Here is a 55,232-nt window from a genome sequence, read left to right on the forward strand (position 1 = left end):
ACCAAACGAGACACGACCCCCACCGTGGCCGCCACTTCAAGCCCCAGCGCCTGCACGCCGACAAGGCGTACGACATCCCTCACCTGCGGAAATGGTTACGGGGCAAGCGGATCGGAGTACGCATCGCCCGCAAGGGCATCGAGTCCAGCGAGCGATTGGGCCGCCGCAGGTGGGTGATCGAGCGGACGATCTCCTGGCTGTCCGGTTACCGCCGGCTCAGCCCCCGTTACGAGCGCCAGTCCCGCAACTACCTGGCCTTTCTCGGCCTCGCTGCAACCCTGTGCTGCTACAAGCGGCTGGTCCGCCTCACCACATAGGACACCTTCTTAGCCGACCAGAAGCCCTGAGCGGCAGACGAGTCGGGCTGTACGCCCACTATGGGTCAACCTTGGCGACGATCACACCCCGACCCGTCTGACCAGGTACTTTACGTAAGACGGAGGGCCCGATGCGGCCGCTGGGACTTCTCGGGGACATTCGACCGAGAGGCTTCAGGCGCGAGGGAGGCGTACGGGCGCCCGAAGAACGTGGAGTCCTCGCCCATATGCTGGCCCTACTCGAATTCGCTCCGCCCACAGGTGCCCGCAGCAACAGGATCACGACGGTCGCAGCGAGCTCCAACTGTTGCCGGTACACGGCCTGGCGTCAGTGTCCGTGACCACTTCTACGCTGCTGGCGGAGCGAGCCGTCAGTCAGTACGGAGTTGGGGTGCCACATCGACTCAATCGATCCGAACCGGGCCGCCGAGCGGATGCGCGAGGCTGGGGCGAAGACCCTGGGACCCTTATCCGGGCGCGGACGGTCCATGGCACTGCGACCGTACGACCTGCGGGACAAAGGCGCGGACTGCTTCCCGCCGGTGCCGCAAGGGGGCAGCGCCAGCCCTTCAAGTAGTTACACATATTGCACTTGGTTCACTTGTTTCATATGGTTGAGGGTGATAGTAGCCACTCAAAGCTGGGGACGCACCTATGCCCGTGACCCACCAGGACCGGAAACCGGCCAAGCAGAAGAAGCACCCCACCGGCGACAGTACGACGACCGTCAGCTCCGAGATCGAGACCTCCCGCACTCGGAAGAAGGTACGGCGCAAGCGCCCCACTGAGAACTCGCCGGCACTGCGTGGGACCCAGGCGCAGCGGACGCGGAAGGAGCAGCGCAAACGCAGCGTCGAGGAGGCCGTGCCATGCCTGCGTGACGCCCTCACCAGCAGCGCCGAGACGTTCCACATCACCGTCGCCGAAGCTAGCAAGGTCACCATGGAGGTGCCACGTGAAGCCCTGGCGGTCCTCATGGAGACCATGGCGCTCATTACCTCCGGCCGCACGGTCGAGGTAATCGCCAAGAGTATGGAGCTGTCCACCATCCAGGCAGCGAAGACCCTCGGCGTCTCCCGACCGCACCTGGTCAAGCTGCTCGACAAGGGCTTGATCGAGTTCCGCATGGTCGGCACCCACCGCCGTGTGGACGTCGCATCCCTGGAGGGCTACCGGCGACGCGAACAGAACGAGCAAGCCCGACGTCGCCAAGCGGCGGTCGCCTCCGCCATCGGCTCCACCGAGGCCGAGGGGCTGCGCGTCACCGCAGACACCACCGCCGACCTCGACGCCTATGCACGCGGAGAACTCGACGCCGCAGCCTTGCGCGCCCGCACCCTCGCCCGCTACACCCGTAAGGCCGCTGAGTGACCGACCCCTACAGCGAGCCCAACGGCGTCCTCCGAAACAGTCTCGGCATCACCGACGCAACCGAGCTTTCCGAGGCTGAATCGGACATCGCCGCGGTGGAACTCGCCATTCTGGACGCCGAGCCGCTGCCTGGCAGCTACGACCTCGCACACCTGCAAGCGTTCCACCGGCAGATCTTCGGCAGCGTGTACCCGTGGGCCGGGGAGCTGCGCACCATTGAGATCTCCAAGGGCACATCGTTCTGCCCGTCGATCCACATCGTCTCCTACGCGGAGGACGTGTTCCGCAAGCTCGCTAACAACGACCACCTGCAAGGCTTGGCCCGCCCGGAGTTCGTCCGAGCCCTGGCTGACCTGTACGGCGACGTGAACGCCATCCACCCCTTCCGGGAAGGCAACGGCCGCACCCAGCGCGCCTTCCTCGCCCAACTCGCCCGCGAAGCCGGATACACCATCTCCTGGCAGGACATGGACCAAGAGGAGAACATCGCCGCATCAGTGGCCAGCTTCAACGCGAACAACGACCTACTGGAGAAGATGCTCGACGCCCTGGTACGTCCCGCCTGACTGGCCTCCGCCGGCGGCGCCGTCACCGAGATCGGTCTGCCGATCACGACCTCTCAGCTCACTCATCGAAAGCGAAGTTCCCACACAAGATCGTCCCAGGTTCCTTCCCGGACCGCCCGAGAGGAGGCCGACTCCTTAAGCTCCAAAGCGACCTGAAAGGGAGATTCGGCTAGATCAAACGTCCTCTCAGTTGTCGTGCCCGCAATCGATACAACCAGGTACACGTCCTGGAATCCGGCGAGGTCCGACCTGGGTGCCCGGGGACTTCGCAGTCCCGAGCAGGTCGATGTCGAGCCATGGTGCTGGCTCGCGTGCACCGGAGATCCATGCGCCGAGTTCGGCGAACGCTGCATGGACGGTGAGCCCGTTCAGGTAGACAACCGAGGGGTTGGCGACGCCGGTTCCGTATCCGTGGAGGCGGTCGACAGCCTGCTGGTGACCCGGTTTGGCCCAGCGCGAGATCTCTGCCGAGTCGAGTTCGTCGAGGCAGGTCAGGCATGCGGCGCCGGGCAGCATGAAGAAGACGCGGCCGCCGAGCGCGACAGGCTGTTGCTGGTCATCGACGCCGGTGGCGATGTCGAGAAGGGGGGTACGTGTGTCGATGGCGATCTGGTTGAGGCGGTGCCGCGGGCCGTCGTGGTCGACGCAGCCGATGAGGAGGTCGGCGTCGTGCAGTTCGGGATGTTCGCCTGTGGGTGTGAGCCCGGAGAAGCTCTGGACCTCGCTTCTCGGATCGATCGAGTGCATGCGGCGGCGCGTGACGATCGTCTTTGGACTGCCGATATCGGCTTGGTCGGCGGTGACGAGCCGGTTCAGGTTGGTTGTCTCGACGAGGTCGTCGTCGAGGACGATGACCTTACGGAAGCCGAGGTAGGCGAGCCCGAGCGCTACGTGTGATCCTGTGCCTCCGGCGCCGACGACCGCCACGCGCAAGGCAGTGACGGCCGCTTGAGCCAGGGGTCCGAGGAGCGGGGTCTGGCGGGCGAACCGGATGTCGGTGGCAGGCGGCGCGTTGAGTACTTTGATGTGGTCGCCAAGCACAGTGACCGTGTCGAATGGCTTACGTTCGAGCTCGCCGTCGGTCCCGGGGCGCCACCAGTCGGCACGTACCATTCCTTGCGCCCATACTGCAGCCCCGTACGGTGTCCCGCCCAGCAGGTCGACCGCGTAGGGCGACATCTCAGCGAGCGCACGCTCATCGATGGGTGAGAATCCTGGTGGCTTCAGCCGGTGGTTGTGAAATTCGACGAGACCGCGTCCGGTGGCGACCGCATGGTTGTGGATGCGATCGAGCGCCGTGTCGGCCAGGCGCCAGCCGTCGTGGTTCGGCTCGATCTCTTCGTCGTCAATGAGTGCGATGTCGACGACCTCGAGGACGGGACCGCCCTCGCCGTTGTGCAGCAACTTGGTGAAGGCAAAGGCGAATCGCTCGCCGCGCGCCTCGGCCAGATGCCGCTCGATGCGCTCCCAGTGCTCGGACCGCGTGAACTTCAGAGTGCTCATCGGTTCAGCTCGCCTCCTCGAAACGGGACAGAGCGCCGGCCAGGTAGTCCGCGAGGTTGCTGCCCTGTGCTGGGTCTACGTGGGGGTGCCAGTCGTTCGGGTCGATGTGGTAGGAGAACTGCAGCCAGGAGCACCCGGCGTGCTGTTGTATGCCCTGGCTGTTGCCAGGCGTTGCGCCGCCGACCAGGGTCAAGTCCGGGCGGGCGCAAATGTTGTCCGGTTGACCAGCTGGGTAGTTCACGGGGATGGCGAACAGGACGTCGGTATCGGCGTGGGACCAGCCCGCGGGCAGCGGGTGGTCTCGCAGCGAGACGACGAGGGCTTCTCGATCGATGGTGGCGTTCGGGAACGCCTGACGCAGCAGCTCTTCCTCCTGCGCCAGGCGTTCGGCGAGCCTGTCGGGCACGGACACGCGATCAGCCTCGCTTGAAGCGGGGACGACGCTTGAACTGAGCTCCGGGCACGAGGCGGACCGTCTCCTCGGGCGTGATCGTGATGCGGGTTCCGTCCGGCAGGATCTGGACCAGGCAGTCGGCCGGGTTGATGCCGGCCATCTCCATGATCTGTGCACCGGTGATCGTCGGCCTGTCGTGGGTGTATTCCACGCCGTCGACCTCGAGGACGAATGTGGGGTGCTTAGTGTGGTCTGTCTCGGTCTGGCTATCTGGGGCTGCCATTGCGGGCCTCCAAGGATCGACCCGCCGGATGCGGGCTTTCACCTCCTAGTCGCTGGCGGCAGGCCGTCCGCAACCCCCTTCACGCAAGAATTCTTCAAGCCGAATCCGTGGCGGCGTAGGTCAACTCCACGACGTCCGGTGCGGCGCTGGCCAGACGGCGTGCCAGCCGTTCTTCGTAGGTCGTGATGAGGATTTGCCTTACGGTGCCCGCTTGGACGGCCGACACCAAGGTCTGGGCGACCGCGGCGCGGCGGCGTGGATCAAGATGCTCAAGTGGTTCGTCGAAACACACGGTCGAGGCACGTGCAACCGAACTCGCCAGCAGCAGTCGCGTCACGAGCAGAGCGGTGGACCGTTCTCCGCCGCTCAGGTCGCCCACTGTCAGCGTGGCGTCCCCGTGGGGAATGGTGAGGTTTCCATCGGCGCCGAAATGCAGTCCGTCGGTGCCGAACACGAGCTTCCAGCGGCGGCCGACCTCGTGCGCGATCGGTTCGATGTAGTCCGTCAGGTAGCGGTCGGCCAGCTTGTGGATGGTCTTCTCGCTGACCTCCATGACCATGTCTTCACGCGCCGCCGCGATGAGGGTGGACTGATCGCGTGCAGCTTGCCGTAGTCTCACCAGCTCGCTTCTAGCTGCTCCGAGTCGAGCTGCCGCATCGCCATGGTGTTCAGCAAGATCTGAGAGACGTTGCCGTGCTTCGGCCAGCTTGGTGACTGCTTCTGCGCCTGGATCTTCGCCAACGGGTTCAGTCGGGGGGTGCAGCGCATTGAGGGCGTCGCGAAAACCGGTAATCGCGCGCAGCCTCTCGCGAGCCTGCGCGGTGTCGTGCACACGTTGTTCAATCTCGGCGTGCGCGGCGTGGTCCACACCGCCGTGCGCGGAGGCCGCAGCCTCGCGTTCGGCCGGCGTCAGCGGGCGAAGGCAGGTCGGACACTGATCCGTGGCAGATGCAAGGACCTCAGCAGCCGATGCCGCACGCGCTGCTCGAACCTGCGCCGCCGACGTGGCCGCCAGGCTGGACTCGAGCTCGCTTGAGGCCGCGCGCTCGCTATCGGCGATCGCAGCCCTCGGATCCTGATCGCCGAGATCGATGGAACCGGCCATGCGCGCGACGAGCCGTCGTACTTGCTCGTCGACGGCATGGGCGTTCTGCCGGTAGTCGCTCCATGCCTGCGCGAGAGTTGCTGCCGGCTCCAGCTGGTGCGCCAAGACCTCCGCGGCCTGTCGCTGATCCGCGATCCCGGACACTTCCGTATCCAACTGCGAGACCGTCTCGGTCAACGATGCGATGGCCTCGTCGGTCCCGCTCAAGTCATCGCGCAGCGTCTTGATCTTCGCCGCAAGCTCGGACCTCCGCATGTTGATCGCTTTGGCAGCCTGCAGCATAGGTGTGATGCCGAAAACATCGGCGAGGTGATCTTTGATCGGAAAGCCTGTGGCCTCCCCTTTCGCCCCGACGCCGAAAACCAGCGCGTCGAGAAGTCCGGGATCAGCACCCCAAGCACGGCGCAGGAGCTCTGTGTAGGCCTCTTCATCGATTGCCATGCCATTGGCCTCGGCAACGAAGCGAGCGGTGCCGCCGCGCTTGACCGACCTGGTCAGCTGCACCTCGGTGTCCGCCAGCACCAAGTCCAGGCACACTGTCGCCGATTCGTGGCCGACGCGGACCGCCTGGCCGAGGCGACGGACCGAGGGGGTACCGAGCAAGCCCCATCGAACGGCCTCGACCAACGACGTCTTGCCGACACCGTTCGGAGCGACGAAGAACGTGACCGGGCGACTGAGCTCCAGGTCCAGCGTCTCGTAGGCTCGCCAATGGCTCAGGCGAATGCGTCGGATCACGATACGGCAGCCCCCGCCATCTCCGCCAGATGATCTACGAAGTCATCTGGCATCAGGCCACCCGTTTGCACCCTCACTACGAGGGCGGCGATTTCCGCCGCATCGACGTTGCCGAGTGCAAGCTGACCTTCCTTCTTGTACTCGAGCCGAGGCTTCGCACGAAGAGCCAGTGCGATCTGTGCCTCAGTCGCCTCCCTCGCCACGGCGTCGAGAGCTGCCGTATCCGGCAGCACGTCGAAATCGGCGACCCGGTCCCAGCGCGGCAGGCGCCGCTCGAAAAACCGTCCCACGGCGAGCCCCAGAGGCTCCGGCAACATCGAGCTGTGAGGGTCGAGCCAGCCAAGCACCGGACTGATCGAGCGCGTCACGTCGGCAGGCGAGAGAACGACAGCCCGCTCGGCGTCAGCAGAAGTGACACAAATCGCTGAGATATCGGCGTACAGGTTAAAGAACCGCCCGAGTCCCTCCGGCGCGCTGGACCATGTATCGGTATCACCTACGAGAACCGCTACCGCTTCCGCCAGCACAGCGCACTGCGCAAACGCCCGCATCCCCTGCGGCACCTCCGGCGACCATGCGGGGTGGAACTCCATCGAGATACGGCCTCGAAATCGAAAGGCCACCTCCTCAAGCGAGTCCTTAAGCGGTTCATCCGCTACTCCGCCTGAGGCCCGCGGGGCCGACTGGGCAGCCATGAGCGGCGGAGCGGACGATGATGCATCCGCCACCAAACCCAATCGCCGGGCAACGGGGTCCTGCTCAATAGGCGGGAGTTCCGGGTCTCGATCGGCCAACGCCCTCACGATCTCGAACTGGCCCGCGATCACCTCGCGACGGCTCGGCGGCAGATCCGACAGGTCCGGCTGAGGGCCAAGGCCGCGCAGGAACAGTAGGTACTCCTCGATAAGCGCGTCGTTCTGGTTATCCAGTTCCTCGTTGTCAGTCACTGTGCCCCCTCCCATCCTGTGATTCCTCCGCTGCGCTTCGATTCGACGCAGCGTCTGATCGCTTCGACAGCGCGCTTTCGCTGCCGACTCGCTGCTTGGTGCGTCTTGCCGTTGCGGAACGCCCAGTCGGACAAGAGCTCCTCTCTCATGATCGTCTCTACGACCAGATCCCGTTGCTCATCGGTCAGAAACTCAAGGCATCCTTGGGCCAGGGCGACTACACGCTCGTCTTCCTCTGCGGCTCGCGCATCCTCGTCATGGAACTCCACCGCCGCCATGGCTACCGGGTCAGCAAGGAACCCCTTGATCCCTTCACGCTCGCGCACGACTCCCCTGCCGATGTCCTGCCCCCGTCGGAGAGCAATCATCTTCGCCAGCCCGGTGACCGACGACACATCAGCGGGGTCCTTCTTTCTCAACTGCTCGAACGCCTCGCAGACAGCGTCCTCAACATCGCGGGGATCTGGAACAGCGGAGGTGATCGAGTGAATCCCACGTCGGGCGCCCTGGTACATCGCACCGCGGACCGCCTCAAAGAGCTCAAACGCGTCGAGCCGGCCCTGCCGCCATCGCAGCAGCAGCCCGTCGGCTTCAGTGTCCGTCCCAGAGTCGTCCATCGCTCGTACGTCGGTCGGAAGGCGGCGACCGCAACCCCCTCTCTGGAAGATTCTTTGGCCGCGCCGCGCGCATGCGCGCGGCGCCCCTCTGCCCCAGTGTGTTCCCCTGCGAATCAGTAGTCACGAAGCCAGGCCGCAGCAGGTAGAGGCGAGATGGCGAGAAGGGGCACACCGTAGCCAGCCGCCGTCCGGTTCGTGACGGTTCATTGGGCTGGCCGCCGACACGAGGCCAGCCCAGTGGATCCAACCAACTGGACGAGTTCATCGAAGCGGTGTCCAGACAGCCGGACGAGCCTTCGCACGATGTGCCTTCGGCTCACCGCAGCCCCGCCGAGTGGGCCGTGCGGACTGACACCACGGTCAACGCCGGGGCCGCGCAATCCGGCCGAGCCAAGACCACCCCCATGTCGGCGACTGTCGCGAACGGCCAGCTCAGAAGCCTCACCCGTCCCCCACTCCAGGGACTTTTCAGGGACTTTCAGCCCTGTCTGAGGGACTTCCGAGGGACTTTCCGCCGCGTAACGCGGCAAGCCCCCGAAAGACCGGAAAGGGCCTCCGTCCCAGATCAGAGGCCCTTTCCCAGGCAAAGCCGCAGGCAGCGGCAGACGAGTCGGGCTGTACGCCGGGTTCTGTGCCGAGGTCTCTCGCGAGGGCCTCGGTGACGGCCATCCATCTAGGGCCGGCGTTGCCGCCGGCCTCGTGCGGTCTACCCGCGGACTCGGGCGGGCAGCCCTCGAACGTCCGCGCAGAAACACCGGGGTGTTTCCTTTTGACCTTGCTCCGGGTGGGGTTTACCTAGCTGCCCAGGTCGCCCTGGGCACTGGTGGTCTCTTACACCACCGTTTCACCCTTACCGGGGACCGAGGTCCCCGGCGGTCTGTTTTCTGTGGCACTGTCCCGCGGGTCACCCCGGGTGGCCGTTAGCCATCACCCTGCCCTGTGGAGCCCGGACGTTCCTCGGGAAGCCCCGTAAGGGACTCCACGCGGCCGTCCGCCCGGCTCGTCTGCCGTGTCGACCATGTTACCGGGCGGGAGTCGCGCTTCGGTCCCGCAGCCGTCGCCAGGACGGAGCCCGCGAGGATCAGGGTGAAGGCCGCCACGATCGTCGCCGTCAGGGGCTCGTCCAGGAACAGGGCGCCCGCCGCGACCGCGACCGCCGGATTGACGTACGTGATGACCGTGGCGCGCGTCGGGCCCGCCTCCTTGATCAGTTCCATGAAGGCGACGAAGGCGACGGCCGTGCAGACCACGCCCAGGGCCGCGAGAGCCGACAGGACGGCGGTGGAGGGCAGCTCCGTGGGGCGGGTGGCGACGGCGGCCGGGGCGTAGACCAGGGCCGCCAGAGCCAGACAGGGGGCCGTGAGGTGGAGGGAGGGGACGTCCTTGAGGTGGCGGGCGGCTATCAGGGGCGCCGTCGCGTAGCCGACGACCGTCAGCAGGACCTCGGCCAGCGAGCGGGCGTCTCCGCCGGTCAGATGGGGCACGGTGAGGACGGCGACGCCGGTCAGGCCCAGCGCGAGGCCGGCGACCCGGCGTGCGCCCAGTTGTTCCGTGTCGCCGAAGAAGCGCGCCAGGGTGACGCCGACGATGGGGACGCCCGCGATCAGCAGGCCCGCCGTCGAGCTGGACAGGTGCCGTTCCGCGTCGGTGAGGGTGAACCAGGGGCCGATGATCTCGATGATCGCGAAGGCCAGCATGGGCTTCCAGTGCGTCCGCACGGTGCCGGTCAGCCCGCGTTGGCGCAGGGCGAAGGGGAGCAGGAGGGCCGCGCCGACGGCGCATCGGGTGAACACGACCACGGACGGGGACAGGCCGTCCTCGCCGTCCACCGCCACCTTGATCAGCAGGTAGGGGATCCCCCACACCACTCCCATGAGGGAGAACAGGAACCAGCCGCGAGCAGTCATGGCAGGAGTCTCGGCCGGGTCCGCTCAGACGTCTTGAACGCTGTTGCGGTAGGCCGCCGGGGTCACGCCCAGGACGCGGCGGAACCAGCGGGTGAGATGGGCCTGGTCGGCGAAGCCGACGAGGGCGGCGACCTCGGCCGGGCGCAGGCCCGATTCCAGCAGGGCTCGCGCCCGGGTCACCCGGTACTGGGCGAGCCAGGCGTAGGGCGGGATCCCGGTCGTCGTGCGGAAGGCGCGCAGGAGTTGGTAGCGGGACAGGCCCAGCTCGGCGGCGAGGTCGGCGAGCGAGGGCGGGGCGAGCAGCTCGTCGGCGAGGCGGGTGCGGACGGCGCGGGTGATGTGCTCGGCCCCGGGGATCGTGTCGCACACCGGGCGGGCCGTGGAGTGCCGTCGGGCCAGGGCCGTCAGCAGCCACGGGAGCCGGGACTCGGCCTCCAGCGGGTCGGGGCGGACGGTCAGCTCGGTGTGGGCGCGGCACAGCGCTGCGGCGAGCTCGGGATCGTCCACCAGGGGCTCGCGAAAGTGCGGCGTGCCGCCGAGGACGCCGTCGGTGAGGAGGCCGGGGACCGCGTACAGGGCGCGGTAGGCGTAGCCGCCGGTGGTGGCGCCAGGGCCTCCGGTGTGGGTCTCGCCCGGGTCGAGGACGACGATGGAGCCGGGGCCGGTGCGGATGTGGCCGCCGCGGTAGGCGATGATCTCCGTCCCCTCCACGCACACGCCGACCGTGAACTCCTCGTGCGTGTGCGGCGCGTAGACGTGCTGCTGGAAGCGGGCGGTGAGCAGGTCCAGGGACGGCCCGCAGCGGCCCAGCCTGGCCCTGGTCCACCACGCCTGTTCACGGCCCATCCGACGCCCCCTGCCCAGCCCTGCCCGCTCCTACTGCTGCAACGCCCGCAGGCCGCGTTTCCATGCCGCGGGGAGGTCGGCGTCGTCCGGAAAGCGGCCGTGGATCTCGAGGACCACCATGCCGTGGGCGAAGGCCCAGATCGCGCGGGCCAGGTCCAGGTCGCCGTCGCACGCCAGCAGCAGGGGCATTGCGGCCCGGTCCTCCAGGCCGGCGGGCAGGGCCGCGCGCGGCAGCGGGCGTTCCGTGGCCAGGCAGTAGAGGTGGGGGTGGGCGAGCGCGTACGTGCGGTACGCCTGCGCCAGCGCGAGCAGCGAGCCCGGCTCACGCGTGCGGGCGGCCTCCAGGGCCTCCGCCGACTCCTGCAGCATCTGCGCGACCAGTTCGACCTCGACCGCGTGTTTGTCGGGGAAGTGCTTGTAGAGCGAGGGCGCCTTGATGCCCAGGTGGTCGGCGAGCGCGCGCATGGTGAGCGCGGCGGGCCCGGCCTCCTCCAGGAGGGTCCGGGCGGCCGCCGCGATCTCGCGGGCGCGGGGCGTGAGCCGCTCAGTCACGCTGGAAGCCCTCCTTGGTGCGCAGTCCGTAGCCGAAGGCGCGATCGTACGAGATGTGCGCGAGCCAGCCGCACAGCGCCGCGAACAGCGGAGGCCAGGCCGGGAACGGCCCGAACGTGTAGAGGACCATCAGGGCGAGCGGGACGACGGCGCGGTGCATCGCGTTGTAGTACGGGACCGCCCGGGGCGGGAGCTGTCCTTTCGCCATGCGGGGCGCGGCGTCGAGGCCGACCAGGAACGCGAGGTCCGGCACGATCAGGAAGGCGAAGGCGAGACCACCCGCGAGCCAGCCGTGGTTCATGGCCTCCAGGATCGCGAACGCCGACCAGAACAGGGCGCTCGCCAGCCAGGCCGCGCGGCGGACGCCACGCAAGCCGGAGCCCGTGCGCGGGTTGGCGGTCGTACCGGTGCGCGTGCTGGTGGTGGCCGTGCTCATCGTCTGCCTCCTGGAAGTCGTCGACTGCGGTCCCGGCGGTGCGGCCCATTCCGGCTAATGCCGTTAGCCCGATAGGGCGACCCTACGGCTAACACCGTTAGCCGTCAAGGGTGGGCGCTCCGGCACGCTCCGGCACGGAAACCGGGCGGCGGCGACACAGACCGAGCGGGCGGCCCGACCGGAGCCGAACCGGACCCCCGAGCGGGGCGGAGGTCGCCGTGCGGCACGCCGTACGCTGTGCTGCTGAGTTCGATGTGAGGAGATGTCCCGTGCTGGTCCTGCTGCCGCCCTCCGAAGGCAAGGCGTCCTCCGGGCGCGGCGCCCCGCTCAAGCCGGAGTCCCTGTCGCTGCCGGGGCTGGGCGCCGCCCGCGAGGCGGTCCTCGAAGAGCTGGTCGAGCTGTGCGCCGCCGACGAGGACAAGGCCTGCGAGGTGCTGGGGCTGAGCGAGGGACTGCGCGGCGAGGTCGCGAAGAACGTCGGGTTGCGCACGGCGGGCGCGCGGCCGGCCGGGGAGATCTACACCGGCGTCCTGTACGACTCCCTCGGGCTCGCCTCGCTCGACGCGGCGGCGAAGCGGCGCGCGGCCAGGTCGCTGCTCGTCTTCTCGGGGCTGTGGGGCGCGGTCCGGGTGACGGACCGGATCCCGTCGTACCGGTGCTCCATGGGCGTGAAGCTGCCGGGCCTCGGTGCGCTGGGCGCGCACTGGCGTGGCCCGATGACCTCCGTGCTGCCCGAGGCCGCCGGGGACGGGCTGGTGCTGGACCTGCGCTCGGCGGCGTACGCGGCGGCCTGGAAGCCGAAGGGCGAGGTCGCGGCACGGACGGCGAGCGTGCGGGTGCTGCACGCCCCGACGCGCAAGGTCGTCAGCCACTTCAACAAGGCCACGAAGGGGCGGATCGTGCGCAGCCTGCTGACGGCGGGAATCGCGCCGAAGAGCCCGGCAGCGCTGGTGGAGGCGTTGCGGGACCTCGGCTACACCGTCGAGGAACACGCGCCGACACGGCCGGGAACCGCTTGGTCGCTGGACGTCCTGGTGGACGAGATCCACTGACGGCCGCGACTTCCGGCGCCTTCCGGCGCCTTCCGGTGCCTTCGGGCGAGGTCCGCCGACTTCCGCCGACTTCCGCCGACTTCGGCGCCTTCCGCCGACCTCCCGTGACACCCACCGAGGTCCGGCGAGGTCCGGCAAGGTTGGCCGAGGTCCGCTGAGGTCCGGCGAGGTCCACTGAGCACGGGGGTCCTACTCACCCTACGGTCGCGCGTTGCAGCATGCGCAATGCCCTTTGCGCATGCTGCAGAGCGCGAGCAGGATGAGGCGCATGACCTCACCTGCGCCCTCTGCCGCGGCCGCCTCGGTACTGGATCTGGCCCCCGCCCCCGTCGTTCCCGTCGTGGTGCTCGAGGACGCCGCCGACGCGGTACCGCTGGCCCGGGCGCTGGTGGCCGGCGGGCTGCCCGCCATCGAGGTGACCTTGCGGACGCCGGCCGCGCTCGAAGCGATCAGGGAGATCTCCGGGGCGGTCCCGGAGGCCGTCGTCGGGGCGGGCACGGTGATCACGCCGGAGCAGGTGACGGCGTGCGCGGCGGCCGGGGCCCGGTTTTTGGTGAGCCCCGGCTGGACGGACGCCCTGCTGACGGCGATGCTGGCGTCAGGGCTGCCCTTCCTGCCCGGGGTGTCGACGACGTCTGAGGTCGTGGCACTGCTCGAGCGGGGTGTGCGGGAGATGAAGTTCTTCCCGGCTCAGGCGGCGGGCGGCACGGCCTACCTGCGCTCACTCGCCGGACCGCTCCCGCAGGCTCGTTTCTGCCCGACGGGCGGCATCGGCCCGACGAACGCGGCCGAATACCTGGCGCTGCCCAACGTCGGCTGCGTGGGCGGGAGTTGGATGGTTCCGGCCGACGCGGTCGCGGCCCGGGACTGGCGGAGGATCGAGGAACTCGCCCGGACCGCGTCCGCGCTGCGGACCACGTCCGAACCCGGGACCGCGTCCGCGCAAAGGACCACGTCCGAACCCGGGACCGCGTCCGCGCTCAGGGCCTCAGGTGGGACGTGTCGTTGAAGAGCCGGACGCTCGCGTTCCCGTCCGCGTAGTAGGCCACGGCAGACAGCGAGGCCGCCGACAGTTCCATGCGGAAGAGGGACTCCGGCGGTGCGCCCAGGGCGAGCCGCACGAGGGTCTTGATCGGGGTCACATGGGTGACCAGCAGGACCGTGCGGCCCGCGTACGCGGCGACCAGCCGGTCGCGGGCGGCGGCGATCCGCACGGCGGTGGCCGCGAAGCTCTCGCCGCCACCGGTCGGCTCGGCCTCCGGGTCGGCGAGCCAGGCGTTCAGGTCGTCCGGGTGGCGCTCGCGGACCTCGCCGAAGGTCAGCCCCTCCCAGGCGCCGAAGTCCGTCTCGATCAGCCCGTCCTCGACGGTGACCTCCAGGCCGAGGCGGGCGGCCACGATGCCGGCGGTCTCACGGGTGCGGGCCAGCGGGGAGGCGAGGATGTGCTGAATCGTGCCGCGCCGGGCGAGCGCGGCGGCGACCCGCTCGGCCTGCCCCCTGCCGACGTCCGAGAGCGAGGGATCGGTGCCCCCGCTGCCGGAGAACCTCTTCTGCGGCGTGAGCGGCGTTTCACCGTGCCGCAGCAGCACGAAGGTCGCGGGTGCCCCGAGGTCGGGAGCGGCGCCCCAGCCGACGGTCGGGGTCGGGGCGGCGGTGGGCCCGGCGGCGGAGGCTGCGCCTGCGGCTTCGGCTGTGGCTTCGGCTGTAGACCGAGCGACCGTGCGGGCGGCCCGCACGTCGTCGCCGGTCTTGGCGCGGGGCTCCGAAACGGCTTCCGCAAAGGTTCTCCGCACATCTTCCGCAACGGGTTCCGCACGAGTTCCCGGCGCGGTGGTCGCTCGGCCTTCCGCAACCGCTTCCGAGCCCGCTTTCTCAGCGGCTCCGGAACCGCTGTGCGCAACCGCTTCCGAACCTGTTTCCCCGACGGCTGCAGAAGGGCGTTCCGTAACCGCTTGCGAACTCGCTTCCCCAGCGGCTGCAGAACGGCCTTCCGTAACCGGTTCCACGCGGTTTCCCGCGGCCGGGCCCGCAACGCCTCGCGCAGCGCCTTCCGCAACTTTTTCCGCTCCAGCGCCGCGCAGCGCCGCGTCCGCCGCCGCGTCCACAGCCGCAGCCGCAGCCGCAGTCCCTTCCGCGACTCTTTCCGTCGTCGCGCGGGACCGAGGCGCACGGGCCAGGGCCTCGCGGGCCTTCGCCGCGCCCGCGACTGCGTCACCGGGTGGGCCCGACGGCTCGGGGACGGCCGGGTCGGCGGCGGAGCGGCGTGCGTCGAGCGCGGCGCGGGACGCGCCCTCGTCCCACTGCTCGCCCCGCTTGCCCGCGTCCATCGCCTCGTTGGCCAGCCGGTCGGCGTGCTTGTTCTGCTCGCGTGGAATCCACTCGTAGGTGACCTGCCCAGGTGGGAGCACCCGGGCCGCCTCCGCCGCGAGCGGCTTCATGTCGGGGTGCTTGATCTTCCAGCGGCCCGACATCTGCTCGACGACGAGCCTGGAGTCCATGCGGACGCGCACCCTCGCCGACGGGTCGAGTTCACGGGCGGCCCGCAGGCCGGCCACCAGCCCCCGGTACTCGGCGACGTTGTTGGTGGCGACGCCGATGTACTCGGCGCGCTCGGCCAGCGTCTCCCCCGTCGCCGCGTCGATCACCACGCTGCCGTAGCCCGCGGGCCCCGGGTTGCCCCGCGACCCTCCGTCGGCCTCGACGATGAACTCCCGCACGATGAAGGCCCCTTACCTGCTACAGCCCCGACTCGGACGTGCGCACGAGGATGCGGCGGCAGTTCTCGCACCGGACGACCGTGTCGGGCGCGGCCGAGCGGATCTCGTTGATGTCGGTGATGGCCAGCTCCTGGCGGCAGCCCTGGCAGGTGCGCTGGTGGAGCCTGGCCGCACCGATGCCGCCCTGCTGCTCCCGCAGCTTGTCGTAGAGCTTGAGCAGGTCGGCCGGCAGGGACGCGGCGACGACCTCGCGCTCCTTGGTGACGGTGGCGGCCTCGCCGTCGAGCTCCTCGAAGGAGGCGTTCCGGCGCGCGGTGGCGTCGTCGATCCTGCCCTGCACGGAGCCGACCCGCTCGGTCAGCTCGGCGACCCGCTCCTGGGCGCTCTCGCGGCGCTCCATGACCTCCAGGACGACGTCCTCGAGGTCGCCCTGTCGCTTGGCGAGGGAGACGATCTCCCTCTGCAGGTTCTCGAGGTCCTTCGGGGAGGTGACGGCGCCGGAGTCCAGTCGCTGCTGGTCACGGGTGGCGCGCTGGCGCACCTGGTCGACGTCCTGCTCGGCCTTGGTCTGCTCGCGGGCGGTGTCGCTCTCCTCGGTCTGGGCGGCCACGAGGAGGTCGCGCAGCTGGGTGAGGTCCTTGGTCAGCGACTCGATCTCGGCGTGCTCGGGCAGGGACCTGCGCTTGTGTGCGAGCTGCTGCAGACGGACGTCGAGGCCCTGGACGTCGAGGAGTCGGATCTGGTCGGCGGGCGCGGCGTTCAGTTGGGGGCTCCCATTGAGCTAGAGGTGGCGGTGGACGCCGCGTGGGCGGTCCAGGGGTCGGTGACCGTGCGGGAGACGTGGACTCGCAGGTCCCATCCCCGCCGGTCGGAGATCTCGTCGAGCTGGGCGGCGGCCAGCTCGCACCAGGGCCACTCGGTGGCCCAGTGCGCCGCGTCGAGCAGCGCGAGAGGACTGTGGGCGCGGGCCTCGGAGACGGGGTGGTGGCGCAGGTCCGCGGTGAGGAAGGCGTCCACGCCGGCGGCCCTGACCTGCTCGAAGAGGCTGTCTCCGGAGCCGCCGCTGACGGCGACGGTCCGCACGAGCGCGTCCGGGTCGCCCGCCACCCGGATGCCCTGCGCGGTGGCGGGCAGCCGTTCCGCGGCGCGGGCGGCGAGTTCGCGGACGGTGAGCGGGTGGTCGAGCTCGCAGAGGCGGCCGAGACCGCGCCGGCCCTCGGGGTCGCCGCGATCGGGCACGAGGGGTCCCGTGACGCGCAGGCCGAGCGCGCCGGCGAGGGCGTCGCTCACGCCGGGATCGGCGCTGTCGGCGTTGGTGTGCGCGACGTGCAGGGCGATGTCGTTCTTGATGAGGGTGTGCACGACGCGGCCCTTGAACGTGGAGGCCGCGACGGTGGTCGTCCCGCGCAGATACAGAGGGTGGTGGGTGACGAGCAGGTCGGCGCCGAGCTTCACGGCCTCGTCGACGATCTCCTGGACGGGATCGACGGCGAAGAGGACCCGGGAGACCTCCTGGTCGGGATCGCCCACGACGGTGCCGACCGCGTCCCAGGACTCGGCCCGCTCGGAGGGCCACAGTTCGTCCAGCGCGGCGATGACTTCAGACAGACGGGGCACGAACGAAAGGCTACCTGGCCGTTCTGCGGGGAGATACCGCCGCCTCGGCATGCACACGCCTTCCGCGACCCTCAGGCGAATCGCTTCTGCACCACTCTTACGAGGGAAGAAGGCCGCCCGTGGGTCCCACGCCCGTGCGTGCGAAAACTAGCTTCGTCGCCGGAGGTGGCGGAACGATGACGATGCCGGCCTGTGCGATCGAGCCCACCGCGGCGGACGGGGAGGACCGGGAGGACCCGGAAGACGGGGCCGACCCAGGAGAGGGGGCGAACCCGGGAGAGGGGGCCGACCCAGGAGAGGGGGCGGACCCGGGAGACTGGCAGATTCCGGAGGACGGGCGGAGTCCGCAGGACGACGGACGGAGGCAGCAGAACGACGGGCGGAGGCCCGTGGACGGAGGGGAGCCCGAGGCCGGAGAGGGACCCGCCCGCCTCGAGTCTCCGGCGCTCCTGACGCTCATGGGGGCTCCGGACTACCTGAAGGCCCCGGGCCTCATGGCGTCCCCGCCCCTGATGGCGTCCCCGCCCCTCATGGAGTCCACGCCCTGCATGGGGTCCCTGGATCTCACGGAGAACCAGGATCTTCTGGAGGCTTCGGACCTCACGGCAACGCCGGCGCTCGCGGAGCGCCGCGCCACCGCCGGGACGACGCACACGCAGCACGTGCACCCCACGCGTCCCGCATGGCCGACCAAGCTCGCACAGCCCACGCACCACACACAGCCCACGCACCACACACAGCCCACGGGCCACGCACAGCCCACGCACCCCATGCAGTCCACCCAGCCCGCGCAGTCCTGGACGTGCAGGACGGCACCGGTCGTCGGTCGCGGCGCCGCGTCCCCAGCGCTCCCCGCGTCCTGTGTGCTGACGGCGAACGGCGCCTACGGCGCGCGCCTCGCCCGGGACGGCGACTCGTGGTTCCCCGAGCGCTGGACCCTGGACGGCCCCGAGCCGTACGCCGTGCCGCTGCCCGGCAACCAGCCCGAGGAGCCCGGCACCGAGGTCCAGCCGATGGCCGACGGCCGGGTCCTGATCCGGCGGCCGACCGACGGACGGCACGCTTTCTCCCTGCTCTACCCGACGGGACCCGGCACCGGCGAGCTGCCGCTGGGCGCCGTCGAGTGCCCGGACGACGGCGTGGAGCTGCGCCTGCTCCCGCCGGCCCCCTGCGGCGAGCGCGCGTACGCCCTCGCCGTCGGCCCCTGGACGACGGCCGTGTGGCTGGTCGCGGGCGGCGCCTTCGGCCCCGAGCACGTCGCCGAGATCCCCGGCCGGTGCTCCGGCGGCGTGTGGCTGGACCGCACCGGCCGCATGCTCGCGCTGGACCGTGAGGTCGGCGGGCGGACCAAGGCCGTCGTGGTGGACCTGGAGCGCGGCGGCGAGGTGTCGCCGCTGCTGCAGATCTCCGCGGACAGCGACGACCGTCTGCTGCTCGCCGACCCGGACAGCGGACTGCTGCTGATCAGCTCGGACGCCCCTTCGCCGGGAGAAGCCCGGCTGGGCTGGGGCGTCGTCGGCAGCACACTGCCGGTCCGCTTCCCGGAGTCCCTGCGGCTGCCCGGCCTCGCGCTGACGCCCTTCGCCATCCAGCCGGGTCAGGCCCTTCTGCCGGAGGCGTGCGCGGTGGCGCTGCGCATCGACGGTCCCTTCGGCGCCTGGGTGGGCGTCTGGCGTCCCACGGAACGCCGGCTGCATCAACTGGCCGCTCCCGAGGGCTGGCTGACGGGCAGTGGGCTGTGGACGCCCGACGGCGTGCTGCGGCTGCCGTACGCCACCGCGGCGGAACCCTGCGGGGTGGCGCCCCTCACGGCTCCGGCCGTGGGCTCGCCCGCGGACTGGGCCCCAGCCGCGACCGCGGGCGCAGACGACGGCACGCCCAGCGCCCTCCGCCGGCCCGAAGAAGCACCACGACACACCACGACCGACTGGACGCATTGCGACTGGACTCGCTCGGACGGGACGCGCTCCGACTGGACACCGCTCGACGGGACATCGCCCGACGCGATCCCCTGCTGGACGTCTCCGTACGAGGCCATGCCGTCCGGCGAAGCCGGGGGCGCCCGAAGCGCGTCGGAGCCGGCGCCGCCCGCCGCCGCCCGTCCCGTGCCCCTGCAACAGGCCCCGCTCGGCCGACTTGTAACGAAGTAGCGGCGGTTGGCGTGGCCGCCTGGATTCGCCCCGCGGTGTGCCGGATAAAATCGCCCGGCTGTAAAGAAAGATCATGTTGACGGGGTGAATTCTTCCGATGAGCGACACAAGCACCATGCAGGCACCGTCCGCCGACCGCCAGGAGACGACCGGACACGGCCGCCACCGGGGCCCGGTCTCGGCACACGAGGCCGATTCGGCTCCTCACGGCCGGCATCGCAGGCCGACGGGGAACGGGGCCGACGACACGGCCGAAGCGGCTGCCTGACAGTACGCCGTAGGGGCCCGGCCGTCCATGGACGGCCGGGCCCCTACGCATGTCGTGCCCGCGTCCCCTCCCAAGCTCGCGCCCACCGCTTCTCGAGGTGGACACCACTCGACATGGACGACCACTCGACATGGACGACCACTCGACGCGGGCGGCGCCTCGGCAGGACACCACGTCGACGCGGAGGGCTAATCGCGTCGCAGGCCCAGCACCTCGGCCGCCGCGAACGTCTCGCCGTCCGGCCGGTCCGCGTAGTACCCGCCGAGGACGGCGTCCAGCTCGTCGAAGCTGAACGCGTCCTGCTTGGTGTCGAACTTCGCCGCCACCCGGGGCCGTTCGACGACCGCGACGATGCCCCCGTGCACGACGAACAGCTGCCCGTTGATCCGCGCGGCGGCCGGCGCCGCCAAGTAGCCGACGAGCGGGGCGACATGCTCCGGTGCGAGCGGGTCGAGGCCGTCGGCCGGCTGCTCGAACCCGGCGAAGACGTCCGCCGTCATCCGGGTGCGGGCGCGGGGGCAGATGGCGTTGGCGGTCACGCCGTACTTGGCGAGCGCGAGGGCGGTGGAGGTCGTCAGGCCGACGATCCCGCCCTTTGCCGCCGCGTAGTTGGGCTGTCCCGCGGAGCCGGCGAGGAACGCCTCCGACGAGGTGTTCACGATCCGCCCGTAGACCGGCGCGCCCGCCGCCTTGGACCGCTCGCGCCAGTGTGCGGCGGCGAAGCGGGTGGTGTTGAAGTGGCCCTTGAGGTGGACCCGGATCACCGAGTCCCACTCCTCCTCCGCCATGGAGAAGACCATGCGGTCGCGCAGGATGCCCGCGTTGTTGACGACGACGTCCAGCGTGCCGAACTCCGTGATCGCCGCGCCGACGAGCTCGCGGGCCTGCCGGAAGTCGGACACGTCCCCGGTGTGGGCGAGCGCGGCGCCGCCCGCGGCCCGGATCTCCGCCGCGACCTCCTCCGCGGGCCCTGCCGACGCCTCGCCGGACCCGTCACGGCCGGGCTGTCCGTAGTCGTTGACGACGACGGCCGCGCCCAGCCGGGCCAGTTCCAGCGCCTCGGCGCGCCCGAGCCCGCGCCCGGCGCCCGTGACGATCGCGGTCAGCCCTTCGAGGGGCAGTGGCAGTGACATCGGGGCGGCCGCCTCTCAGATCTCTATGCACGTACGGAGTGCCGCACCGGTGCGCATCTGGTCCAGCGCCTCGTTGATCTCGGAGAGCGCCACACGGTGGGTGATCAGGCCCTCGAGGTCGATGCGGCCGGCCCGCCACAGGGCGATCGTCCGCTCGTAGGAGCGCAGGACGTCTCCGCCGCCGTACATCGAGGGCAGGATCCGCTTCTCGTCGAAGAACAGCTCGAACATGTTGAGCTGGAGGTAGTCGTCCAGGGCGCCCGCGCCGACGACGACGAGGGTGCCGCCGCGCCGGGTGTTCTCGTACGCGGTGCGGGCGGTGGCGGAGCGGCCGACGACCTCGAAGACGTAGTCGAACCCCTCCCCTCCGGTGACCAGTTGCTTGGTCGTGGGCAGCTCGTCCGGTGAGACGGCCTTCGTGGCGCCGAACCGCAGGGCGGCCTCCCGGCGCGAGGCGACCGGGTCGACGGCGACGATCTCGGCGGCGCCCTTGAGCCGCGCGCCCTGGATCGCGGAGACGCCGACGCCTCCGCAGCCGATGACGGCGACCGACGAACCGGCTTCCACGTCGGCCGTGTTGAGGGCGGCGCCCAGTCCCGTGGTCACCCCGCAGCCGATGAGGGCGGCGATGTCGAAGGGAACGTCGTCGGGGATCGGGACGGCGCAGCCGGCGTCGACCACGACCTCCTCGGCGAAGGTCCCGGTGCCTGCGAAGCCGAACACGTCGCCGCCCGGGCGGCGGAAGTTGGGGGTACCCGCGTTCATGAAGCCGGCCAGGCACAGCTCGGTCTGGCCGCGTTTGCAGGCGGGGCAGGCCCCGCAGGCCGGCAGCCAGCAGACCACCACCCGGTCGCCGGGCTTCACCCGGGTGACGCCCTCTCCGACCTCGAGAACCTCGCCCGCGCCCTCGTGGCCGGGCACGAAGGGCGCGGGCTGGGGCAGTACCCCGCCCATCGCGGAGAGGTCCGAGTGGCACAGCCCGGTGGCCCGTACCCGGATCCTGACCCGCCCGGGTCCGAAGCCCACGGCCTCGACGTCGTCGTGGACCTCCAGCTTGTCCTGGCCGATCTCGTGCAGTACGGCTGCGCGCATTGGTGCGGCTCCCCTCGGACCCCTGACGGGCGGTGTTCTGACGGGCGGTGTTCTGACGAGCGGTGTTCTGACGGCGGTCCCCGTGATGTGGGACGGGTGGTTCAGGAGTGCTGGACGACGGTGTCGGCGAGGACCGCCGCGTCGTCGCGCTCGACCGCGCTCACGGCCGCCCGCACCTCGCCCGCGCCGCGCCACATCCGGATGCGCAGGGTCTCGCCGGGGTACACCACTCCGGCGAACCGCGTGGCGTAGGAGCGGACCCGGCCGACGTCGCCGTCGAGCAGGGTGTCGACGATCGCCTTGAGCGTGACTCCGTAGGTGCACAGGCCGTGCAGGATGGGCCGGTCGAACCCGGCGAGCTTCGCGAACTCCGGGTCGGCGTGCAGCGGGTTGTAGTCGCCGGAGAGGCGGTAGAGGAGCGCCTGGTCCTCGCGCAGGGCCCGCTCGAGCGTCCTGTCGGGTTCGCCGGCGGGCGGCTCGAGCCGGGCGGACGGGCCGCGGTCCCCGCCCCAGCCGCCTTCGCCGCGGACGAAGATCTGGGCGTCGTTGGTCCACAGGGGCCCGTCGGCGTCGGCGACCTCGGTGCGCATGACGAGGACGGCGGCGCTGCCCTTGTCGTACACGCCGGCGATGCGTCCGGTGGCGGTGGCCCGGCCCTCGGCCGGGATGGCCCGGTGGATCTCCAGGCGCTGGCCGCCGTGCAGGACCCGGGCGAGGTCGACCTCGATGCCGGGCATGGACAGCGAGCTGATCACGCCGGGTGAGCCGGAGCCCGCGACGGTGGCGAAGCTCGGCAGGACGTGCAGCCGGGACTCCAGCGTGTAGCGCAGTTCGTCGGCGTCGGTCGCCGGGATGCCCGCGCCGATGCCTAGGTGGTACAGCTGGACGTCCCGGCGGTCCCAGGTGATCTCGCCGGTCCGGGGTTCGGCGGCGAGCGCCTTGGCTGCGTCGATGGGCATGGAGCTCCTGATCGTTTCGGATCCGTCGCGACCAACGGATCGCATGGGATCGCAATCGGATCGTGTCGGATCGGTCCTGATCGATCGGATCGGCTGGTTCGATTGGATCACTGGATCACTGGATCGGCTGGTTCGATCGCGTCGTTCGGAGACCTCGGCACGGCCGTCCGCACCGATCGGCCGCACCGAGGTCGTCACGGGGCCGCGGAACCCGCCCGAGCGAGCAGATCTAGAACGCGTTCCAGCGCGGCGACCCCCTGTATAGCCCAGGCCTCCGGAGTTGTGAAGACACCTGACGGCATGTCAGATACCGATGTCGGGCGCTGCGGCCGATGACATTTGTCCCGCACGGGTCCGTACATCCGGCTCTGCCGCGGACGGCCCCGGAAACGTAACGTCGGAGACACGCCGCCCCGGCATGACGGGCGGCCCACGGAAACGACGAACCGGGGGACACCACCATGAGGAGATCACCGGCGCAGTGGCGGAGCGCACTCGGCTGCCGGACGGCGGCCTGGCGCTCGGAACTGCGGACGGGACGCGAGCGGCAACAGCGCTGGAAGGAGGACAAGAACCGCCGCAGGGCCGAGCTGAAGGCCGCCGGCAAGTCCGGGCGGGTCCCGGTCCCCGAGGACCCCGGTCCGCCGGCCAACGGCTTCTCCCTGCTGCCCTGGCTGCTCATGGGGATGGGCGCGCTCTCCCATCTCTTCCAGGGCGAGACGCCCAATCCGTGGATCGGCGGCCTCGGGCTGCTGACGTTCAACTCGCTCTACATCTACGTCGCTTTCCGCGCCTTCGCGAAGGTGACCCGCGACGCGGTGTCCACACGGGTGGCGCTGGTCCTGCTGGCCCTCGTGACCTGTGCCCTCGCCCTCGGCTACGGCGGGAACTGGCTCCTGTTCTTCCCGCTGCTGGGCCTCGCGACGGGCGCGGTCCTGCGCGGACCCCGGCTGCGCGGGCTGGGCACCGCCGCGGCCGTCCTGGCTGGTGCGGTCTCCGTCGTCCACGACAGCTGGGGCAGCGCTCTGACCATCGCCTACGCCACCTGGATCTCGACGATGGTCACGGCCGCGATCCTCTCCCTCTCCGAGGCGGTGCGGGAGCTGCGCGCCGCCCGCGAGGAACTGGCCCGGCGGGCGGTGGAGGAGGAGCGGCTGCGCTTCTCCCGTGACCTGCACGATCTGCTCGGCCACACCCTCTCCGTGATCGTGGTGAAGTCGGAGGCGGCGAGACGGCTGGCGCCACTCGACATGGACGCGGCTCTCTCCCAGGTCACGGACATCGAGGCGGTCGGCCGTCAGGCGCTGACCGAGATCCGCGAGGCGGTCACCGGCTACCGCGAGGGCAGCCTGGCCACCGAGCTGGAGCGGGCCCGCTCGGCCCTGACGGCGGCGGGCGTCGAACCGACGGTGAACCGTTCCGGCCCGCCGCTGGAGCCGCAGACCGCCGCTCTGCTGGGCTGGGTGGTGCGCGAGGCGGTCACCAACGTCGTCCGGCACAGCGGGGCCACCCGGTGTGCGATCACGGTGGCCGGCGGGGCGGACCGGGTGCGGCTGACGGTGACGGACGACGGGGTCGGCCTGGGCGAGGACGAGGGCGTGGAGGACTGCTGCGCTCGCGGCGGCACCGGGCTGACCGGTCTGCGCGAGCGTCTGGCGTCGGCGGGCGGCTCTCTGACGGCGGACCGGGCGCCGGGCGGCGGCTTCCGGGTCACGGCGGAGCTGCCGGCGGACACCAGGGCGGACACGGGCTCCCGGCCGGACATGGGCTCCCGGGCGAACGCCGACTCCCCGGCGAACGCCGACTTCCGGGCGCGCTCCGACTCCCCGGCGCACTCCTCCTTCCCGTCCGGTGCGGACGGCGGCGGGGGCGCGGGCGCGGCGGGGACGGTGTCCGGGGAGGGCGCGGGGACGGTGTCCGGGGAGGGCGCGGAGGCTGCCCGGTCCCGCGTGGCGCCGGAACCCCCGCACGAGGCGCGGTCCGTGGTCGGCGGCCCTAATCTTGGGCCGTGACCGAGATGCCTGGTGGGCCCGTGAACGAGATGCCCCGCGACCGACGCCCCGCCAAGTGCATCCGGGTGCTGCTCGCCGAGGACCAGCAGATGATGCGCGGTGCGCTGGCGCTGCTGCTGGGTCTTGAGGCCGACATCGAGGTGGTCGCGCAGGTCGGCGCGGGCGACCGGATCGTGGAGTCGGCCCTGCTCCACCGCCCGGACGTCGCGCTCCTCGACATCGAGCTGCCCGGCATCAGCGGCCTGGACGCCGCCGCCGAGCTGCGCGAGCAGACGCCCGACTGCCGGGTGCTGATCCTGACCACGTTCGGCCGGCCCGGCTATCTGCGCCGCGCCATGGAGGCGGGCGCCGCCGGGTTCCTGGTGAAGGACGGCCCGGTGGAGGAGCTGGCGGCGGCGATCCGCCGGGTGCTGGCAGGCGAGACGGTCGTGGACCCGGCGCTCGCCGCGGCCGCGCTGGGCGCCGGCCCGAACCCGCTCACCGCCCGCGAGCGGGACGTCCTGAACGCCTCCGTCGACGGTGCGACGGTCGCCGACATCGCCGCCAGGCTGCACCTGTCGGAGTCCACGGTCCGCAACTACCTGTCCTCCGCCATCGGCAAGACGGGCGCCCGCAACCGCATGGAGGCCATGCGCGAGGCCCGGCAACAGGGGTGGCTGTAGAGCGGTCGGCAGAGCCCGTCCGCCTCCGGGCCGACGACGCTGCTTCCGACAGGCGCTTCCGGGACGCACCTTGGCGACCCGGCCGCCCTCCGCGGCCCGGCCCTCCGCGGCCGACTCTGCGCGACCCGGCCCTGCGCGGGCGGGCCCGCCTCCCGGCGGCCGGCCCTCCCCGGATGGGCCGGCCCCACTGGCGACCGGCCCTGCCTAGCGGGCCGGCCTCGTCCCGGACACGGCGCCCACGTCAGGCCCTCGAACCCCGCGCCACGGCTCAGTCCGCCCCCTCCGCCCTCCCCCGCCCCGTGACGGTCCTCAGATCCCCGTGCCGGTCCGTCGCAGCACCCGCAGCGAGCCGGTGTCCGAGACCTCCGTGAAGGCCCCGGACGCCAGGGCGCGCAGGTAGACGCGGTAGGGGGCCTGGCCGGTGAACTCGTCGACCGGGTCGGGGAAGACGTCGTGGATGACGAGGAGCCCGCCCTCCGCGACGTGCGGCGCCCAGCCCTCGTAGTCGGAGGCGGCGTGCTCGTCGGTGTGACCGCCGTCGACGAAGACCAGGCCGAGAGGGGTGTTCCAGAACGCCGCGATCTGCGGCGACCGTCCGACGAGAGCGACGACGTGCTCCTCCAGACCGGCCCGGTGCAGGGTGCGGCGGAAGGCGGGCAGCGTGTCCATGAGGCCGATCTCGGGGTCGACGGTCTCGGGGTCGTGGTACTCCCAGCCGGGCTGCTGCTCCTCGCTGCCCCGGTGGTGGTCGAGGGTGAGGGCGCTGACCCCGGCCCGGCGGGCCGCGTCCGCGAGCAGGATCGCGGAGCGGCCGCAGTAGGTGCCGATCTCCAGCAGCGGCATCCCGAGGGTCCCCGCCTCGACGGCGGCCGCGTACAGCGCGAGCCCCTCGTCGAGCGGCATGAACCCCTTCGCCGCCTCGAACGCGGCCAGGATCTCGGGCTGGGGCACCGCGGGCATGGGGGTCCTTCCGACGGACGTACGACTGAGCGCGCCCATGCTGCCCCACCCCCGGGCGACGCCGACGGCAGGGGTGCCAAAACGCCGGGAACCGCTTCCGTGGCCGCGTCTTCCGGGCACGCGGCGGGGCTCCACGGCCGCACCCCCTGCCGGCCGGCGACAGGGGGTGCGGAAGGTACGTGCCGAGGCGCCGGCGCCCGGGGGCGGAGCGGTCAGGCCTTGACGGTCTCACCCGGGAGGGACAGGTCCAGGTCGACCGGGCGGGCGTCGCCCGCGTGGGTCGCGGAGCTCGCCAGGGGGCCGTGGCCCACGGCCTTCGCGGCGAGGACGTAGGGCCCCTGGGCCGGGACGGCGAGGGCGTAGCTGCCGTCCGGCTCGGAGAGGGTCGCTCCGGCCTGGCGGCCGCCGCGGTCGATGAGGGTGACCCGGGCGCGGGCGACGGGGGCGCCGTGGGCGTCCAGCACGCGGCCGCGGAAGCCCCGCAGGGCCTGCTCGGCGCGCGCCGCCACGGCGTCCTCCTCGCTGCTGGCGCGCAGCTGCGGGGCGTCCGACGGGCGCTGCTGCCGGGGCAGGAACAGGGCGAGGACCAGGCCGACGGCGACGGCGGCGGTGGCGATCAGGAAGGAGACGCGGAAGCCGTGCATGGTGGGCACGGCGACGCCGCCGACGTCGTTCGCGGTGTTGGCCAGCACCATGCCGATGACGGCGCTCGACACCGACGTACCGATGGACCGCATGAGGGTGTTGAGGCCGTTGGCCGCGCCGGTCTCGGAGGCCGGGACCGCGCCGACGATCAGCGCGGGCAGCGAGGAGTAGGCGAGGCCGATGCCCGCGCCGAGGACGACCGCGATGACGAGGCTCTGCCAGGCGGCGCTCATCAGGCCGAGGCCGGCGCCGTAGCCGATCGCGATGATCAGCATGCCGAGGATCAGGGTGACCTTGGGGCCGTACTTGGCGGACAGCCGGGCGTAGACGGGCGCGGTGACCATCATCGTCAGGCCGAGCGGGGCGACGAGCAGGCCGGCGACGACCATCGACTGACCGAGACCGTAGCCGGTGGCCTTCGGCAGCTGGAGCAGCTGCGGCAGGACCAGGGAGACGACGTAGAACGAGACGCCGACCATGATCGAGACCAGGTTGGTGAAGAGGACGGCCGGGCGGGCCGTGGTGCGCAGGTCCACCAGCGGCGCCTTCACCCGCAGTTCCATGACGCCCCACAGGACGAGGACGACGGCCGCCGCGGCGAACAGGCCGAGGGTGGCTCCGGAGGTCCAGCCCCAGTCGCTGCCCTTGGTGATGGGCAGCAGGAACAGCACGAGGCCGGCGGAGAGGCCGATCGCGCCGAGGACGTCGAAGGTGCCTTCCGCGCGCGCCGGGGACTCGGGGACGACGAGGAGGGTGAGGGCGATGGCGAGCGCGCCGAGGGCGGCGGCGCCGTAGAAGAGGGCGTGCCAATCGGCGTGCTGGGCGACCAGGGCCGCGAGCGGCAGGGCGAGGCCGCCGCCGACGCCGATCGAGGAGCTCATGAGGGCCATCGCCGAGCCGAGCTTCTCGCGCGGCAGCATGTCCCGCATCAGACCGATGCCGAGCGGGATCGCGCCCATGGCGAAGCCCTGGAGGGTGCGGCCCGCGATCATGGTGATCAGGTCGCTGGTGAGCGCGCTGACCAGGGCGCCGACGACCATGACGGCGAGGCTGGCGATGAGCAGGCGGCGCTTGCCGTACAGGTCGCCGAGGCGGCCCATGATCGGGGTGGCCACGGCGCCGGAGAGCAGGGTCGAGGTCAGGACCCAGGTGGCGTTGCCGGGCGAGGTGCCGAGCAGCTGGGGCAGGTCCTTGATGACCGGGACGAGCAGGGTCTGCATCACCGCGACCACGATGCCGGCGAAGGCGAGGACCGGGACCACGGCTCCGCTCGTCTCGCGGGTGGGCCGGTCGGTGGTCGTGTGCGTCATGAGGGGGTGCCTCCGGGCGGTGGTTCGGTGATTACATGGGAGCTGAACCTGTATGCACGGGCAACTATTCCGATGCTTCGGCGTACTAACGATTTCTTTGTCTTCTCTTGACCCCGGCCCGGGTCCCCCACTCCACAGCGCGTCCGTTCTGGACTCCGGCTCGGGTCCGCCCTCACTGCGGACCACGTTCGCTCTGGACTGCGGCTCGGGTCCGCGGACCTAGGTCGAAAAACCGATGCAACGGGCACAACCCGGTTGAGACCATGACGCCCATGCTGGAGACCGCCGACACCGCCCGCGCCCGGAGATCCCACACCGCTCCCCCCGCCTGGCTGCTCGTGGCGCTCGCCTGCGCCGGACAGTTCCTCGTCGTGCTCGACATCTCCGTGGTCAACGTGGCGCTGCCGTCGATGCGCGCGGACCTCGGCATGACCTCCTCCGGGCTGCAGTGGGTGGTGAACGCCTACTCCATCGCGTTCGCCGGGTTCATGCTGCTCGGCGGCCGGGCCGGCGACCTGTACGGGCGCAAGCGGATGTTCCTCACCGGCCTCGCCCTGTTCACCCTGGCCTCGCTGGCCGGCGGCCTCGCGCAGAGCGGCTGGCAGCTGCTCCTCGCCCGGGCCGTCCAGGGGCTCGGCGCCGCGGTGCTGGCCCCGGCCACCCTGACGATCGTCACCGCCGCCGTGCCCGAGGGCGCCGCGCGGGCACGGGCCATCGCGACCTGGACGGCGGTGGGCGCGGGCGGCGGGGCCGCGGGCGGGCTCGTCGGCGGGGGCCTCGTCGACCTGCTGTCCTGGCGCTGGGTACTGCTGATCAACGTGCCGGTCGGCGTGCTGGTGCTGCTCGGCTCGCTGCGCTGGCTCGTCGAGAGCCGGGCCGGGGACGGACGGCGCCTCGACCTGCCGGGTGCGCTGCTCGTCACGGCCGGCCTCGCCACCCTGGCCTACGGCATTTCGCAGACCGAGTCCGCGGGATGGACGGCGTCGGCCGCCCTCGTGCCGCTGGCCGCCGGGCTCGCCCTGGTCGCGCTGTTCCTCGTCGTGGAGGCCGGGACGGCGGCTCCGCTGATGCCGCTCGGCCTGTTCCGGCTGCGGACGGTGTCCGCGGCGAACGCCGCCATGTTCGTGAACGGCTCGGCCATGTTCTCGATGTGGTTCTTCATGACCCTTTATCTGCAGAACGCGCTCGGCTACACCCCGCTGGAGGCGGGACTGGCGCTGGTGCCCAGCTCGCTGGCCGTCGTCGCCGGCTCCAAGCTCGCCCCCCGCCTGATGCGCGCCGCCGGGGCCCGCACCGTGGCCGTGCTGGGCACGCTGCTGGCGGCGACCGGCTTCGCCTGGCAGTCGACGATGCAGGTGGACGACGGGTACGTCACCGGGATCATGCTGCCGGGCGTGCTGATGATGCTGGGCGGCGGCCTGGGCACCACCCCGCTCGCCGCACTGGCCACGTCCGGTGCCGCACCGGGCGAGGCCGGACTGGTGTCCGGCCTGGTCAACACCTCCCGCACGATGGGCGGCTCGCTGGGCCTCGCGGTGCTGTCGGCGCTTGCCGCATCGCGCACCGCGGGCCGCGGCGCCCCGGAGGCGCTGACCGAGGGGTACGCCCTGGCGTTCCGCACGGGCACGGGGGTGCTGCTGGCGGGGGCCGTGCTGACGCTGCTGTGGCTGCCGCGGAGAATTCCCGCCCGCTGAGGCAACGATCCGGGCCTCTCATGGCCTCCTTCGAACATCCAGGAGGTGCCCATGGGGGATCGGGAGCAGGACGGGGACACGGCGTTCCAGGCTTTCGTCGTCGGCCGCTGGGCGCGGCTGATGCGCACGGCATCTCTCCTCCTGGGGGAACAGCACGCCGCGGAGGGCCTGGTCCAGTCCACGTTGGAGCAGGTCTACGTCGCCTGGCGCAGAGTCGGCGCGGCGGACGAGCCGGAGGCGTACGTACGGCGCGTGATGATCGACGCGCACGCCCGCAGGCACCGCAGGAAGCTCCGCGAGCTGCTCGCCCCGAGGGACGACGGGCCGGGCCTCGCCCCGCCCGACAGGTGACGTGCACCTGGAAGAACGGCACGAAGACCACCATCAGCAGGGTTGCCGCGGGCGCCGGCGTCCGCGCCGACGCCCCGACCGTCCGCACGGTCGACGACTCCCCGTACAACTGGTTCGCCTGCCTGGCCCCCCGGGGCACCGAGTACGCGTCGGCGGAGGTGACCGGCCAGAAGCGCCCGCTAGGGTGGCGGGCGTGTCGTACCCAGGCCCGCACTCCGACCCCGCCGACCCCTTCGGGCCGTCCGGCTCCTTCGGCTCCCCGCTGCCGCGCCGGTCCCGCCTGCGGCGTCCCCTGACGGTCGCGCTGACGCTGCTGGTGCCCGGGGCACTGCTGGGCTGGCTGGCGTACGGGGTGCTGGGCGACCCGGGCGGCGAGGGCACGGGCGGCGGAGCGGCCGGGGCGGGCGCCTCGTCGAGCGCCCGCGCCACGGTCCCGGCCGGCGGGGACGCGAAGCCGAACACGCTCGCCGCGTCTCCGAGCCGGGCGGCCGCTCCCCTCGCGGGCAAGGTCGTCGTCATCGACCCCGGGCACAACCCCGCCAACGTCGACCACGCCTCCGAGATCAACCGCAAGGTGGACATCGGCACCAACTGGAAGGAGTGCGACACCACGGGCACGTCCACGAACGCCGGCTACAGCGAGGCGAAGTTCACGCTGGACGTGGCGCACCGGCTGCGCGCGCTGCTCCAGGAGCAGGGCGCCACGGTGAAGCTGACGCAGGACGCGGACCGGCCGTTCGGCCCGTGCGTCGACGAGCGCGCCCGGATCGGCAACGCGGCGCACGCCGACGCGGTCGTGTCGATCCACGCGGACGGCGCCGGAGCCGGGCAGCGCGGCTTCCACGTGATCCTGCCGGGGACGGTGCACAAGGGTCTGGCGGACACCCGGACCGTCGTCGGCCCGTCCAGGGAACTGGGAGAGCTGATCGCGGGCGACTTCGCCCGCTCCACGGGCACTTCGCCGTCCAACTACGTCGGCGACGGCACCGGTCTCGTCACGCGTGAGGACCTGGGCGGTCTCAATCTGTCAACGGTTCCCAAGGTGTTCATCGAGTGCGGCAACATGCGCGATACCAAGGACGCGGCACTGCTGACCAGCGGAGCCTGGCGGCAGAAGGCGGCGCAGGGGATCTCTGAGGGAATCGTGAGTTTCCTGCGCGGGTAGTGATCAGGGCGCTGATCCCGGCGGACAGGGCGATCGTGCGGACGATAGTGTCGTTCCTACGATGAGGGGCCACCCCCACGCTTCACACCGGGGCCTGACGGCGACATGGTGACAGCGACGCCTCTACCGCTTTGTGTATGCGTGTACCGACGACGAGACGACAGACGAAGGACCTGAAGTGAATATCCGCTCCCTCACTCGAGGCGACGGCGTGGTGATCGGAGCAGCGGTATTGCTGTTCATCGCGTCGTTCCTGGACAACTACTCGATCGACGGGATCCCCGACAGCTACGATCTGCCGAACCTCTGGGGCAGCGGGCCGGTCCTGTTCAGCGTCGTTCTCGCGGGCGTCATCGGCGCCGCGCTCGTGGTCGTCAGCCGGGCGCTTCCGCAGCCGCCGAAGGTCGCCGGCCTGGAACTGCGCCAGTTCGGTGTGGCCTTCACGGTCTTCGCCGCCTGGAGCGCGCTCGGCAACGTCTTCGACCCGTCCGGCGGTTACGACAACGTCGGCGACAGCTCGAACAGCCCCGACGCCGGCGCCGGTCTGATCCTCGCCCTGGTCGCCACCCTGCTGCTCGCCGCGGCCGCTGTCGCCACCCCGCTCGTCCCGGCCCTGCAGGCCGCTCTCGTCCCGGCGCCCAGGCCGCAGGCCCCGCAGCCGTACGGCGCGCAGCCGCCCGCCGGGTACGGCTACCCGGGCGCCCCGCAGCCGTCGGCGTTCGGCGGTCAGCCGCAGGGGCAGCCCGGCCAGCCGGGTCCGCAGTCGTTCGGCGGTCAGCCTGCTCCGGCGCAGCCGTCCGCCGGGGACTTCTCGCCGTTCTGGTTCGCCGTGCCCGTGCCGCGTCCGCTGTACGCGGAGGACGGCGCGCCGACGCCGATCGCCGAACTGGCTCCCGGCACCTGGTACCTGGCCGTCGAGCAGGGCGCCCAGGGTCTCGTCGCCCAGACGCAGGACGGCCGGCGCGGCGTCCTGCGGGACGCCTCCGGCATCCAGCGCGGCTGAGTCCCGCTCCGCACCACGGTGTGCACGGCCCCTCGCCCTTCCGGGCGGGGGGCCGTTGCCGTACAGTCGCCCTCTCTGTCTGACACACCGTCAGGAGGCGGGCATGCGGCTCGGTCTGGCTCTCGGCTACTGGGGGCGCGGCCCCTCCCCCGACCACGTGGAGCTGGCCCGCGAGGCGGAACGGCTCGGTTACGACTCCGTGTGGACGGCGGAGTCGTGGGGCTCGGACGTCTTCACCCCCCTCACCTGGATCGCCGCCCGGACCTCGACGATCAGGCTGGGCACCGCGGTCGCGCAGATGGCGGCCCGCTCCCCCACCACGACCGCGATGCACGCCCTGACCCTGGACCACCTCTCCGGCGGCCGGATGATGCTCGGGCTGGGGCTGTCCGGCCCGCAGGTCGTCGAGGGCTGGTACGGCCGGCCCTTCCCGAAGTCGCCCCTGACGGCGACCCGGGAGTACGTGGACGTCGTACGGCAGGTGCTGCGGCGCCAGGCGCCCGTGGAACTCGACGGCCGCTTCCACACGCACCCCTACCGCGGCGCCGACGCGACGGGCCTCGGGCGGCCGTTGAAGTCCATCACCCATCCCCTGCGTGCGGACCTGCCGGTGCTGCTCGGCGCGGAAGGACCGAAGAACGTCGCGCAGACGGTCCGCATCGCGGACGGCTGGCTGCCGCTGTACTGGTCGCCGAACCGGCCTGACGCCTACGGGCCGGCGGTGGCGGAGCTCCCGGAGGGCTTCCGGGTCGCCCCGCTGGCGCGGGTCAAGGTCTGCGACGACGTCGGCGAGGGGCTGCTGGGCGTGAAGACCATGCTCGGCTTCTACATCGGCGGCATGGGCCACGCCACCCGCAACTTCCACGCCGACCTGATGGCGCGCATGGGATACGAGGAGGAGGCCCGGCGTGTGCAGGAGCTGTTCCTGGCCGGCCGCCGCGAGGAGGCCGTGCTCGCCGTGCCGGACGCCTTCGCCGACGAGATCTCCCTCGTCGGCCCCCGCGAACGCATCGCCGAGCGACTGGAGTCGTGGCGCAAGGGGCCGGTGACGGATCTGCTGGCGGTCGCCCCGGACCCGACCACCCTGCGGGTGCTGGCGGAACTCAACTCCTGACACGGCCACTTCCAGGGCCTCTTCAGCGCCGGCCCGACGACCTGGCGGCCCACCGGCCTGCCGGTTCTGAAAGTCTGCCGGGTCTGCCGGTCTGACGGTCTGCCGGGCCTGCCCGAGGTTTCATCAGGAATCGAACGGCAATCCGGAGAACATGTCTCGATATCGCAGTGGTTCCAACTCCGCCGGAACGGTCATCGCGGTGGTAGCGGACGTCATGGCCGTCATCCTCGGTCTGTGGATCGTGATGTACCTGCTGGACGCCAACCGGGGCAACGACCTCGTCCAGTTCGTCCATCACGCCGCCAACTGGCTGGCCGGCTGGTCCCGTGACCTCTTCACCTTCGACGAGGCGTGGGCCAGGGTCGTGGCCGGCTACGGTCTGGCGGCGGTGGTGTACCTGTTCGTCGGCCACGCCATCGCGAACCGCGTCCACCGCCACTGACGTCCCCGAGCGCGGTCCTCGGACCGCGCTCCCGGCCCCTCGGGCGCAGCAGCCGGCCACTCGGGTACGGCAGCCCGCCCCTCAGGCGCAGCAGTCCGCTTCGAGTCCCGCCGGCAACTGCTCGCCGCCGAACACGGCGCAGGTGGCCTCGTGGCCGCCGAGGGCCGCGACCGCGAGCAGCAACGACCCCGCGGTCCAGGTGGTGAGCTCCTGGGGCCAGATCGCCTCGTCCTCGAAGACGAACCCGGTCCAGTACAGGCCCGAGTCCGCGTCCCGCAGGTGCTGGATCGACTGCAGGATCTCCAGCGCCCGGTCGGACTCGCCCATCGCCCACAGGGCGAGGGCGAGTTCGGCCGACTCCCCGCCCGTCACCCACGGGTTGGGCACCACGCACCGCACGCCGAGGCCCGGCACCACGAACCGCTCCCACTCGGCCTCGATGCGGGACTTGGCCTCCGCACCGGTCAACGCGCCGCCCAGCACCGGGTAGTACCAGTCCATCGAGTAACGGTCCTTGTCGAGGAACCGCTCGGGGTGCCGTCGTATCGCGTGCCGCAGTGCGCCGGCCGCCAACTCCCAGTCGGGCTGGGCCTCTTCGCGCTGCTCGGCGATGGCGAGCGCGCAGCGCAGCGCCTGGTGGATCGAGGAGGACCCGGTGAGCAGCGCGTCGGCCGTGGGCGTGCCGTCGTCGTCGCGCCGCCAGCCGATCTGCCCGCCCGGCTGCTGGAGCCGCAGCACGTACTCGATCGCCGCGTACACGCTCGGCCACATCCGGTCGAGGAAGGTGTCGTCGCCGGTGGAGAGGTAGTGGTGCCAGACGCCGACGGCTATGTAGGCGACGAAGTTCGTCTCGCGCCCCCGGTCGGTGACGTCGTCGTGGGCGCCGTCGGCGTAGGCGGCGTACCAGGAGCCGTCGTCGTTCTGGTGCCGGGCCAGCCAGGCGTAGGCGCGTGCGGCGGCGTCGTGCTCGCCCGCGGCGTCCAGGGCCATCGCGGCCTCGGTGTGGTCCCAGGGGTCGAGGTGGTGGCCCCTGAACCACGGGATGGCGCCGTCCTCCCGCTGCACGGCGAGGATGCCTGCGACGGTCGCGGCGGCCTGCCCGGCGGTGAGGACCCCGGGCAGGACCAGGTGTTCTGTCCGGGGAGTGGTCACCGCGCGTCCACCGCGGGCAGGTGCGGCTTGGTCGCGTAGGCCACGAAGCTCTTGCCGATCAGCGGGTTGAGGGCCTGCTCGGCGACCCGGGTGGCCAGCGGCTTCTTCATGATGTCCCAGACCAGCAGCTTGTGGTACGCCCGCACCGGCAGCGCCTTGTCGTTGTCGACGCCGAACGCGCACTTCAGCCACCAGTAAGGGGAGTGCAGCGCGTGGGCGTGGTGGGTGCCGTAGGACTGGAGGCCGGCTTCGCGGATCTTCTCGAGGAGTTCGTCCGCCTTGTAGATGCGGATGTGGCCGCCCTCGACCTCGTGGTAGGCGTCGGACAGGGTCCAGCAGACCTTCTCGGGGCCGTAGCGCGGCACGGTGATCGCGATGCGTCCGCCCGGCTTGAGCACGCGCACCATCTCGGCGAGGACGCCCTTGTCGTCCGGTATGTGCTCCATGACCTCGGAGATGATCACGACGTCGAAGGACTCGTCGGGGAAGGGCAGCGCGAGCGCGTCGCCCTCCATGGCGGTGGCGGTGGCGCCTTCGGGGGCCTCGCCGGCCTCCTTCATCGCCGCGAACCACTTGGCGACCTCGCGGATCTCCTCGGCGTTCTGGTCGAGGGCCACGACCTGCGCGCCGCGCCGGTAGCACTCGAAGGCGTGCCGCCCTGCCCCGCAGCCGAGGTCCAGGACTCGGTCGCCCGGGGCGAGCGGGAACCGGGAGAAGTCGACGGTCAGCACGTGGCCCTGCTTTCGCGGTCGGATGCTTCGGATACGACGTCGGCCGTCGCCACGGCCTCGTCGGTCCCGGCGGCCTCGGGAGCTCCCGCGGCGGGCGGGGCCGCGGAGGTCCGGGAGGCGTCGGGGGTTTCGGTGGCGCCGTGAGCGCCGGTGGCGCCGGTGACCGGGGCGACCCGTGCGCGGCCGCCGTCGGCTATCGCCTCGCGGTACCGGGCGACGGTCCCCTCGGCGGCGCGCGCCCAGGTGAACCGCTCCAGCACGCGTTGCCGTCCGGCCGCGCCGAGCCGGGCCCGCAGGGCGGGGTCGCCCAGCAGCCGGCCGAGGCCCGCGGCCAGTGCGCCCGCGTCGCCCGGCGGCACGGCCAGGCAGGTGTCCCCGTCGCGCCCGGCGACCTCGGGGATCGCCCCGCCGGTCGTGGCGAGCAGCGGCGTGCCCGTGGCCATGGCCTCGGCGGCCGGCAGGGAGAAGCCCTCGTACAGGGACGGCACGCAGGCGACCTCGGCCGAGCGCACCAGGTCGACGAGTTCGGCGTCGGAGATGCCCTTGACGAACTCGACCGAGCCTTCGAGGCCGTACCGCTCGATCGCCTGGGCGACCGGCCCCTCCTGCGGGCGCCTGCCGACGACGACGAGGTGGGCGTGCGGGTGCTCGGTGCGCACCTTCGCCAGCGCCTCGACGAGGAAGACCAGGCCCTTGAGCGGGACGTCCGCGCTGGACGTCGTCACGATCCGGCCCGGCACGACGGCCACGGACGGATTCGGCGAGAACAGGTCGGTGTCGGCGCCGATGTGGACGACGTGGATGCGGTCGTCGCGGACGCCGAGGTGGTCGGCGATCTCCTGCCGGGAGGTGCCGGAGACGGTGAGGACGGACGGCAGGCGGCGCGCCACGCGCTTCTGCATCCGGGTGAACCCGTACCAGCGGCGCACCGAGAGGCGTCGCCGGCGTCCTTCGGCGGCGTCCAGCTCCAACTGCCGGTCGACGGTGATGGGGTGGTGGATGGTGGTGACCAGCGGTGCGCCGACGTCGCCCAGCAGTCCGTAGCCGAGGGTCTGGTTGTCGTGCACGACGTCGAACTCCCCGCTGCGGGCACGCAGATGGCGGCGGGCGCGCAGGGAGAACGTCAGCGGCTCGGGGAACCCGCCCGTCCACATCGTCGCCACTTCGAGGGCGTCGATCCAGTCGCGGTACTCGCCGCGTCCGGGCGTGCGGAAGGGGTCGGGCTGGCGGTAGAGGTCGAGGCTGGGCAGCTCGGTGAGGGTGAGGCGGTCCTCGTGTCCGGGGTCGAGCACCGGGTAGGGCTGGGAGCCGATCACCTCGACGCTGTGCCCGAGGCGGGCGAGCTCCCTCGACAGATGCCGTACGTAGACGCCCTGCCCCCCGCAGAACGGGTTCCCCTTGTACGTGAGGAGTGCGATCTTGAGCGGTCGCTCGCCGTCGGAAGCACGGTCACGCCGGGACCCCGCCTGACTGGCCTCAGCGGTCACTCCGGGCCCCCTTCTGCCTGCATGGTCCCGCGAGACTACGACGGGACGCTAATCTAGAACAAGTTTCAGACTTGATCGTTCGGGAGGCTCTGAATCTACCGGCAGGTAGGAGCGCTGAGGGCAGCGGATCAGGTGATTCACGCCACGACCGGCAGGGGCCGGCCGCTCTGCCGAGTCGCATGATCACCGCCCCCTCACCGACGGTCACCACGACTGTCACGGAACGGACCGGAGCGGGACCCATGTCTGCGGATGCCACCCCACAGCGCCCGGCGCACTCACCTCTCACCGAGCGTCAGGAGGCACGCCGGCGCCGCATCCTGCACGCGAGCGCGCAGTTGGCCAGCCGGGGCGGCTTCGACGCGGTGCAGATGCGGGAGGTCGCCGAGTCCTCGCAGGTCGCCCTCGGCACGCTCTACCGCTACTTCCCCTCCAAGGTGCATCTGCTGGTCGCCACGATGCAGGACCAGCTGGAGCACATGCACGGCACGCTGCGCAAGAAGCCCCCGACCGGCGAGAGCGCCGCGGACCGCGTCGCGGAGACCCTGATGCGGGCCTTCCGCGCCCTGCAGCGCGAGCCGCATCTGGCGGACGCGATGGTGCGTGCGCTGACCTTCGCCGACCGCAGCGTGTCGCCGGAGGTGGACCAGGTGTCCCGGCAGACGACGGCGATCATCCTGGACTCGATGGGCCTGACCGACCCCACGCCAGAGCAGCTGTCCGCGGTCCGCGTCATCGAGCACACCTGGCACTCGGCGCTGATCACCTGGCTGTCCGGTCGCGCGTCCATCGCTCAGGTGCGGATCGACATCGAGACGGTGTGCCGGCTGATCGACGTGACCGATCCGAAGACGCCCGGGACGCGGGCGTAGGGCACGTGATGCGTGTAGCGCGGTCGCGGTCGGCGCACACGGAGACCTACGAGGCGACCGGGGTTCTCCGTCCGGCCCTGGCCTGCGGCCGTCCGGTCCCTCAGTCCGTCCGTCGACGTCGGCCCCGGCGGATGCCCTGTCGTGCGGCGTCGCGCCCGAGTCGGCTACTCCGGTCGAACTCCCTCACTCGCCTCGTAGGCCTCTACCAGAATAGAACACTCGAACAGGAATGAAACCCCCCAAATCGCATATTTCTCACTCGTCGGGAGGGAAGACCGCCTCACCGTTCTCCACCAGCGTGATCATGATCGCCTCCACCGGACAGCTCTCCGCTGCGGCCAGCACCCGCTCATTGGCGTCCGTGTCCGGATCGGCCGGATGCGACTGCCGCGCCGTGTCCAGCCGGAAGCCGCCGGGTGCGTGATGGATGCACTGGGCGGAGCCGATGCACAGAGAGCGGTCCACCTCGACATGCCAGCGGTCGCCCATGGCAGCTCAGCCCTCCCAGCCCGCCGGCAGGTGGATCATCTTGTGCTCCAGGTACTCGCCGAACCCCTCCGGCCCGAACTCCCGCCCCAGTCCGGAGTTCTTGTAGCCGCCGAACGGGCCGAGCATGTCGAGGCTGAAGGTGTTCACGGAGTACGTCCCGGTGCGGACCCGGCGCGCGATCTCGATGCCGTGCTCGACGTCGGCCGTCCACACGCTGCCGCTGAGCCCGTAGTCGGAGTCGTTGGCGATCTCGAGGGCCTCGGACTCGTCACCGTAGGGCAGCAGGCAGATCACCGGGCCGAAGATCTCCTCGCGGGCGATCCGCATGGAGTTGTCGACGTCGCCGAACAGGGTCGGCTCGACGTACCAGCCGCGTTCCAGGCCCGGCGGACGTCCACCGCCCGTGAGGATCTTCGCGCCCTCCTCCTGGCCGATGCGGATGTAGTCGAGGTTGCGGCGCTGCTGGCGCTCGGCCACCAGCGGGCCGACCTGCGTCGCCGGGTCCAGCGGGTCGCCCACGACCAGCGCGGCCGCCGCGGCGGCGAAGGCGTCGGCGAACTCGTCGTAGCGCGAGCGCGGCAGCAGGATGCGGGTCTGGGCGACACAGGCCTGACCGTTGTTCATCCAGGCGGCCGAGACGATCCCCGGGACGGCGGTGGCGATGTCCGCGTCCGGCAGGACGACGGCCGCCGATTTCCCGCCCAGTTCGAGCGTGACCCGCGTGAGGTTGCGGGACGCCACCTCCATGACGCGCTTGCCGGCCGCGACCGAGCCCGTGAAGGAGACCTTGTCGACGCCGGGATGCCCGACCAGGTACTCGCTCACCTCGCGGTCCGCGGGGAGGATCGACAGCACACCCTCCGGCAGACCGGCCTCGCGCGCGATGTCGGCGAGGACGTACGCGTCCAGCGGCGTCTCGGGCGAGGGCTTGAGGATCACCGTGCAGCCGGCGAGCAGCGCGGGCGCGAGTTTGGCCGCGGCGACGAACTGGGGGACGTTCCAGGGGACGACGGCGGCGACCACGCCGACCGGCTCGCGCCGCACGAGGATCCTGCCGAGCACGCCGTCGCGCCGCTCCTCGTAGGTGAAGTCGCCGGCGACCCTGATCGCCGCGTCCCACACCATCATCGCGCCGAGGGCCTGCGCGAGGACGCTCCAGGAGTACGGCGAGCCGTTCTCGGCGGAGATCACCCGGGCGAGCTCCTCGTGACGCGCGAGGATGCCGTCCTTGATCCGGGTGACGACCGCGATCCGTTCGTCGAGCGGGAGCCGGGGCCAGGGCCCCTCGTCGAAGGCCTGCCGGGCGACCGCGACGGCACGGTCCACATCCGCCCGCGAGGCGTGCGGAACCCGCCCGATGACTTCCTCGGTGTGCGGCGAGATCACCTCGATGACGGCATCGCCCAGGGGATCCGTCAACGTGCCGCCGATGAACAGCTGTCCGTGTTCCACGAGCTCGGCCATGGCCACTGCCTTCGTTTCTGACGGTGTTTCAGAAACTGATACCAGTTCCGGTCACACTACGCCAGGGAAGCCGCCGAACCGGCCCTCACCAGCGGCTTCTCCGCGCCGCTCAACCCCCCGACGCGCCGTCCCGCGCCATCAGCTCGTCCAGCCGCACCAGCAGCCCCTTCAGTGCGGCGACCCCCAGATCCGACGCCCAGGAACCCTCGAGCTCAGCCATGTCACACCCGTCGGCCACCCCCTTGAGGACCCCCAGCGCCAGCCCCGCCCACTGCCGTTCGGTCAGGCAGTCGGGCCGACCGACCGACTGCCGCGCCTGCCCCTCCGGCGCCGACTCGACGTCCGGGTCCACGTCCGGGTCCGTCACGGGTCCGCCGGCCTGAGCACGTGCCGCATCCTCCGCATTCCTCGCCATGTCCATCACACCCACCTCCTCCGGAAGGGAATCCGTTTCGCATCCCGGGCTTCGAACAGGCCGTGCGGGGAAGGCAGCCGCTCGTTCACTTCCCCTCGGAGAGATCGGCGGGATACGCCAGGAGACCCTACGTCCCCCGCCGACGCCGGTCAGCCTCACGTCCAACGCCCCGCACCGTCCGGTGACTTGAGCACCCATTGGAACGAGTTCTAGTTATAGTGGGCGATGGTCGGGCGACGGAGGGCAGATGAAGCGCAGTCAGGACGGACCCGACGACGGAACCGGCACGTTCGACCACGGTGGCGGTGTCCGCTCGTTGCGGGTGCCGATCCCCGACAACCCCCTCGGCCACACCCTGGTGTACGTCGTCGACACCGACCGCGGGCCGGTGCTGATCGACACCGGCTGGGACGACCCGTCCGCCTGGGAGGCCCTGACCACGGGCCTCACCGCCTGCGGCACCTCCGTCGAGACCCTGCACGGGGTGGTCGTCACCCACCACCACCCCGACCACCACGGCCTGTCCGGGAAGGTGCGGGAGGCCTCCGGGGCGTGGGTGGCCATGCACGCCGCGGACGCCGCGATCGTGCGGCGCACCCGGGGGACTCGGCCCGAGCGCTGGTACACGTACATGGCGGACAAGCTCACGGCCGCCGGCGCCCCCGAGGAGCACATCGCGCCCCTGCGCACGCCCACGGTCCGCCGCCGCACCCTGCCCGGCCTGGCGCCCGCCCTGCCCGACCGGGAGATCGTCCCCGGCGAGTTCCTCGACCTCCCCGGCCGCCGGCTGCGCGCGATCTGGACCCCGGGACACACCCCGGGCCATGTCTGCCTGCACCTGGAGGAGGAACACCCCGCCCGGCTCGGCGGCCACGGCCGGCTCTTCTCCGGCGACCATCTGCTCCCGAAGATCACCCCGCACATCGGCCTCTACGAGGACCCGGACGACGACACCGTCACCGACCCCCTCGGCGACTACCTGGACTCCCTCGAACGCGTCGGCCGACTCGGCGCCGCCGAGATCCTCCCGGCCCACCAGCACGCCTTCACCGACGCCCCCTCCCGCGTACGGGAGTTGCTCGCCCACCACGAGGACCGCCTCACCGGCCTCCTGGCCCTTCTCTCCGTCCCCCTCACCGCCTGGCAGGTCGCCGAACGCATGGAGTGGAACCGTCCCTGGGACCAGATCCCCTACGGCTCCCGCAACATCGCGGTCTCGGAGGCTGAAGCGCATCTGCGCAGACTCGTGAAACAGGGCCGCGCGGAGGCGGTGACGGGGAGCGATCCGGTGACGTACGTAGCCGTGGCGGCGTGACGTCGATGAAAACACGATCGCCGTCTCGCCGTCGCGCCTGGTAGACAGGCATATGGACCCTCTGGAGCGCCTCCTCGCCGAACGCGCCTGCGAGCGCCTCGTCGTCGACTTCGTCCACCGCCTGGACCTCGGCGAACCCTCCACCGTGGCGGAGCTGTTCACCGAGGACGGCAGCTGGGAGTGGCCGGCCGGCGAGCGGCTGGTCGTGGGGCGCGCCGCCCTGCGGGAGTACTTCGGCTCGCGGCCCGCCGACCGGCTGTCCCGCCGCCTGATGGCGAACATCCTCGTCACGGCCACCGGACCGGCCTCCGCGCACGCGGTCTCGTACTTCTCGACGCACCGGGTCGACGGCTACGAAGGCGGCGTCGTCCCCGCCGGACCGCCCGTCCAGGTCGGCCACTACCAGGACGCGTTCCGGCAGATCGACGGCGAATGGCTGCTGGCACGGCGGGTCCTGTTCCTCCCGTTCGGAGGGCCGACACCGCACGCCGCTACTCCGTCAGCGACCTGACCGACTCAGCAGCCGGCACGAGCAGTTCCGTCTCCTGCGGGCTCATCGTCGGGTTGCCGGCCCGTCGCCGCAGCGCCTCCGCCAGCCCCCGTCCTCCGTGAGCCCCTCCTCGGTCGGTCGGACGGGGGCGCGCGAAGCGGGGGCGGACGGCCGGCGCCGGGGTCCCCTCGGGCCCGTTACTACCTGCCGGTAGAGTGGCCGCGTCGTCCACGCCCGTACAGGGGGAAGCCGGTGCAATTCCGGCGCTGACCCTTCCCCAAGCCTCGGCTTTCGCTTGCCGCGGGGAGGCCCTGTCCGCAGAGCCGGATCGCCCGGTACGGGACGTGACCGGCTCGCGTGCGTCGGCAGGCCCGCCGTCGCACGGCACCGTCGAGGCCTACGGAGCCGAGCCGCCGGGATGTCCCGTGCTGCCCGGCTCCCCGACCGGGAGAGGCACCCGCCGATCATGAACGTCCGCCGTAGCGCCGCGGCTCTCGCCGCCGCCACCGTCGTGCTGGGCGCAGCCATCCCCGCCCTGGCCGCCACACCGTCCCCCGCCCCCACCGCGGCGAAGCCCGCCGGGCTGTACGGGACGTCCGACCCGACCTACGACGGCGTCTGGCGTCAGTCGCTGGCCCTGCTCGCGCAGCACACCGTGGGCGTCACCCCCGCCGACGAGGCGGTGGCGTGGCTGGCCGGGCAGCAGTGCGCGAACGGCGCCTTCGCCGCGTTCCGCGCCGATCCCGCGGGGCCCTGCGACGCGAAACTGATGACGGACACCAACAGCACGGCCGCGGCCGTCCAGGCGCTGACCGCCCTCGGCGGCCACCGGGCCGCCGCGGACAAGGCGGTCGGCTGGCTGAAGTCCGTCCAGAACGCCGACGGCGGCTGGGGCTACTCCGCGGGCGGGGCGAGCGACGCGAACTCGACGTCCGTCGTGGCGGGGGCGCTGACAGCGGCCGGGCAGCAGCCCGCGCAGGTGCGGAAGGCCGGGAAGTCGCCGCTCGACGCGCTCGGGAAGCTCTCCCTCCCGTGCGGCGGGGACGACGGCGGCGCGTTCGCCTACCAGCCGGACAAGAAGGGCGTCCTCGCGGCCAACGCGGACGCGACGGCGGCGGGCGTGCTCGGAGCCCTCGGCGAGGGCTTCGCGGCGACGGCCGGAAAGACCTCGGCGGCCCCCGTGTGCGGCGGCACGCCCGGCGCGCTCGCCCCGGCCGACCTCGCCCGCAACGGCGCCGCCCACCTCGTCCGGGCGGTCGCCGCCACCGGCCACCTCACGTCGGCCCTGCCCGGCGCCGAGGACCAGCCCGACTACGGCAACACCGCCGACGCGGTCGTCGCGCTCGCCGCCCAGGGCGCGGCCGAGCAGGCGAAGAAGTCCCTGGCCTGGCTGCAGCAGAACGCGGCGGCCTGGGCGAAGCAGAGCGGCCCGGCCGCCTACGCCCAACTGGTCTTCGCAGCCCATGCCATGGGCGCCGACCCGCGCGCGTTCGGCGGCACTGACCTGGTCGCACAGCTCAACGCGACGGGCCCGAGCCCGCAGGCCACCGAGCCGGCCGGCGACGCCGGCAAGAACACCGCGGCCGACGCCGAGGAGAAGGCCGACAAGAAGAACGACTCGGATTCCGGCTACAGCGTCTGGCTGATCGTCGGCGTCTTCCTCGTCGCCGGCATCGGCATCGGGTTCCTGATCAGCGCACGCGGCCGGAAGCGACAGCCGTGACAGGCCGTCGCGTCGCCCTCGTCCTCGCCGCGCTGTCGCTCGTCCTCACCGGCACGATCGGCGTGATCGGCACGGCCGGCCCGGCCCAGGCGGCGGGCTACCGCTACTGGTCCTTCTGGGACCGCACCGGCGGCCACTGGACGTACGCGACCCAGGGGCCGTCCACCGCCCGCCCGGCCGACGGCGACGTGCAGGGCTTCCGGTTCGCCGTGAGCGCGGACTCCCAGGACGCGTCGCAGCCGCGCGGCGCGGCCTCGTTCGCGGCGATCTGCGCCGGGATGCCCGCGCAGGACGGCGCCAAGCGCGTGGCCCTGGTCCTCGACTTCGGCACGGCGGCGGACGCCCCGGGCGGCGAGACACCGCCGTCGCCCTCGCCGCGCACGGCGTGCGCCCGGGTCTCCCCCGACGCGACGACGGCCGAGGCCCTCGCCGCCGTCGCCAAGCCCCTGCGCTACGACACGAACGCCCTGCTGTGCGCGATCGCCGGCTACCCGAAGACGAGCTGCGGGGAGCAGGTGTCGTCGACGGACGGGTCGGCGGACGGGTCGGCGAGCGCCTCGGCCGACGGGACGACGCGCGCGACGGGCGGGACGACGCCGTCCGCGCCCCAGCCGAAAGCCGGTGACGACAGCGGCAGCGACGGCAGCGGCAGCGGCCCGTCGCTCGGCGTGTACGGCGGCGCGGCGGCCGTGGCCGTGCTCGCCGCGGCAGCGGTGTGGCAGGCACGGCGGCGGGGTTCGCGCCGGAATGGCTGACCGCCGCTCCCGGCCGCACCTCCACCCCGCCGCCTGGTGGCTCTGGGCCCTCGGTCTGGGGACCGCCGCCACCCGTACCTCCAACCCTCTCCTCCTCGGCCTGCTCCTCGCCGTGTCCGCCTACGTCGTCGCCGTGTGCCGCCCGGACACGCCCTGGGCCCGCTCCTACGCCGCGTTCCTCAGGCTCGCCCTCGCCGTGCTGGTCATCCGGATCGCCTTCGTCGTCGTGCTGGGCTCCCCGATCCCGGGCACGCACGTCCTCGGCACACTCCCCGAGGTCCCCCTTCCGCACTGGGCGCAGGGCATCCGGCTGGGCGGCGCGGTCACGGCCGAGGGCCTGCTCTTCGCCCTCTACGACGCCCTGCGCCTGGCGACCCTGCTGGTGTGCGTGGGCGCGGCGAACGCCCTGGCCAGCCCCTCCCGCCTGCTGAAGACCCTGCCCGGAGCGCTCTACGAGATCGGCGTCGCGGTGGTGGTGGCCATGACGTTCGCCCCGAACCTCGTCGCGGACGTCCACCGGCTGCGCGCCGCACGCCGGCTGCGGGGCCGCCCGGACCGCGGTCTGCGCGGCCTGCTCCAGGTGGGCCTGCCGGTCCTGGAGGGCGCGCTGGAACGTTCGGTGGCCCTGGCCGCCGCGATGGACGCCCGCGGTTACGGCCGCACGGCCGACGTACCCGCTCCCGTCCGACGTACGACGGCCGCCCTCACCCTGGGCGGTCTGCTCGGCGTCTGCGCGGGAACGTACGGCCTGCTCACCGCGGCGGGCGGCACGTACGGCCTGCCGGTGCTGCTGGCCGGGGTCGTCGCGGCGCTCGCCGGGCTGCGCCTGGGAGGCCGCCGTTCCCCGCGCACCCGGTACCGTCCGGACCGCTGGACGCCGCGGGCCTGTCTGGTCGCCGCCTCCGGCGTCACCGTCGCGGCCGTCCTCGTCGTCGCCGCGTCCGCGGACCCGGCGGCCCTGCACCCCGGCGTGGTGCCGCTGACCGCGCCCGCCCTTCCGCTCTGGCCGGCGGCGGTCGTCCTGATCGGCCTGCTGCCCGCGTTCGTGTCCGAGGAGCCGTCGTGATCCGTTTCGAGAACGTCTCCGTGACGTACGCCGGCGTCGCCGAACCCGCCGTCGCCGGCGTCGACTTCGAGATCCCCGAGGGTGAACTCGTGCTGCTGGCAGGCCCGTCGGGGGTGGGCAAGTCGACGCTCCTGGGCGCGGTCGGCGGCCTCGTCCCGCACTTCACCGGCGGCACCCTGCGGGGCCGGGTCACGGTCGCCGGCCGTGACACCCGCACCCACAGACCGCGTGAACTCGCCGACGTCGTCGGCACCGTGGGCCAGGACCCGCTCTCGCACTTCGTGACGGACACGGTCGAGGAGGAACTGGCCTACGGCATGGAGTCGTTGGGCCTCCCACCGGAGGTGATGCGCCGCCGCGTCGAGGAGACCCTCGACCTGCTCGGCCTGGCCGGGCTGCGCGACCGCCCCATCGCCACCCTCTCCGGGGGCCAGCAGCAGCGCGTCGCGATCGGCTCGGTGCTCACCCCGCACCCCCGGGTGCTCGTCCTCGACGAACCGACGTCCGCGCTCGACCCGGCCGCCGCCGAGGAGGTCCTCGCGGTCCTGCTCCGGCTGGTCCACGACCTGGGGACGACCGTGCTGCTGGCGGAGCACCGGCTGGAGCGCGTCCTGCAGTACGCCGACCAGGTCGCCCTGCTGCCCGCCCCCGGGGCGGCCCCCGTGCTGGGCGCACCGGCGGACGTCATGGCCGTGTCCCCGGTGTTCCCGCCGGTCGTGGCCCTGGGCCGGACGGCGCACTGGTCGCCGCTGCCGCTGACGGTCCGCGACGCCCGCCGAAGGGCCGCCGACCTGCGCGAACGTCTCGCGGGGCGGGAAGCGAGCCGAGACACCGGCAACGCGCGCGGCGCCACTCACCCCGGGTCGGCGGCAGCGGAACCCGTACCCGCGCCTGTACCGGTCGTCGAGTCCCCGGCACAGACGCCGTCCGCGAGGCTCCGGGGCCTCCGCCTCCTGCGCCGCGCCCCTTCCCCGACCCCCTCCCCCTCTCCCGAGGTACCCACGGCCCTCGCGCACCCCGCCGAGGCCCGTTCCCTGGGCGTCCGCCGGGCGGGCGTCCAGGCATTGCGCGGCGTCGATCTCACCGTCGCGCCCGGCGAGACCGTCGCTCTCATGGGCCGCAACGGGGCGGGCAAGTCGACCCTGCTCAACACGCTCGTCGGCCTGGTCGAGCCGTCCGCCGGAACGGTCCGGGTCTCGGGCGCCGTCCCGCACCGCGCCTCGCCCCGCGACCTGGTGCGCCGCGTCGGACTGGTCCCGCAGGAGCCGCGCGACCTGCTGTACGCCGACACGGTCGCCGCCGAGTGCGCGGCCGCCGACCGGGACGCACGGGCCGAGCCCGGCTCCTGCCGTGCCCTGGTCTCGGAGCTGCTGCCCGGCATCGCGGACGGCGTCCACCCCCGCGACCTCTCCGAGGGCCAGCGCCTCACGCTCGCGCTGGCCGTCGTCCTCACCGCGCGTCCGCCGCTCCTCCTCCTCGACGAGCCGACCCGCGGCCTGGACTACGCGGCGAAGGCCCGCCTGGTCGCCGTGCTGCGCGGGCTGGCGGCGGCCGGTCACGCGATCGTGCTGGCCACGCACGACGTGGAGCTGGCCGCGGAACTGGCCGACCGGGTGGTGCTGCTCGCCGAGGGCGAGGTCATCGCGGACGGCCCGACAGCCGAGGTCGTCGTCTCCTCGCCGTCCTTCGCCCCGCAGGTGACGAAGATCCTGGCCCCGCAGCGGTGGCTCACCGTCGCGCAGGTGAGGGAGGCGCTGCGATGACGCCCCGAGCCGGACGACGTCCCCGAATCGGGCGGCTTCCCGGCCCCGGAGGGCGTTCCCGAGCCGGGCAGACCCCCCGAGCAGGGCGGCTGCCCCGTCCCGTCCGGCTCGGACCGCGCTCGCTCGCCGCGCTGACGCTGGTCGGCGCGGTGGGCGTGGTCGCCTTCGGCTGGCCCTTCCTGGCCCCGCCCTCCTCCGCGCTGAACGCCCACGCGCAGGACGCGCCCTGGCTCTTCGCGGGCCTGCTGGTGCTGCTGGTGGGGGTGGTCGCGGCGACGATCTCGGAGTCCGGGCTGGGCGCGAAGGCGGTGGCGATGCTGGGCGTGCTGGCGGCGACGGGTGCGGCGCTGCGTCCGCTGGGCGCGGGGACGGCGGGCATCGAGCCGATGTTCTTCCTGATGGTGCTGAGCGGGCGGGTCCTCGGTCCCGGCTTCGGCTTCGTCCTCGGCTCGGTGACCATGTTCGCGTCCGCGCTGCTCACCGGCGGGGTGGGCCCGTGGATGCCGTTCCAGATGCTGGCGATGGGCTGGTTCACGATGGGCGCGGGCCTGCTGCCGGGCGGCGACCGGTTGCGCGGCCGTGCGGAACTGCTCCTGCTGTCGGCCTACGGCTTCCTGGCCGCCTTCGCCTACGGCACGGCGATGAATCTGGCCGGTTGGCCGTTCATGGGCGCGCTGGCCTCGGGCGTCGCCTTCGATCCTGACGGGACGGTCCCGGCGAACCTGGCCCGCTTCGTGGCGTACTGCGTGGCGACCTCGCTGGGCTGGGACCTGGGGCGGGCGCTGGTCACGGTGCTGCTGACGTGCACGCTCGGTCCGGCGGTGCTGAAGGCGCTGCGCAGAGCCACCCGCCGGGCCGCCTTCGAGACCGCGGTCACATTCGAGGCCCCTCGGACACCCTCCGAGCACCGTTGACCGGTGAACCACCCCACATGACCCACATCACCTACTATTCGAACTAGTCGGGTAAATCGGATGCCATGCGCATGCCATTACCCGCTCTGACCTGCACATTGAGAGCCAGGTCACAACGGCGGCCCGCTCCCGACATACGACGTCCACTAGCAAAAGGGGTCTTTGCGGGCAGCGGCGGATCCTGTTTCTCTGGATGACGTCGCACGGCGCCGACGAGCCCACGGGCCTCGGCGCCGCGGCATGCAGCCACTCACCGCACACCACGCGGTACGTGCCACGCACCGCGTGACTCCGGCATGCAGGCGACCGCCACCGTCCCCGAAAGAAAAGGTTCTTCGTGTCCGTCTCCGTCATCCGTCGCATCGCTTCCCCGAAGAAGGCTCTCACCGGCATCGCCGTGGCCACCGCCGCCGCGGGCATGGCGCTGTCCGCCGCTCCGGCCCACGCCGCGACGACGTCCGCGCCCTCCGCCGCCAAGGCCCAGGCGATCGCGCACAAGATGATCCCGGACGCCGCGCAGTACAAGGCCTTCTCCAACATCGTCAAGCACGAGAGCGGCTGGGACGTCGACGCCACCAACGCCTCCTCCGGCGCCTACGGTCTCGTCCAGGCCCTGCCCGGCTCCAAGATGGCCTCGGCCGGCTCCGACTGGAAGACCAACGCCAAGACCCAGATCAAGTGGGGTCTGGACTACATGAACTCCCGCTACGGCAGCCCGGTCGGCGCCTGGACCTTCTGGCAGGCCAACGGCTGGTACTGAGCCACGCCGACCGCGCATCGCTCGCACCACCCGCACCACCTGCACCACCCGCACCACCCGCACCACCCGCACCACCCGCTTGAGTCTCACCGTGCGACCCGCGCCTGACAGCGCCCCGATACGCGTCGAAGGCGGCGACCCCCGATCCCCCGGGCCGTCGCCTTCGGCGTTTTCTCACGTCGCCGTGCTCCACTGAGCGGATGACCGGAACCGAGCCCCCGGAGCCCTCACAACCTGCGCAGCCCCCACGGCCTGCGCAGCCCGCGCAGGGACCGGAAGTACGCGGCGGCGTCCGTCTGACCGCCGTCCTCCTCGTCCTGACCGCCATGAGCGGCCTCATCGACGCGGTCACCTATCTCGGTCTGGGGCATGTCTTCACCGCCAACATGACCGGCAACGTCGTGGTGCTGGGTTTCGCCGCCGCCGGCGCCGCGGGCTTCTCGGTCCCGCACACGGCGACGTCGCTCGCCTGCTTCCTGGCGGGCGCCGCGACCGGCGGCCGGATCGCCCGGCGGCTGGGCGACGGCTCACGCCGCGCACCGGCGCGGGCGATGCTGGTCACCGAGGCGCTGCTCCTCGCGGTCTCGGCGGCCGTGGCGGCCGCCACCTCGGACGACGCCCCGGTCACCGTCTACACGGTCATCACGCTGACCGCGTTCGCCATGGGCCTGCGCAACGCGACGGTCCGCAAACTGCAGGTGCCCGGCATCACCACGACCACCGTCGTGACGATGACGCTGACCGGCCTGGCCGCCGACTCCTGGGCGGGCGACGGCTCGGGCCGGCGGTCACCGCGCCGCACGGCGGCCGTGGCCGCGATGTTCTCGGGCGCGGTGCTCGGCGCGGCCCTGGTGCTCCACGCCGACCTGGCGATTCCGCTGCTGCTGGCCGCCACGACGTCGGCGGCCCTGGCCTTCACGGTGTCCGACAGGGACTGACCACGGCCCAGGACCCACCACGACCCAGGACCGACCGGGGCACAGGGCCGGCCGCGGGCGAGAACGGACCGCGGGCGGCCGTCACCCCGGACTGACCCTCAGCTCCTTCACCCCGTTGATCCAGGCGGACCGCAGCCGTCGCGGGTCGCCCACCAGCTCCATGCCGGGCATGGCGTCGGCGATGGCGTTGAAGATGAGGTTGATCTCGAGGACGGCGAGCGACTTGCCGAGGCAGAAGTGCGGTCCGCCCCCGCCGAACCCGAGATGCGGATTGGGATCGCGGGTGACGTCGAAGGAGTCCGGGTTCTCGAACACCTCGGGGTCACGGTTGGCGGAGGCGTAGAAGATCCCGACCCGGTCGCCCTTCCTGATCAGCTTGCCGCCGAGTTCGGTGTCCTGGGTGGCGGTCCGCTGGAAGGCGACGACGGGGGTGGCCCACCGCACGATCTCCTCGGCGGCGGTGTCGGGCCGTTCGCGCTTGTAGAGCTCCCACTGCTCGGGGTGGGTGAGGAAGGCGTGCATCCCGTGGGTGGTGGCGTTGCGGGTCGTCTCGTTTCCGGCCACCGCGAGCATGAGGACGAAGAAACCGAACTCGTCGGAGTTCAGGTTGCCCTCGTTCTCGGCGGCCACCAGCGTGGAGACGATGTCCTGGGCGGGGCACTGCTTGCGCTCCGCGGCCATGTTCATGGCGTAGGCAATCACCTCGGCGGCCGACTGCTGGCCGACCTCCGCGGTGATGGCGTACTCGGGGTCGTCGTACGCGATCATCTTGTTGGACCACTCGAAGATCTTCGCGCGGTCGTCCTGGGGGATGCCGATCAGCTCGGCGATGGCCTGCAGCGGCAGCTCCGAGGCGACGGAGGTGACGAAGTCGAAGGAACCGCCGCCCTGTTCACGTGCCCGCTCGACGATGTCGACGGCCCGCGCCCGCAACCGCTCCTCGAGCCCCCGGATGGCCCGCGGCGTGAACCCCCGCTGCACGATCTGCCGCACGCGGGTGTGCTCGGGCGGGTCCATGTTCAGCAGGATGAACCGCTGGGCGTCGATGGAGGAGCGCTCGATGCGGTCGTTGAACCGGATGATCGCGGTGTTGAGATAGGAGGAGAAGAGCTCGGGATGCGTGGAAACGTATTTCACATCCGCGTGCCGGGTCACCGCCCAGTACCCCTCGTCCTGGAAGCCGGCGACATTGCCCGACTGCGGGATCCAGCGGACCGGTTCGGCCTGCCGCAGCGCGGCGAACTCGGGCAGGGGAACGTGGTGTTGCAGCAGGTCGGGGTCGGTGAAGTCGAACCCGTCGGGAAGCGCTGGACAGTGCATCGGCGGCTCCAGCCATCTGACGACGCCGGCTACGTCGGCATCCGCAGAATCTGACGTGTCATCAGAAACAGATTGCCGAGAAGGTAGTTCAGGAGCCTCGAGGCTGCAAGACCCTTGCGGTGACGCACGTCACGTCAGCAGACTGCACACAGCAGAACTAGAACACGTACTAGTTCCGAAGGGATCCGCACCCATGGCCGCCGAACCCGTGATCGTGGAAGCAGTCCGCACTCCCATCGGCAAGCGCGGCGGCGCGCTCGCCAACCTGCACCCCGCCTATCTCCTGGGCGAGACCTACCGCGAACTCCTCGGCCGCACCGGCATCCCCGCCGACGCCGTGGAACAGATCGTCGGCGGCACGGTGACCCACGCCGGCGAACAGTCCATGAACCCCGCCCGCACCGCCTGGCTGACCATGGGCCTGCCGTACGAGACGGCGGCGACAACGGTCGACTGCCAGTGCGGCTCCTCGCAGCAGGCCTCGCACATGACGGCGAACATGATCGCGGCGGGCGTGATCGACGTCGGCATCAGCTGCGGCGTCGAGGCGATGAGCCGCGTCCCGCTCGGCTCGGGCTCCAAGCACGGCCCGGGGAAACCGTTTCCGGACGAGTGGAACGTCGACCTGCCCAACCAGTTCGAGGCGGCGGAACGCATCGCGCGACACCGCGGCCTGACGCGTGCGAACGTGGACGAGCTGGGCGTCCTCTCGCAGAGCCGGGCGGCGACGGCGTGGTCGGAGGAACGCTTCAAGCGCGAGACCTTCGCCGTCCAGGTCCCCACCACGGAGGACGAACAGGCAGCCGGCCAGGGCATGTGGCGCCTGGTCGACCGCGACGAGGGCCTGCGCGACACGTCCCCGGAGGCCCTGGCGGGCCTCAAGCCCGTGATGCCGACGGCGATCCACACGGCCGGCAACTCGTCCCAGATCAGCGACGGCGCGGCGGCGATCATGTGGGCGTCGAAACGGATGGCGAAGGCCCTGAAGCTGAAGCCGAGGGCGCGGATCGTCGCCCAGGCCCTGGTGGGCGCGAACCCCCACTTCCACCTGGACGGCCCGATCGACGCGACCCGCGCGGTGCTCGGCAAGGCGGGCATGACACTGAAGGACATCGACCTGGTCGAGATCAACGAGGCATTCGCGTCGGTGGTGCTGAGCTGGACGAAGGTCTTCGACGCCGATCTGTCCAAGGTCAACGTCAACGGCGGCGCGATCGCCCTCGGCCACCCGGTCGGCGCGACGGGCGCCCGCCTGATCACCACGGCCCTGCACGAACTCGAGCGCACGGACAGGGAGTTCGCCCTGATCACCATGTGCGCAGGCGGCGCCCTGGCAACAGGCACCATCATCCAACGCCTGTAACCCACCCCAGAAACCGCGAAATCCCGGCGGGCCCAAGGATGAGGACCGGACCCGCCGGGTTCTCGGAATCACGAACGGCAACGCCGGCAGCACCTGCACGTTGATCCGAGGTTCCCCTCGAACGACGACAGATGGGCCGGTTGCTCACGCATAACGACCCGCCCGCCGATCTCCTGCCGCTGCGCCGCTTCGCTCAACACCAGCCAGAAAACAGGCGGATCGGCCTTGCCGCATACACGCTGGCGAGCGAGCCGGACGGCGGCGCGGTCATCGAGGTCCTTGCGATCGAGCACGCCGAGAACGGCACGGGCGTGGGCCGGGGTCTGCAGCAGCCCGTGCACCAGGTGGGTCTGGAAGGTGCAGATCTCAAGAGCCTGCGCCTCGAGTGTTGCGGCGTACTCGTCCGGGACGGGTTGACCTATGTTCGCAGGCAATCGGAATACGGTTGACAATGGATTCCTGCCAGATCAGCGGCTACCGCTCGTGTCGTGTAGATGTGTACAGCCCCGTCCCACCCCGACTCGATCTGAAGCCGCCCCCGGATGGAAAGCTGACAATACGGCCCGCGCCCGGCTGCCATTCCCTCGACAAGGTCAATCGCCTGCGGGGACTGGACCTCCGCCCCGTTGTAAAGGCCTAGGTGCCTGTCGGAGAGGGGCTCACTCACCAGCAGCTCGCCGACCTTCAGGAAGCCAACGCCACTCTTCTCGATCGCCGCTCCGAGAACCTGGCGCAGTTCCGATGCATACGAAACCCAGGCGCCTGCGTCTGCCAACTCCTCTCGCACGCGCTCACTGCGAGGGCTGAGGATCAGCTCCTTGCTCATTTCGCCAGCCATTCGAGTCCCCGCAGCTCTCCGTTCGGCCCGATATCCAATCCATAGGTTCCGTCTCGGGCCGAGTCCTTGGTCGACTGGAAGGGATTCCGGTCATTTGACCCCTTGAATACAGCGTCCTTATTATGCCCAATCCGGTCGAAGGTGATGAACTTAGGCTGACCTCCTCCAGCTTTCTTATTCTCCCCAATTAGGGTCGTTCCTGCAGACAACTTGTTCTTCTTCGCACATCCGAGGCATCTCGCAATATCATCAGATTGCGCACGGGTGAGCGTGTTGAGGTTGCAGTTGCTGTTGTGAACCAGGACTGGCGTGACCCCTGCCAGCACATAGTACGTGTGCAGGCCGGGCCGCTCCCACCTGAAAGTTTGCTGGTCAGCGGGCGATTTGACAGTCGCCGGATGTTCGTGCCCGTGCGCTGGAGTCTGCTGGTGTTGCCGTCACTACTGCCGTCAGTGGTCTACACCGCCTGGGGAATTCCAGGAATTCCGAATGCGTGTCAAGCGGCTTTGTCGTGCGGGGTGAGGCTGATGGTCAGGTCGGCGCCGAGAGCCTGAGCCAGGCGGCGCAGGAGGGGAAGCGTGGGCACGGTCCCGCCGCCTTCGAAGCGGGAGATCTGCGGCTGCTTCATCCCGCACCGCTCGGCCAGCTCGGCCTGGGAGAGCCCGAGCTCGATGCGCCGGTCGTGGACGAGTTGCCCGAGCTCACGGGCGAGCGCGGAAGGCGGGTCCTGCATGGTTCCTCCCCGCCTCAGGCCGCTGGGGCGACGATGGTGACGGTGGGCTCGTCTCCGCCGGCGAGGTGCACGTCCACCGTGAGGTCCAGTACGCGGGCCAGGCGCATGATGACCGCGATGGGCGGCAGCTCGGTGGCCGTCTCGATGCCTTCGATGTCATCGACGTCGACGTGCATGCGCTCGGCGAGATCGGCCTCGCTCAGGCCCAGCTGCTTACGCCGGTCGTGGACGGCCTTGCCCAGCGTCATGGCGAGGCCGGCCTCTTCGTAGACCCGGTCGTACTCGGGGTCGGCGTCCAGGTGTTCGCCCAGCAGCCGACGGTGGCGACGGGTCCTCCATTCGCTGTGGTTCATCCGTTCTCCTTGAGGTCGCGGCTGTAGAGGTCGTGCTCAGCGGCGGCTTCATGCTCTGCCTCGCACCATCGCTGTGCGGCGTGGGCGCGGTCCACTTCGGCCTGCTCGCGCATCTTGGTCTTGCGGAACACGGTGAGCAGCACGACACGTCGGCCGGGCGCCAACCAGTAGGTGATCCGCTGATGGGCATCGCCCAGGCGGAAGCGCAGCTCGCGGAGCTTGCCGCCCAGGTGGCGGGAGTGCGGTTCGTCGAGCGTGGTGGGCTGCTCGGCGAGCAGGTCGGCGACGCGTTCGGCCTGCTTGTAGTGATGGGCGGGAATGCTCTCCAGCCACAGCCGCACCTCCGGCTCGATCTCGATCGAG

General features: G+C 71.5%; 54 protein-coding genes, 1 other RNA gene and 2 pseudogenes (1 of these 57 running past the window's edge). 25 read left to right on the top strand and 32 right to left on the bottom strand.

Annotation, left to right across the window (positions count from 1 at the left end; all coding sequences use genetic code 11):
* The 3 genes from ACH4ZA_RS33440 to ACH4ZA_RS33450 all read left to right on the top strand — a co-directional run.
* On the top strand, positions 1 to 317 hold a 317-nt coding region (locus ACH4ZA_RS33440), incomplete at its 5' end, for a transposase (RefSeq protein WP_398433017.1).
* 654 nt (positions 318 to 971) lie between these two features.
* Positions 972 to 1,688 (top strand): excisionase family DNA-binding protein, encoded by a 717-nt coding sequence (locus ACH4ZA_RS33445; RefSeq protein ID WP_398433018.1) that lies wholly within the window; start codon positions 972 to 974, stop codon positions 1,686 to 1,688.
* A complete protein-coding gene (locus tag ACH4ZA_RS33450; protein WP_360217238.1) occupies positions 1,685 to 2,254 on the top strand; it encodes a Fic family protein in 570 nt (189 codons plus the stop codon). The genes ACH4ZA_RS33445 and ACH4ZA_RS33450 overlap by 4 nt, the downstream gene beginning before the upstream one ends.
* A gap of 186 nt (positions 2,255 to 2,440) precedes the next feature.
* On the opposite strand, the gene ACH4ZA_RS33455 is transcribed toward ACH4ZA_RS33450, so the two are convergent.
* The 11 genes and pseudogenes from ACH4ZA_RS33455 to ACH4ZA_RS33505 form a co-directional block, all read right to left on the bottom strand.
* A complete protein-coding gene (locus ACH4ZA_RS33455; protein ID WP_398433019.1) occupies positions 2,441 to 3,757 on the bottom strand; it encodes a HesA/MoeB/ThiF family protein in 1,317 nt (438 codons plus the stop codon).
* A gap of 4 nt (positions 3,758 to 3,761) precedes the next feature.
* Entirely contained in the window at positions 3,762 to 4,169 is a 408-nt protein-coding gene (locus tag ACH4ZA_RS33460) for an E2/UBC family protein (protein ID WP_398433020.1), read from the bottom strand.
* A 4-nt stretch (positions 4,170 to 4,173) separates the two neighbouring features.
* The gene (locus ACH4ZA_RS33465; protein ID WP_398433021.1) at positions 4,174 to 4,434 is read right to left on the bottom strand and encodes a multiubiquitin domain-containing protein; all 261 of its coding nucleotides are present in this window, start codon (positions 4,432 to 4,434) and stop codon (positions 4,174 to 4,176) included.
* A gap of 94 nt (positions 4,435 to 4,528) precedes the next feature.
* Complete coding sequence (locus ACH4ZA_RS33470; protein ID WP_398433022.1) at positions 4,529 to 6,277, bottom strand: AAA family ATPase; 1,749 nt, start codon at positions 6,275 to 6,277, stop codon at positions 4,529 to 4,531.
* The gene (locus ACH4ZA_RS33475) at positions 6,274 to 7,224 is read right to left on the bottom strand and encodes a hypothetical protein (RefSeq protein ID WP_398433024.1); all 951 of its coding nucleotides are present in this window, start codon (positions 7,222 to 7,224) and stop codon (positions 6,274 to 6,276) included. Before ACH4ZA_RS33475 ends, ACH4ZA_RS33470 begins: the two co-directional genes overlap by 4 nt.
* Positions 7,221 to 7,841 carry an RNA polymerase sigma factor gene (locus ACH4ZA_RS33480; RefSeq protein WP_398433025.1) on the bottom strand — a complete coding sequence of 207 codons (621 nt, stop codon included), beginning with the start codon at positions 7,839 to 7,841 and terminating at the stop codon, positions 7,221 to 7,223. The genes ACH4ZA_RS33475 and ACH4ZA_RS33480 overlap by 4 nt, the downstream gene beginning before the upstream one ends.
* Positions 7,842 to 8,443: 602 nt before the next feature.
* Positions 8,444 to 8,844: RNase P RNA component class A (rnpB, locus tag ACH4ZA_RS33485), an RNA gene on the bottom strand.
* A 115-nt stretch (positions 8,845 to 8,959) separates the two neighbouring features.
* Positions 8,960 to 9,748 (bottom strand): annotated as a pseudogene (locus ACH4ZA_RS33490) (DMT family transporter); the annotation flags it as partial.
* Between the two features lie 24 nt (positions 9,749 to 9,772).
* Positions 9,773 to 10,594, bottom strand: a complete 822-nt coding sequence (locus ACH4ZA_RS33495) for an AraC family transcriptional regulator (RefSeq protein WP_398433026.1) — start codon at positions 10,592 to 10,594, stop codon at positions 9,773 to 9,775.
* A gap of 30 nt (positions 10,595 to 10,624) precedes the next feature.
* Positions 10,625 to 11,146 (bottom strand): TetR/AcrR family transcriptional regulator, encoded by a 522-nt coding sequence (locus tag ACH4ZA_RS33500; RefSeq protein WP_319279523.1) that lies wholly within the window; start codon positions 11,144 to 11,146, stop codon positions 10,625 to 10,627.
* Positions 11,139 to 11,582, bottom strand: a complete 444-nt coding sequence (locus ACH4ZA_RS33505) for a DUF4260 family protein (RefSeq protein ID WP_307055989.1) — start codon at positions 11,580 to 11,582, stop codon at positions 11,139 to 11,141. Before ACH4ZA_RS33505 ends, ACH4ZA_RS33500 begins: the two co-directional genes overlap by 8 nt.
* A 269-nt stretch (positions 11,583 to 11,851) precedes the next feature.
* On the opposite strand from ACH4ZA_RS33505, the gene yaaA reads away from it, so the two are divergent.
* Complete coding sequence (gene yaaA, locus ACH4ZA_RS33510; RefSeq protein WP_319279522.1) at positions 11,852 to 12,634, top strand: peroxide stress protein YaaA; 783 nt, start codon at positions 11,852 to 11,854, stop codon at positions 12,632 to 12,634.
* Between the two features lie 268 nt (positions 12,635 to 12,902).
* Entirely contained in the window at positions 12,903 to 13,643 is a 741-nt protein-coding gene (gene eda / locus ACH4ZA_RS33515) for a bifunctional 4-hydroxy-2-oxoglutarate aldolase/2-dehydro-3-deoxy-phosphogluconate aldolase (protein ID WP_398433027.1), read from the top strand.
* Here eda and ACH4ZA_RS33520 read toward each other — a convergent pair.
* Genes ACH4ZA_RS33520 through ACH4ZA_RS33530 form a run of 3 tightly spaced genes read right to left on the bottom strand, consistent with a single transcriptional unit; the run spans position 13,615 to position 16,968 of the window.
* Positions 13,615 to 15,351 carry a bifunctional RNase H/acid phosphatase gene (locus ACH4ZA_RS33520; RefSeq protein ID WP_398433028.1) on the bottom strand — a complete coding sequence of 579 codons (1,737 nt, stop codon included), beginning with the start codon at positions 15,349 to 15,351 and terminating at the stop codon, positions 13,615 to 13,617. The genes eda and ACH4ZA_RS33520 overlap by 29 nt on opposite strands.
* A gap of 19 nt (positions 15,352 to 15,370) precedes the next feature.
* The gene (locus ACH4ZA_RS33525; protein WP_398433061.1) at positions 15,371 to 16,114 is read right to left on the bottom strand and encodes a zinc ribbon domain-containing protein; all 744 of its coding nucleotides are present in this window, start codon (positions 16,112 to 16,114) and stop codon (positions 15,371 to 15,373) included.
* Positions 16,111 to 16,968 (bottom strand): Nif3-like dinuclear metal center hexameric protein, encoded by an 858-nt coding sequence (locus tag ACH4ZA_RS33530; RefSeq protein WP_398433029.1) that lies wholly within the window; start codon positions 16,966 to 16,968, stop codon positions 16,111 to 16,113. Before ACH4ZA_RS33530 ends, ACH4ZA_RS33525 begins: the two co-directional genes overlap by 4 nt.
* 770 nt (positions 16,969 to 17,738) lie before the next feature.
* Between ACH4ZA_RS33530 and ACH4ZA_RS33535 the strand changes: the two genes are divergently transcribed.
* On the top strand, positions 17,739 to 19,118 hold the full coding sequence (locus ACH4ZA_RS33535; RefSeq protein WP_398433062.1) for a hypothetical protein: 1,380 nt from the start codon (positions 17,739 to 17,741) through the stop codon (positions 19,116 to 19,118).
* A 456-nt stretch (positions 19,119 to 19,574) separates the two neighbouring features.
* On the opposite strand, the gene ACH4ZA_RS33540 is transcribed toward ACH4ZA_RS33535, so the two are convergent.
* The 3 genes from ACH4ZA_RS33540 to ACH4ZA_RS33550 all read right to left on the bottom strand — a co-directional run bounded on the left by ACH4ZA_RS33540 (position 19,575) and on the right by ACH4ZA_RS33550 (position 22,570).
* Complete coding sequence (locus ACH4ZA_RS33540) at positions 19,575 to 20,519, bottom strand: 3-oxoacyl-ACP reductase (protein WP_398433030.1); 945 nt, start codon at positions 20,517 to 20,519, stop codon at positions 19,575 to 19,577.
* Between the two features lie 15 nt (positions 20,520 to 20,534).
* Positions 20,535 to 21,611, bottom strand: coding sequence for a Zn-dependent alcohol dehydrogenase (locus tag ACH4ZA_RS33545; RefSeq protein WP_319279516.1), 1,077 nt, complete (start codon positions 21,609 to 21,611; stop codon positions 20,535 to 20,537).
* A 101-nt stretch (positions 21,612 to 21,712) separates the two neighbouring features.
* Entirely contained in the window at positions 21,713 to 22,570 is an 858-nt protein-coding gene (locus ACH4ZA_RS33550) for a MaoC/PaaZ C-terminal domain-containing protein (RefSeq protein WP_398433031.1), read from the bottom strand.
* Positions 22,571 to 23,031: 461 nt separating this feature from the next.
* Here ACH4ZA_RS33550 and ACH4ZA_RS33555 point away from each other — a divergent pair, with 461 nt between their 5' ends.
* Positions 23,032 to 24,582, top strand: coding sequence for a sensor histidine kinase (locus tag ACH4ZA_RS33555; protein WP_398433032.1), 1,551 nt, complete (start codon positions 23,032 to 23,034; stop codon positions 24,580 to 24,582).
* A 29-nt stretch (positions 24,583 to 24,611) separates the two neighbouring features.
* On the top strand, positions 24,612 to 25,244 hold the full coding sequence (locus ACH4ZA_RS33560) for a response regulator transcription factor (RefSeq protein WP_319279528.1): 633 nt from the start codon (positions 24,612 to 24,614) through the stop codon (positions 25,242 to 25,244).
* Between the two features lie 309 nt (positions 25,245 to 25,553).
* Here ACH4ZA_RS33560 and ACH4ZA_RS33565 read toward each other — a convergent pair whose 3' ends face one another.
* Together ACH4ZA_RS33565 and ACH4ZA_RS33570 are read right to left on the bottom strand one after the other, a co-directional pair.
* On the bottom strand, positions 25,554 to 26,204 hold the full coding sequence (locus tag ACH4ZA_RS33565; protein ID WP_319279512.1) for a class I SAM-dependent methyltransferase: 651 nt from the start codon (positions 26,202 to 26,204) through the stop codon (positions 25,554 to 25,556).
* A 212-nt stretch (positions 26,205 to 26,416) separates the two neighbouring features.
* Positions 26,417 to 28,159 carry an MFS transporter gene (locus ACH4ZA_RS33570; RefSeq protein ID WP_319279511.1) on the bottom strand — a complete coding sequence of 581 codons (1,743 nt, stop codon included), beginning with the start codon at positions 28,157 to 28,159 and terminating at the stop codon, positions 26,417 to 26,419.
* A 263-nt stretch (positions 28,160 to 28,422) separates the two neighbouring features.
* On the opposite strand from ACH4ZA_RS33570, the gene ACH4ZA_RS33575 reads away from it, so the two are divergent.
* The 6 genes and pseudogenes from ACH4ZA_RS33575 to ACH4ZA_RS33600 all read left to right on the top strand — a co-directional run bounded on the left by ACH4ZA_RS33575 (position 28,423) and on the right by ACH4ZA_RS33600 (position 33,928).
* Positions 28,423 to 29,853, top strand: coding sequence for an MFS transporter (locus ACH4ZA_RS33575; RefSeq protein WP_398433033.1), 1,431 nt, complete (start codon positions 28,423 to 28,425; stop codon positions 29,851 to 29,853).
* 51 nt (positions 29,854 to 29,904) lie between these two features.
* Positions 29,905 to 30,174 (top strand): annotated as a pseudogene (locus ACH4ZA_RS33580) (sigma factor); the annotation flags it as partial.
* Positions 30,175 to 30,397: 223 nt separating this feature from the next.
* Positions 30,398 to 31,369 (top strand): N-acetylmuramoyl-L-alanine amidase, encoded by a 972-nt coding sequence (locus tag ACH4ZA_RS33585; protein ID WP_398433034.1) that lies wholly within the window; start codon positions 30,398 to 30,400, stop codon positions 31,367 to 31,369.
* Positions 31,370 to 31,547: 178 nt separating this feature from the next.
* Positions 31,548 to 32,372: a DUF5336 domain-containing protein gene (locus ACH4ZA_RS33590; protein ID WP_319279509.1), complete on the top strand. Its 825-nt coding sequence runs from the start codon at positions 31,548 to 31,550 to the stop codon at positions 32,370 to 32,372.
* Between the two features lie 103 nt (positions 32,373 to 32,475).
* Positions 32,476 to 33,486, top strand: a complete 1,011-nt coding sequence (locus tag ACH4ZA_RS33595) for an LLM class F420-dependent oxidoreductase (protein ID WP_319279508.1) — start codon at positions 32,476 to 32,478, stop codon at positions 33,484 to 33,486.
* Positions 33,487 to 33,637: 151 nt separating this feature from the next.
* A complete protein-coding gene (locus ACH4ZA_RS33600) occupies positions 33,638 to 33,928 on the top strand; it encodes a hypothetical protein (protein WP_319279506.1) in 291 nt (96 codons plus the stop codon).
* A gap of 81 nt (positions 33,929 to 34,009) precedes the next feature.
* Here ACH4ZA_RS33600 and ACH4ZA_RS33605 read toward each other — a convergent pair whose 3' ends face one another.
* Genes ACH4ZA_RS33605 through ACH4ZA_RS33615 form a run of 3 tightly spaced genes read right to left on the bottom strand, consistent with a single transcriptional unit; the run spans position 34,010 to position 37,298 of the window.
* Positions 34,010 to 35,080 (bottom strand): prenyltransferase, encoded by a 1,071-nt coding sequence (locus ACH4ZA_RS33605; protein WP_319279505.1) that lies wholly within the window; start codon positions 35,078 to 35,080, stop codon positions 34,010 to 34,012.
* Positions 35,077 to 35,811 carry a class I SAM-dependent methyltransferase gene (locus ACH4ZA_RS33610; protein WP_398433035.1) on the bottom strand — a complete coding sequence of 245 codons (735 nt, stop codon included), beginning with the start codon at positions 35,809 to 35,811 and terminating at the stop codon, positions 35,077 to 35,079. Before ACH4ZA_RS33610 ends, ACH4ZA_RS33605 begins: the two co-directional genes overlap by 4 nt.
* Positions 35,805 to 37,298: a glycosyltransferase family 4 protein gene (locus tag ACH4ZA_RS33615; RefSeq protein WP_398433036.1), complete on the bottom strand. Its 1,494-nt coding sequence runs from the start codon at positions 37,296 to 37,298 to the stop codon at positions 35,805 to 35,807. Before ACH4ZA_RS33615 ends, ACH4ZA_RS33610 begins: the two co-directional genes overlap by 7 nt.
* Before the next feature lie 242 nt (positions 37,299 to 37,540).
* Between ACH4ZA_RS33615 and ACH4ZA_RS33620 the strand changes: the two genes are divergently transcribed.
* Complete coding sequence (locus tag ACH4ZA_RS33620; RefSeq protein ID WP_057583434.1) at positions 37,541 to 38,170, top strand: TetR family transcriptional regulator; 630 nt, start codon at positions 37,541 to 37,543, stop codon at positions 38,168 to 38,170.
* Positions 38,171 to 38,425: 255 nt separating this feature from the next.
* On the opposite strand, the gene ACH4ZA_RS33625 is transcribed toward ACH4ZA_RS33620, so the two are convergent.
* The 3 genes from ACH4ZA_RS33625 to ACH4ZA_RS33635 all read right to left on the bottom strand — a co-directional run bounded on the left by ACH4ZA_RS33625 (position 38,426) and on the right by ACH4ZA_RS33635 (position 40,538).
* Positions 38,426 to 38,659, bottom strand: a complete 234-nt coding sequence (locus ACH4ZA_RS33625) for a ferredoxin (protein WP_319279502.1) — start codon at positions 38,657 to 38,659, stop codon at positions 38,426 to 38,428.
* A 6-nt stretch (positions 38,660 to 38,665) separates the two neighbouring features.
* Entirely contained in the window at positions 38,666 to 40,123 is a 1,458-nt protein-coding gene (locus ACH4ZA_RS33630) for an aldehyde dehydrogenase (protein WP_351672983.1), read from the bottom strand.
* 109 nt (positions 40,124 to 40,232) lie between these two features.
* The gene (locus ACH4ZA_RS33635; RefSeq protein WP_398433037.1) at positions 40,233 to 40,538 is read right to left on the bottom strand and encodes a hypothetical protein; all 306 of its coding nucleotides are present in this window, start codon (positions 40,536 to 40,538) and stop codon (positions 40,233 to 40,235) included.
* A gap of 247 nt (positions 40,539 to 40,785) precedes the next feature.
* Between ACH4ZA_RS33635 and ACH4ZA_RS33640 the strand changes: the two genes are divergently transcribed.
* From ACH4ZA_RS33640 to ACH4ZA_RS33680, 9 genes are all read left to right on the top strand, one after another.
* Positions 40,786 to 41,853, top strand: coding sequence for an MBL fold metallo-hydrolase (locus tag ACH4ZA_RS33640; protein WP_398433039.1), 1,068 nt, complete (start codon positions 40,786 to 40,788; stop codon positions 41,851 to 41,853).
* Between the two features lie 52 nt (positions 41,854 to 41,905).
* Positions 41,906 to 42,364, top strand: coding sequence for a nuclear transport factor 2 family protein (locus ACH4ZA_RS33645; protein WP_398433040.1), 459 nt, complete (start codon positions 41,906 to 41,908; stop codon positions 42,362 to 42,364).
* 445 nt (positions 42,365 to 42,809) lie between these two features.
* Positions 42,810 to 44,066: a prenyltransferase/squalene oxidase repeat-containing protein gene (locus ACH4ZA_RS33650; RefSeq protein ID WP_398433041.1), complete on the top strand. Its 1,257-nt coding sequence runs from the start codon at positions 42,810 to 42,812 to the stop codon at positions 44,064 to 44,066.
* Positions 44,063 to 44,821 (top strand): SCO2322 family protein, encoded by a 759-nt coding sequence (locus tag ACH4ZA_RS33655; RefSeq protein ID WP_398433042.1) that lies wholly within the window; start codon positions 44,063 to 44,065, stop codon positions 44,819 to 44,821. Before ACH4ZA_RS33650 ends, ACH4ZA_RS33655 begins: the two co-directional genes overlap by 4 nt.
* The gene (locus ACH4ZA_RS33660) at positions 44,814 to 45,887 is read left to right on the top strand and encodes an energy-coupling factor transporter transmembrane component T (RefSeq protein WP_398433043.1); all 1,074 of its coding nucleotides are present in this window, start codon (positions 44,814 to 44,816) and stop codon (positions 45,885 to 45,887) included. The genes ACH4ZA_RS33655 and ACH4ZA_RS33660 overlap by 8 nt, the downstream gene beginning before the upstream one ends.
* Positions 45,884 to 47,650 (top strand): ABC transporter ATP-binding protein, encoded by a 1,767-nt coding sequence (locus tag ACH4ZA_RS33665; RefSeq protein ID WP_398433044.1) that lies wholly within the window; start codon positions 45,884 to 45,886, stop codon positions 47,648 to 47,650. Before ACH4ZA_RS33660 ends, ACH4ZA_RS33665 begins: the two co-directional genes overlap by 4 nt.
* Positions 47,647 to 48,564 (top strand): ECF transporter S component, encoded by a 918-nt coding sequence (locus ACH4ZA_RS33670; RefSeq protein WP_398433045.1) that lies wholly within the window; start codon positions 47,647 to 47,649, stop codon positions 48,562 to 48,564. Before ACH4ZA_RS33665 ends, ACH4ZA_RS33670 begins: the two co-directional genes overlap by 4 nt.
* Before the next feature lie 337 nt (positions 48,565 to 48,901).
* Positions 48,902 to 49,324, top strand: coding sequence for a transglycosylase SLT domain-containing protein (locus ACH4ZA_RS33675; RefSeq protein WP_319279488.1), 423 nt, complete (start codon positions 48,902 to 48,904; stop codon positions 49,322 to 49,324).
* Positions 49,325 to 49,524: 200 nt separating this feature from the next.
* Positions 49,525 to 50,262, top strand: coding sequence for a YoaK family protein (locus tag ACH4ZA_RS33680; RefSeq protein WP_398433046.1), 738 nt, complete (start codon positions 49,525 to 49,527; stop codon positions 50,260 to 50,262).
* Positions 50,263 to 50,343: 81 nt separating this feature from the next.
* Here the strand turns inward: ACH4ZA_RS33680 and ACH4ZA_RS33685 are convergent, their stop codons facing one another.
* On the bottom strand, positions 50,344 to 51,582 hold the full coding sequence (locus ACH4ZA_RS33685; protein WP_319279486.1) for a cytochrome P450: 1,239 nt from the start codon (positions 51,580 to 51,582) through the stop codon (positions 50,344 to 50,346).
* 193 nt (positions 51,583 to 51,775) lie between these two features.
* Between ACH4ZA_RS33685 and ACH4ZA_RS33690 the strand changes: the two genes are divergently transcribed.
* Positions 51,776 to 52,945, top strand: coding sequence for a steroid 3-ketoacyl-CoA thiolase (locus ACH4ZA_RS33690; protein ID WP_319279485.1), 1,170 nt, complete (start codon positions 51,776 to 51,778; stop codon positions 52,943 to 52,945).
* On the opposite strand, the gene ACH4ZA_RS33695 is transcribed toward ACH4ZA_RS33690, so the two are convergent.
* From ACH4ZA_RS33695 to ACH4ZA_RS33720, 6 genes are all read right to left on the bottom strand, one after another.
* The gene (locus tag ACH4ZA_RS33695) at positions 52,929 to 53,093 is read right to left on the bottom strand and encodes a DUF397 domain-containing protein (RefSeq protein ID WP_319279484.1); all 165 of its coding nucleotides are present in this window, start codon (positions 53,091 to 53,093) and stop codon (positions 52,929 to 52,931) included. The two genes, ACH4ZA_RS33690 and ACH4ZA_RS33695, sit on opposite strands and share 17 nt — an antisense overlap.
* On the bottom strand, positions 53,014 to 53,286 hold the full coding sequence (locus tag ACH4ZA_RS33700; RefSeq protein ID WP_398433063.1) for a Scr1 family TA system antitoxin-like transcriptional regulator: 273 nt from the start codon (positions 53,284 to 53,286) through the stop codon (positions 53,014 to 53,016). Before ACH4ZA_RS33700 ends, ACH4ZA_RS33695 begins: the two co-directional genes overlap by 80 nt.
* 481 nt (positions 53,287 to 53,767) lie before the next feature.
* Positions 53,768 to 54,109 (bottom strand): toxin C-terminal domain-containing protein, encoded by a 342-nt coding sequence (locus ACH4ZA_RS33705; protein WP_398433047.1) that lies wholly within the window; start codon positions 54,107 to 54,109, stop codon positions 53,768 to 53,770.
* 170 nt (positions 54,110 to 54,279) lie between these two features.
* Positions 54,280 to 54,516: a helix-turn-helix domain-containing protein gene (locus tag ACH4ZA_RS33710; protein ID WP_164313931.1), complete on the bottom strand. Its 237-nt coding sequence runs from the start codon at positions 54,514 to 54,516 to the stop codon at positions 54,280 to 54,282.
* Between the two features lie 14 nt (positions 54,517 to 54,530).
* Positions 54,531 to 54,869, bottom strand: coding sequence for a helix-turn-helix transcriptional regulator (locus ACH4ZA_RS33715; RefSeq protein ID WP_319279481.1), 339 nt, complete (start codon positions 54,867 to 54,869; stop codon positions 54,531 to 54,533).
* On the bottom strand, positions 54,866 to 55,232 hold the 3' portion of the coding sequence (locus tag ACH4ZA_RS33720) for a type II toxin-antitoxin system RelE/ParE family toxin (protein ID WP_319279480.1). The gene runs 17 nt beyond the window's last position; the window shows 367 of its 384 coding nt (coding positions 18–384); the start codon falls outside the window, past its right edge; the stop codon is at positions 54,866 to 54,868. Before ACH4ZA_RS33720 ends, ACH4ZA_RS33715 begins: the two co-directional genes overlap by 4 nt.

It is taken from the genome of Streptomyces sp. NPDC020597, assembly GCF_044335095.1.
Classification (GTDB): domain Bacteria; phylum Actinomycetota; class Actinomycetes; order Streptomycetales; family Streptomycetaceae; genus Streptomyces.

What these genes read in the sequence shown, in the direction of transcription:
- ACH4ZA_RS33445 (WP_398433018.1), top strand. Translation starts at nt 972, where the DNA reads ATGCCCGTGACCCACCAGGACCGGAAACCGGCCAAGCAGAAGAAGCAC.
- ACH4ZA_RS33455 (WP_398433019.1), bottom strand. Translation starts at nt 3,757, where the DNA reads ATGAGCACTCTGAAGTTCACGCGGTCCGAGCACTGGGAGCGCATCGAG.
- ACH4ZA_RS33465 (WP_398433021.1), bottom strand. Translation starts at nt 4,434, where the DNA reads ATGGCAGCCCCAGATAGCCAGACCGAGACAGACCACACTAAGCACCCC.
- ACH4ZA_RS33480 (WP_398433025.1), bottom strand. Translation starts at nt 7,841, where the DNA reads ATGGACGACTCTGGGACGGACACTGAAGCCGACGGGCTGCTGCTGCGA.
- ACH4ZA_RS33495 (WP_398433026.1), bottom strand. Translation starts at nt 10,594, where the DNA reads ATGGGCCGTGAACAGGCGTGGTGGACCAGGGCCAGGCTGGGCCGCTGC.
- ACH4ZA_RS33505 (WP_307055989.1), bottom strand. Translation starts at nt 11,582, where the DNA reads ATGAGCACGGCCACCACCAGCACGCGCACCGGTACGACCGCCAACCCG.
- eda (WP_398433027.1), top strand. Translation starts at nt 12,903, where the DNA reads ATGACCTCACCTGCGCCCTCTGCCGCGGCCGCCTCGGTACTGGATCTG.
- ACH4ZA_RS33535 (WP_398433062.1), top strand. Translation starts at nt 17,739, where the DNA reads ATGCAGTCCACCCAGCCCGCGCAGTCCTGGACGTGCAGGACGGCACCG.
- ACH4ZA_RS33540 (WP_398433030.1), bottom strand. Translation starts at nt 20,519, where the DNA reads ATGTCACTGCCACTGCCCCTCGAAGGGCTGACCGCGATCGTCACGGGC.
- ACH4ZA_RS33545 (WP_319279516.1), bottom strand. Translation starts at nt 21,611, where the DNA reads ATGCGCGCAGCCGTACTGCACGAGATCGGCCAGGACAAGCTGGAGGTC.
- ACH4ZA_RS33550 (WP_398433031.1), bottom strand. Translation starts at nt 22,570, where the DNA reads ATGCCCATCGACGCAGCCAAGGCGCTCGCCGCCGAACCCCGGACCGGC.
- ACH4ZA_RS33555 (WP_398433032.1), top strand. Translation starts at nt 23,032, where the DNA reads ATGAGGAGATCACCGGCGCAGTGGCGGAGCGCACTCGGCTGCCGGACG.
- ACH4ZA_RS33560 (WP_319279528.1), top strand. Translation starts at nt 24,612, where the DNA reads ATGCCCCGCGACCGACGCCCCGCCAAGTGCATCCGGGTGCTGCTCGCC.
- ACH4ZA_RS33565 (WP_319279512.1), bottom strand. Translation starts at nt 26,204, where the DNA reads ATGCCCGCGGTGCCCCAGCCCGAGATCCTGGCCGCGTTCGAGGCGGCG.
- ACH4ZA_RS33570 (WP_319279511.1), bottom strand. Translation starts at nt 28,159, where the DNA reads ATGACGCACACGACCACCGACCGGCCCACCCGCGAGACGAGCGGAGCC.
- ACH4ZA_RS33575 (WP_398433033.1), top strand. Translation starts at nt 28,423, where the DNA reads ATGACGCCCATGCTGGAGACCGCCGACACCGCCCGCGCCCGGAGATCC.
- ACH4ZA_RS33595 (WP_319279508.1), top strand. Translation starts at nt 32,476, where the DNA reads ATGCGGCTCGGTCTGGCTCTCGGCTACTGGGGGCGCGGCCCCTCCCCC.
- ACH4ZA_RS33600 (WP_319279506.1), top strand. Translation starts at nt 33,638, where the DNA reads ATGTCTCGATATCGCAGTGGTTCCAACTCCGCCGGAACGGTCATCGCG.
- ACH4ZA_RS33620 (WP_057583434.1), top strand. Translation starts at nt 37,541, where the DNA reads ATGTCTGCGGATGCCACCCCACAGCGCCCGGCGCACTCACCTCTCACC.
- ACH4ZA_RS33625 (WP_319279502.1), bottom strand. Translation starts at nt 38,659, where the DNA reads ATGGGCGACCGCTGGCATGTCGAGGTGGACCGCTCTCTGTGCATCGGC.
- ACH4ZA_RS33630 (WP_351672983.1), bottom strand. Translation starts at nt 40,123, where the DNA reads ATGGCCGAGCTCGTGGAACACGGACAGCTGTTCATCGGCGGCACGTTG.
- ACH4ZA_RS33635 (WP_398433037.1), bottom strand. Translation starts at nt 40,538, where the DNA reads ATGGCGAGGAATGCGGAGGATGCGGCACGTGCTCAGGCCGGCGGACCC.
- ACH4ZA_RS33640 (WP_398433039.1), top strand. Translation starts at nt 40,786, where the DNA reads ATGAAGCGCAGTCAGGACGGACCCGACGACGGAACCGGCACGTTCGAC.
- ACH4ZA_RS33645 (WP_398433040.1), top strand. Translation starts at nt 41,906, where the DNA reads ATGGACCCTCTGGAGCGCCTCCTCGCCGAACGCGCCTGCGAGCGCCTC.
- ACH4ZA_RS33650 (WP_398433041.1), top strand. Translation starts at nt 42,810, where the DNA reads ATGAACGTCCGCCGTAGCGCCGCGGCTCTCGCCGCCGCCACCGTCGTG.
- ACH4ZA_RS33660 (WP_398433043.1), top strand. Translation starts at nt 44,814, where the DNA reads ATGGCTGACCGCCGCTCCCGGCCGCACCTCCACCCCGCCGCCTGGTGG.
- ACH4ZA_RS33670 (WP_398433045.1), top strand. Translation starts at nt 47,647, where the DNA reads ATGACGCCCCGAGCCGGACGACGTCCCCGAATCGGGCGGCTTCCCGGC.
- ACH4ZA_RS33680 (WP_398433046.1), top strand. Translation starts at nt 49,525, where the DNA reads ATGACCGGAACCGAGCCCCCGGAGCCCTCACAACCTGCGCAGCCCCCA.
- ACH4ZA_RS33685 (WP_319279486.1), bottom strand. Translation starts at nt 51,582, where the DNA reads ATGCACTGTCCAGCGCTTCCCGACGGGTTCGACTTCACCGACCCCGAC.
- ACH4ZA_RS33690 (WP_319279485.1), top strand. Translation starts at nt 51,776, where the DNA reads ATGGCCGCCGAACCCGTGATCGTGGAAGCAGTCCGCACTCCCATCGGC.
- ACH4ZA_RS33710 (WP_164313931.1), bottom strand. Translation starts at nt 54,516, where the DNA reads ATGCAGGACCCGCCTTCCGCGCTCGCCCGTGAGCTCGGGCAACTCGTC.
- ACH4ZA_RS33715 (WP_319279481.1), bottom strand. Translation starts at nt 54,869, where the DNA reads ATGAACCACAGCGAATGGAGGACCCGTCGCCACCGTCGGCTGCTGGGC.